Genomic DNA, 57,671 nt, shown 5'->3' on the forward strand with positions numbered 1-57,671 from the left:
GGCCCCTAATTCATGGCTAAGTGGGAAAGCAGGTGGGACGACCAAAACAACCAGGAGGTTGGCTTAGAAGCAGCCATCCTTTAAAGATAGCGTAACAGCTCACTGGTCTAAATAAGTTGTCCTGCGGCGAAGATGTAACGGGGCTCAAGCCATGAGCCGAAACTTCGGAGTGCGTAAGCACTGGTAGCAGAGCGTAGTGTGATATAGTTCCATGCGTCCTTACCTTCCTCGGAAGGATTGGACGCAAGGAGCTTTCGATGAAGCCGGGCTGTAAGGCATCCGGTGGAGAGATCACTAGTGAGAATGATGACATGAGTAGCGACAAAGAGGGTGAGAGACCCTCTCGCCGAAAGTCCAAGGGTTCCTGCTTAAAGCTAATCTGAGCAGGGTAAGCCGACCCCTAAGGCGAGGCCGAAAGGCGTAGTCGATGGGAACCAGGTTAATATTCCTGGGCCAGGAGATGGTGACGGATCTCGAAGGTTGTTCATCCTTATCGGATTGGATGGGCCGCTTAGAGGTTCCTGGAAATAGCCCTCCATGAGATCGTACCCTAAACCGACACAGGTGGACTGGTAGAGAATACCAAGGCGCTTGAGAGAACAACGTTGAAGGAACTCGGCAAAATACCTCCGTAAGTTCGCGAGAAGGAGGCCCCGTTCGTAGGCAACTATGGGCGGGGGGCACAAACTAGGGGGTGGCGACTGTTTACTTAAAACACAGGGCTCTGCGAAGTCGTAAGACGACGTATAGGGTCTGACGCCTGCCCGGTGCCGGAAGGTTAAAAGGAGGGGTGCAAGCCTCGAATTGAAGCCCCGGTAAACGGCGGCCGTAACTATAACGGTCCTAAGGTAGCGAAATTCCTTGTCGGGTAAGTTCCGACCTGCACGAATGGCGTAACGACCTCCCCGCTGTCTCCAACGTTGACTCAGCGAAATTGAATTGCCTGTCAAGATGCAGGCTACCCGCGGTTAGACGGAAAGACCCCATGCACCTTTACTATAGCTTCGCACTGGCAACAGGTACAGCATGTGCAGGATAGGTGGTAGGCTTTGAAGCAGGGACGCCAGTCTCTGTGGAGCCTCCCTTGAGATACCACCCTTGCTTTGCTTGTTGTCTAACCGCGGTCCGTTATCCGGATCCGGGACCCTGCGTGGTGGGTAGTTTGACTGGGGCGGTCGCCTCCCAAACAGTAACGGAGGCGCGCGAAGGTTGGCTCAGAGCGGTCGGAAATCGCTCGTTGAGTGCAATGGCAGAAGCCAGCCTGACTGCAAGACTGACAAGTCGAGCAGAGACGAAAGTCGGCCATAGTGATCCGGTGGTCCCGAGTGGAAGGGCCATCGCTCAACGGATAAAAGGTACGCTGGGGATAACAGGCTGATGATGCCCAAGAGTCCATATCGACGGCATCGTTTGGCACCTCGATGTCGGCTCATCTCATCCTGGGGCTGGAGCAGGTCCCAAGGGTATGGCTGTTCGCCATTTAAAGAGGTACGTGAGCTGGGTTTAGAACGTCGTGAGACAGTTCGGTCCCTATCTTCCGTGGGTGTAGGATACTTGAGAGGAGTTGCCCCTAGTACGAGAGGACCGGGGTGAACGATCCACTGGTGGACCAGTTGTCGTGCCAACGGCAGTGCTGGGTAGCTATGATCGGACAGGATAACCGCTGAAGGCATCTAAGCGGGAAGCCCCCCTCAAAACAAGGTATCCCTGAGGACCGTGGTAGACCACCACGTCAATAGGCCGGAGATGTAAGTGCAGCAATGCATTCAGTTGACCGGTACTAATCGTCCGATAGGCTTGATTTGATCCAGTAAAAACAACGCTGGTAAATCAAGAGCATACACACACACAATCAGTTGTACTCGACTTGGAAAAATTGGTTCTTATTCGGTCTGGTGGCTATAGCACGAGCAAAACACCCGGATCCATTCCGAACCCGGCCGTTAAGTGCCGTTGCGCTGATGGTACTGCGTCTTAAGACGTGGGAGAGTAAGTCACCGCCAGACCTAATAAGAACCAATCCTTTCTCTCTTTCGATATCATCCAGCAAAGCAATCAATAAAACGCATATGCTGGACTAACGCACCAGTGACACAATAGTCACAATCGGCGCGGGGTGGAGCAGCCCGGTAGCTCGTCAGGCTCATAACCTGAAGGTCGTAGGTTCAAATCCTACCCCCGCAACCAACGTAACCGACCCTCCTGCGATAATGGACTGGCGTTTACCTCTATCTCCCTCACTTAATTGAAGAATTCCGGCCAAATCGCCGACCAATTCCATCTGATGCCCACCTCGCGCATCGGCATCCGGAACCATCCTCACTTCTGAAATGAGACCGCGCAGGATCTCAATCGCCTCTGCCCGTAAATGGTCTTCGCGGAGTGCGACGCTCAGGGCGTGAATGTGCTCTTTGAAGCGGGTGCTCATGCTCGGATGGAGCCGCAATGTTGGAGCAGGGGGCTCTGAGCTGAGTTCCTGTTCGAGTGCCTTTTTGGTGGCTTCATGGTCTGTGAGCTTCGCGATCATGGAGGGGTGATACATCCCCTCTTCGACGGCTTTTGTGATTTGGTCGATCGCTGATTGTGTTTTTGCGAGTTTGCGTTCGGCTTTCTCCCGTTCGGCTGAAACATTGGCTGCATAGCTATTATAGGATTTGCGGTATTGGTCGGCGAAGGCGCTGACCATTTTGGGGGGCCACAGCCGGTCCCGCAGGCCTGTGATCACACGATCTTCGAGGTCTTCTCGCAGGATGGTTGCGCGGTTGGTGCAGATCGCCTCACCTTTGTTGCGGGCGGCGGCGCAGCCATAGCGGGTCTTATTGATGAGCGTATAGCTCGATCCACAGCAGCCGCACTTCACCAATCCGGAAAACAGATAGACGGGTCGACGGGCACGTTCGGGCCGTAGGCCTGCGGTAAGACAGCCTGCGGGGTTAATCTTGACGCGGATGGCCTTTTGACGGGCTTTGACTGCGTCCCAGAGGTCGTCATTGATGATCCGGAGCTCTGGGACGTCTGTGTATTGCCATTGATCGGGCGGGTTCAGACGCGCCTGACGTTTGCCTGTTTCCGGGTTCTTCAGATAGCGTTGGCGGTTCCAGACCAATTTGCCGATATAGGCCTCGTTGTTGAGGATGCCTGTTCCCCGTTTTGCGTTGCCGGCGATGGTGGAGGGGTTCCATTCTCCGCTGCCCTTTCCGCTGATAGGACTTGCGATACCTTCGCTGTTCAGCGCTTTGGCAATGGCTTGAGCGGAGGTGCCTTTGGCGTAGTCTGTGAAGATGCGACGGATGACAGCGGCTTCGTCGGGGTGGATGGAACGATCCCCCGTGGTGACGCTCCCATCTGGGAGGAGTTCACGGATGACGCGATAGCCGTAAGAGATACCGCCTGCGGATTTGCCTTGATGGATACGACCTTCCAATCCGCGATGGGTCTTTTGCGCGAGGTCTTTGAGGTAGAGGGCGGACATTGTGCCTTTGAGGCCGATGTGGAGTTCACTGATCTCACCTTCGGCGACTGTGAAGATTGGGATGCCAAGGAAGGTCATCGTTTTGGCAAAGCCTGCGATATGTTCCAGGTCCCGCGAGAGGCGGTCGAGGCTTTCTGAAATAACGATATCGAACTGGCCTGCTTTGGCTTCCGCCAGAAGCTCTTGAAACTGAGGACGATGTTGCGTGGCGCCGGAGATCGCGCGGTCGGAAAAGGTTCGAACAATGGTCCAACCTTTGCTCTCCGCCAATTGGCGGCACACGCGAAACTGGTCCTCGATTGAGGCATCGCGTTGCTGGTCACTGGAAAAGCGGGCGTAGATAGCGGCACGGTATGCGGGCATAGCGTTACATCCTTCTGGAAGGGAATAGCGTCATTGATCGTCACCGCCTTTAAGTGAGGCGGTATAATCTACCCATGCAGCGTGTTTGGCCAAGAGCCTGACAGTCGCTTCAATCAAAGGATGATCATCCGGCCGCGAAATGACAAGAGGGGCGGATGAGGAAATTTTACCTTCCCCGTCCAGTTTTGATCTCTTGTCCGTGTGTTCCAAAGCGTCGCTCCTGTCGTCTGATGCCTTCAGGATAGGGAGGCTCCATTGCAGGGGAACCCCGCTCAAACTCTCTCTTTGCGCAAAATTGTGGATACCTCCCCCCAAAATCCGGAAAACTCTCTGCAAACCGCGAAAAACCTTAAAGTGTTGAGTTGGTTGGAGGTGGGGTGACCGTCGGAGACGATGTCGCCGTCTCCCACGACGGCGCCCCCGAGACACCGTAAACCGCGATTTTTAGGGAATTTGGGGAGGTGAGATAAGGTAGGCTCGGCGCACAAAGGGACGGCCATAACGAAAAAAGGCCCCCCGAAGGGTGCCAGTCTACATGCGAGTGCCCTTGCCGTCATATCCAGACCTCAAAGAGCGCCCTCGTAGATGAGTCCAATAAAGAAGAACCGCCGTCTGCTATTAAGGCAACGGATGAGGAGGATGACGGGGGGACCAAAAGGGGGAAAGATCAAGGTCGATCACCCAGCACCTCGCTCCATTTCCCCCCATTCAATGTCATTTCACTGAGGAGGGGCAAGATTGATTGGAATGTTCTCAAGTGGCTGTTCCAAGTCGCAATGGCGTAGCAGGTATCTGCTCCGGACATACTCTCGCCCGCAGCTCCTTCGCACGATGTGCCATGTAAGGGAATAAGAAGACCGGGTCGGGTGCCGTTGTATATTGGTATGTCAATGACCGATGGTTCGAAGCCCAGCTGACGTTCAAAAATCTTATCTTCAACTACAATGAAGTAGCCGCATCCACCTGAGCCGCACCAACCATGTCCCAGACCTTCACAAGTGAAAGACTTATAGATGACAGTTGCGCTCTGACCTTCGCCAATTGCGATATCGTAGATTGATCCCTCGTCGATACCGAAGTCACTTTGCCTTGGCGTTGATTTTTCAGTGCGTGCCAAATCCTCAAAGCAGTATTGTCTATGCCAATCGACTATGGATTGAACGACAGGATTGGGGTGATCCTGCGCTGAAGCTGTCCGAGCGAGCAGAGCCAGCATTAGCATTATGAATGTCTTCATGATGAATGTCTTCATGTGAAAGCTCCAAGGCCTGCGTTCTTAAAAGGGTCTGGGGTACCTATGCGGTACCCCAGGTCCATTCAGGAGTTAATTTCGAAGGTTTCTAGCCATTCGACTGCCTCTTCTCTGGATATGAAGCTGCGAGAGTAGTCCAGTGTGAACCCAGCTTGTCCTTGGCTCTGGCTTTGGAATGCCGCGAATATGGAGCCGTCTTTCAGTTCAACCTCCCAAAGGTGAACTCCGTCCCAGCCTTCTGGATCGTTGTCAGCATGATCACGCCGTAGAATTTGTAATTCCGCCTCTTCTAACAGTGATCCGTTTTCGATTGCACCGAGGCGATCACTATCGATCTCACCCGACTCCTCGAGGATGCTGACCACATCATAATCGTCGGGGTAATTGATCCACTCACTGTCTCGGTCTCTAGCACCTTCGTAATACATTCCAAGGATTGTATCGCCAGCTTCCTCATAGAGCTTTTCAGTGGGTAGGATGGTATTAATGAAGTCATATTGGGCGGGCTTTGAAGCCGCAAAGAACTCTTCAATGCTTGGGTTGTCTAGGTTGCTCATGATTAACCTCTTGCACTTTCTGCCGATCGCGGCACGAAGGCCCCTGATGCGGGGCGGATGATGGGATCTACGATAAGGAAGTCAGTCTTTCTTTCCACAGCGGCCTTGAAGTCGTTGATCCAACTTCGATCAATCAGCTTTGCGGTGGCATATCTTGGGGTGCTTGGATGTATTTGTAGATCGAGGCCTAGGCCCAGTTCCTTCGGTTCTGTGAACCAAAAATTGCTCACATCGAAAAGCGTGCAGAGTAGATCGTGCGCTTCACATGCGGGTTGGAAATAGGCGAACCAATGTTCGTACTCCCAATCATTTTCTCCAAACGGAAACCAAATGTCGTCCTCTCCGAACCAACCCTGATCGATCATCTTCCAATGAAGCGATTGAGGCATGATCTCGTAGGTGCCCTTAAACCAAATGCTATCGATGATTTCTGGTCTGACCAATGGCCTTGGCTCAGCAGGTGCATCCGTCTTGATAATGACCTGTCCTGAATGGCTCGGCTCAAAATGCAGTTCTCGCTTCACTGAGACTTGAGAAGGCGGTTCGATCCAGCCGTCAGACGATGGCTCCCCAAATGCCTCGGTCATCGTGGCAATCGCAAAAGGTGCTGATAAGAATGAGCGACGTTTCATTGTCTTTCCTCCGAAAGCGAAACTCGACAGACGGAGGAACGATCCAAGAAATGGTCGATGAGGATTTGCTCGTTTTTGCCCACAGGCCACATCCCTTCATGGAAACCACCTTGCCGAGTTCGCAGGTTGGTGTGGGCATAAGCCCAGCTCTTGATGATGAGACCGTTAAAAGGGATTTTCGTTTTTAGAGCAACTACTAAAAATTCAGAAAGATTATGAGTTTTGCTCACATTCGGCGTGTCGCTGTACGGATATTTCGGGCGGTTCTAATCAGGTCAGGCTTCTTCTAGTCAAAACAGTCGATGCACCCTGAGATTTCTGCCAATCGGACAAGATCCGCCTTATCACTTCCTGCCTGCGTGGAATTTCCTGGAGATTTCGACGGGGGTAGGGGTTACTTTTCTTCCCGCAGCCACTCAATGATGGCGCGCCGGATAACGTCCGGTCGAGATTGAGTACCTAAATTGCGGGCGCGAATTTCATCAATTTTTACAATGATATCGCGGGGTAGGCGCACGGTGACAGCTTCCGTGTCGACCGGCGGACGGCCTCTGGGCATTTTATTTGTTGACATTATTTAATCTCAATAATAATCTGCAGTTGACCCACCAAAGAGCGGCAACTCTTCGGTGGGCCGTGCCAAGAACGATCTGTTACGGAGATCATAAATGACATTAAATAATGATATCACTTCCCCATCGGGGAACCAAGCGGGTATGTCCGCAGTGTACTACGGATGTCTTCGGCTTCTGCCGCGACGTTTGCAGCAATCGGCAGACCTGCAGCAGTATGTGTCGGTCGTAAAATCCCCAGCCTTGATCGAAGAATTTCGGAAACGGGTACATAATATCCGGACGCAGGATATCGATGCTGCCCTGAAGTACGCACGGCGGTCAAAGGAGCATCCGCAGTCGGTTGAACTGAAGGCTCTTGCGGCGATTTTCACCTGTCTTTCGCAGGCGTGGTCGGGAAGCTTTGATGTCACGGCGGCGCCATATGCAGAGCAGGCAGAGATGCTGATCGAGGATGGTGTGTCTGACGATCTGGCGAGGATCATTGTCGATGCTTTTGCGGCATTGGACGCCTATGTGACGGCTTGCGCCGAACAGGCGCCTCTCGCGGCTTAACCCTCTTTTTTCCTTTAAATGGATGAGACATCTTCGCGGCTCTGGCCGTGAGGACCCAATCTCTCTGTTCCATTCGGAGGTCAGTATGACCGATGTTGTAATGTCGCCCGCAGGCGGCAAACCCAAACCTGTGCGCAGAGACCGCCGTCGCAGCCAGCGCCTAATCCCAAAGGCTTGGCTAAAATTCCCATCCTCAAAGGCCTTTTCGATCGTCGGCAGGTTCGCAAATCGGAACGACCTCTTGATCGAATGCACCCGCTGCGGGGCGCAGCAGCGGTCCAAGGTCTTTACCTGCCGCTCTGGCGTGCCGATCTGCCAGAGCTGTCTCAAAAAAAAGCGATCTACGATCGCACAAAAGGCAGGGCTGCAGTTTGTGGAGGCGGTGCCGGGAAAGCCCCACTACGGGCGGTTTCTGCTGACCTGCGGGCATCAGGTCCAGAGGCAGTTCGAGATGATCGAACGGATGGCGGCGGGCAAGACAGGCCTTCGCTGCGAGACCTGCCACGGGGCAAAAGAGCGCGATGAAGCGATGGCCCGCGGTTGGAGCCTCTTGGGTGACGATCCAGAGGGTGCTCCAAGCTATCGTCTTTATCAGCATGACGCCTGTGGGCATCAGCAACGCATTGCGCGCGGTAACCTTCAAACGGGGCGCTTCGACTGCGCGCACTGCGGGGGAGGGTGGTCCGCAAAGCCATCGTTCATCTACGTGGTGCGCCTGATCTGGGATGATCTGACGCTGATTAAGGTCGGCTTCAGCGCCAACCCCGCGATCCGCTTTCGCCAGCAGCTCGATCTGGGGTCAGAGGTCACGGTGGAGTTCCTGCGACAAGAGCCTCTTCAGAAGGGCCGCGCAGCGATCCGGCTCGAGAAGGCGTTCCATCGCCGCATGGCGAAGGACCATCCCCACGCGCGAGTACCGCTTGAGGTGTTTCAAGGGCGGATCAAGGTGGTGTCAGAGATCTACTGGCCGGAGGCTCTCAAAGAGATCGACCAGACGCTGAACGCGCTTCTGCGCGACTAAAGACACCATCCTTTCTTAAGGACAAAAACTCCTGCCCCGAGTGTCGGGGCAGGCCCAAATTCCATGTCTCTCAGGTGCTGTCATGACCTCCTTTACTCCGACCTGGCGACCACTCTTCGAAGACCTTTGCGGTGCCTTTTTTGCTGAAGACCCCCTTGGTCTGGAAGCCGACCGCACGAGCCTTTTAAAACGGCCCGATCGGCCTCTTCTCGCGCTGGCATGCCTTGCGAAAGGCCTGCAGACGATGGAGGTTCTGCGTCCCGCGTTCAAATCGGGCGCTGTGACTGTGCTCGAAGTTGAGACAGAATACCTGATCAGTGACTACTGCAGTATCATTCGCAAGGTTCTGACATCGCTGGCGCACCCAGACCCGCTCAGCGTCGTCAGCCTTGAGCGGAGTGTGAACGTCTACCGCCCCGCCGAGCGTACAGTCAGAGACCACTATTTTGAGGCGCTCGACCGACAGTGTGGCTTTGTGCTCGTGGGCTTTCCCAAAATGATCTTTCCGGAGCAGTTCCGTGGGCTGATGCCTGCGCCGATCAAAGTGCCGCCCTTTGATCGTGAGATCCTGCTGGTGGTGCTGGACGCCCTCAAGGACCGGAATATCCACTATGATCTGGCGCGCCTTCAAAAGGTGCTTCCCACGGATGACCATCTACGGACAGCCGATCCTACCGCCATGGTTCTGGCGCTGCGCAGTGAGAACATCGAGACGCTGGAGCGTTACCTGATCTCACTGGGGACAATGATCCCCGAGACGACGAACGGATCGACCGACAGCGCCGCAAACCAACACCGAGGCATCGCAGGTGTTGGGCGGGCCCAGGCCTATGCGCGTCGGTTGGTCCGCAGTCTAAAACAGTTTAAAGAGGGGCAGGGTGACTGGAGGCGGGTGCCGTCATCGCTGCTGCTGTACGGTCCACCCGGGACAGGTAAGACGTATCTCGCGAGGCAGGTGGCCGTGGACGCAGGGGTGCCGCTGCACGCGTTCAGCGTGGCTGACTTCGAAGGGGTAGGGGCGTTCAATCTCGTTTTACAGCGCATGAAGGAGAGCGTGGACGACGCGATTGGAGCGGCTCCTTGTGTCGTCTTCATCGATGAGATCGACAGTTTTGGCACGCGTCTCATCGATAACGGTCGTGGGACGGCCTACGTCACAGGTCTCATCAATGCCTTCCTGACCTCTGTCGATCGTCTGAAGCGAACACCGGGCGTGGTGATCATGGGCGCGACCAATTCCCTCACACAGCTTGATCCGGCGATCATTCGACCGGGTCGCTTTGACCTCAAGGCGGAGATGTCGACCACAGACGCAGAGCTTTTGACGGCCGTCGTTCACGATGCCTTCGGAGAGATCGGCGATGCCGATGAGATCGTCGATCTGATGTATGGTCAGACCGCAGCAGAGGCGGGGGCCTTCATCCGATTGGCCTTTGCCTCGATCGAGAGTGATGACCTCTCTGCCATCGTCAAAGAGCTGAAGTTTGTCCTGACCAAACAGCGGTCGATCCGCAGGGCGGCGGACCATCGCGTGGCCTATCACGAAGCGGGTCATGCCGTGGCCTCGACCGCGATCGACTGGCAACCCGTCGCTTCGTGTGAAGTCCAATTCAACGGGGAAGGGCGGACAGATTACGACCTGCAGCCCTCCGAATATCGCCTCAAAGACATCCACAGAGAGGTCGCTGTTCTTCTCGCGGGACGGGCCTCTGAAGAGCTGTTCCTCGGCGATATATCGAGCGGATCAGGCGGCGGTCCGCAATCTGATCTCGCGATTGCCACGAAGCTGCTGACGGCAATCGACAACCAGAGTGGCCTTGGCGCGAGTGGTTTGGTTTGGCGGCATGACGCGGTTATGGACGATGAGGCTCAGGCACGGATGCGGGCACTGCTGGACGACCTCTATGGATCGATCAAACGGGTTCTCAAGACCAACGAAGAGGTCGTTCATCGGCTGGCCGAGGTCCTGATCGCCTACCGCAAAATCGAAGGCGCGCCGCTCAATGAGATCCTACAGAAGGTCAAGCATCAGGACCTTGATCCGCCGTAATCCGTGCGGAGGGCGAAGGTGATCCGGTGGGCGCATAGGTCCACCAGATCGTTCGCTGACAACCCAGTCCATGTTAACCGATCATCGCTTTGTCTGCCATGTCACGGGGGTTTTGAAAGGGGCGCGTTGCCCCTTCAGCTGGGGGTTTCGAAAGGGGGATGCGCGGCTTCTCCCTTCGCCGGAGAGCCATAACTCGAACGTAGCGAAGAGTTTATGGCTAGTAGGTTATGCTCCGCCTTTTGATCCGACCCCTTTGGGGAAGGTGCGGCGGGCCCTGATCTGCCGACCGTGTTCGAATATTGTGGATTGCGTGATGGTGCGGCTTTGGGTTTGCGCTCTTACGCGCGATCATTGCGCTTATGAAAGACACATACGCACCCCCTGTCGACCCTAAAGATGCCAACCCGAACGCCATATCTGTCCGCCTCAAGGGCAAGAGTCAGGCGCAGGTCTATGGTCAACGCAACCACGATCATCGCAAGGGTCGTCAGCCCGAATATGTCGACATGGGGCGGGTGCATTTGAACCGCATCATCGTTTCCCCGCGTCCGGTCGCGGTGATCAAAGATGAGGTCAAGGCGCTGCGTCAGGGTCGTCTGCGTAAGATGAAGTCAACAGCTTGCATCGTAACCTCCGGCATCATCACCTTCGGCCACGTCGCGGCACAATGGTTCGAAGATCTGTCGATAGACGATCAGAACGCGACCTTCTTGGCGGTCGCATCCGACATCGCCGCGCGGCTCGACACGAGGGTCGAAGGGTTGGTGGTGCACTGCGATGAAGCAACCATTCACGCGCATTTTGAACTGCGGGGATACAGCAATGCGGGAGAGCCACTGTCGAAGCTGACGAAGCCGACGATCATGTCTGAGGTACAAGACATCGCCGCTGCGGCTGCGCAGCGGTATTGCCCGCTCATCGAGCGGGGGAACAAAAAATATGCGCGGCTCGCGGCGGGGGCCGACTACGCCGATACGGTCAACAAGAGTGTGAAGCAGCTCCATCGGGAGCTGCCTCAGGATCTGGAACACTTGAAACAGAAGGTCACTGCCACCGCAGTGGAAATTGAAGGCCTTGAGGCATCGGCCGCGAAGACGCGGCGGCTTCTCAAGGCGTTGGAAGGAGAGCGTGCGCTCTCTGAAAGGGAACTCAAAAGGGCCGCCGTCTACAGGAGGCGGCTGGAAAAGAAAGAGGCGGAACTGGCTGCGCTGGACGCGCAGTTGATCCAGCAAAGGCTGGACCAGGACGCCGAACAAGAAGCGATCCGATTACGCCGGCAAAGCCTGGCTGAAGAGAGGATCGCTCACTCCCAAAAAGAAGAAAACCTCAGGCGTGGTGCCGAAATGATCGACCGCCAAGCGCGTGCGGTGAAGGCTCAGGCCGAAGAGGTCCAAAAGAGAAAAGAAGACGTAGAGAAGAAGGAAGAAGTGGCGGACCGCATGATCGGAGCACTGGAAGCTGCGGTTGATGGTTTGACCAATGGCGCAATCGGCTTCGACCTCGAAGAACAGCGGCTGAAGGTTGAAGACTTGACACCGTTAAAGAACCTACCCGACGACTTCAGGCAGAGCATCTCTCGGGTCGTGTCGTCACTGGCAGAGGTCATCGCTGTAACCCGCCGAAAGGCGCAGTGGGTCGATCATATGATGGGGAAGGTGCGCGGGTTCTTCGACCGTGAAGATGTGAAGGAAGAGGTGAGGAAAGAGGCGAAAGGGATCGTTGAGGACTGGGAGAAGGGGAGGTGAAGTAGACGTCGGGGAGTTGTTGTCCCTCGGTGAAAAAGGGCGGAATGCGGACATTCGCTGCAGGCGCTATGCGCTTGCGCCACGACATCGGAAGCGGACATTGGGCCACAATCGCTTTTTTTGGCTCAGCGCTGTATCCGTATCTGCTTTAGGCCTGAATCTTATCCAGCCCCTCCAGTAGTCGAAGTGCGTAATTATCCGCTGCTCGCCGCACGGCGTCGTCGGTTATCGTGAAACCCCATGCGATTAGCGTAAACGCACCTATACTCACCACTGCCAACTCTGGGCCGTCAGGTAAATTGAAACTGCGTATAAGCTCAAAGTCATGCCAAACACCGAACGCAACAAGAAGGAAGGCTAGAACAAGTGCGACAGGTCTGAGGCCGCGCAAGTTTCGCCAAAACCCATAGTTTATGTTCTCTTTGAACAAGAGGGCATATTCGTTGGTGTCTCGAGTCCTTGAAAGTAGAGCGCTGGTCACTGCTCTGTATCGCTCATCGGCATCCATAGGGTCTTGCTCCTCGTCCGATGGGCTTGGCATGTGAATGCCAGTTAAACGTTCAGCGGCTTGGTGATACCTTTGCTTCGTGTACCTATCGAGCCCTTGGTCACGGTGGCGCAAAAGGGTGACTGATGGCATGCCACCCCACGTCGTCACGAGACGCTTTTCTACGGCTTTGCCTGCATCTCTGGCCTTACCCGAAAGCCAAAACAAAACGCCAGCAATGATTGCAATATACACGGCATTTGAAACATCAAAGGTGAGCCAATCGGTGTACAATGCAACAGCAACAACAACTGGAAGCAATGCGACCAGTGCGGGGTACAGACGTGCCTTTCGTTCGTAGGGGTCAGAAAATTTTTTAAGCACCGCCTCCATGCCTTATGCCTCGAATCCGCTCGGGTAGGTCAATGGCGTTGTGGAAACCCATCCATCCCTGTCCGGGGCCGCTCCTCCGGAAAAGCAGATTGTTTTGCCCTTCGTTTCCATAACTCGAGCACCACGGTGCATAAACGCTCGGACCACTACTTTTCGCGGGTGGTCCTGGTCGTCCTTACCTGCACTAACGATGGCGGTAGAACGAGTTTCTTGCATCTCCTCTCCTACCTCACCGAGCCAAAGGTTCAGTGTTTCGGTCGAAACGTTGTGCCGGGAACCATGATGTGGAACCTGGATGAGCCTAAACTTATCTGCAGGCAAACTGAGACCAGCATACGGCGCATACGCTGCCGCTTCTTCAAGACCGGTTCGCCCTGTATCCGCGGTCAAAACAACTTCATCGCCTGATAAATTGGCGTATTGAACGACACTCATGTTATTTCGTGGTGAGGTATCATCGGCGGGAAAGACTTCGGTACCCCAAGCGGCCTGAATCATACGTAGCCCTTCCGCAACGAATCGCATCGCACCACCAAGCAATCCACGACCAGTGGCTTCTTGGGCAACTTTTGGCGTTTTGTCATCGTCAGCGACATAATTGAAAAACGCATTTTTGGAAGGGGCTAGGACTGTGAACGCCCCAATCAGAGTACCTTGGAACGCGTCATAAATTGGGATATTGCGTTCTGTGGCTATATCCTCAAGTTTCGCGAGATTTGGAAACACTTCACGAAGCGCTTTCGCCAGATTTTCAGCGTTTGTGTATCTCGCAAAATAGGGAAGCAGCTCCTCTGCGTGTACCCAAGGACGGTTCATCCAGAGAGCGCCAACCTTAGCCGTTTCCAGTACTTTTCTCAGTCCAACCGTGTGGTCTCCGTCTGGATGCGTCGCGATCACATGGTCAATCTCATCCCCGCCAAAATAATCGGTAAGGTGGTCGAGTACCTTCTGCCCGTCCTCCTCATATCCTCCGTCTACAACATGAATAAACGTTTGCCCCTCAATCTCATATCTGATGCAGATTGCGTCGCCACTTGTAGAATTGCCTACTGGCAGAAAATCAACTTCGTAAAAATTGGCCAAGGAATCGTTCTCCGTCTCCGTATACAATCATAGGGTAGGTATTGGGTCTTCAACATACAACCTTTAAGTACACTCATGAACATGAACAGAGCGCCCCAAGGGGCTCCGTTCTGTAGGTTTATGCGTGCCTCAAGAAATGCTCGAGCTGGTGGGGTGACCGGCGAAGGTCTGCTTTTATGAAAGCTGCACTACTGCATTTGAAGCTGTTACGATTGACCGCTCCGGGCCGAGAGCGGCAGCGGGCGCATAATAACGGTTCTGAATGCTGCATGGCGGAGAATGGCGGTTCTGAGCCCGAAGTACAGAATGCTGCATTGCGCGCCAATGTCGGTCTTGGCGGTGCGTATCTCTGTTACCAGCTTATCGATCCGCTCTCTGACCGCGCGTTGCTGCCCGCGTAATGTGGCTACAGTTGCATTTTTTGCAGCTTGGACTTAGGTTGGGATCAGAGCGACAAGAGCCGCTCTCGATGGAGATTTTATGCAAGAGACCCGGTCATAAGCCTGTTCCCGCCTCTCGGCATTGGGAACGCTTAACACCAAGACTGCTCACGCGGCACGCTGAGCGGCCTCTTTTTGCATCTTCAAAAAATCGAGACACTCAATTGAACATCTCAAAACACGAACAGCGTGTTTTGCATGAACTTGCGCTCGGTGGAGCAATCCACCACAAGCGATACGAGAACGGCAAAATTCGCGAGATCACCTGCTACACGCGCGACAGGCATGTCCTGTCGGATTGCACGCTCCCGGTTTTCCTACGGCTCAAAAAACGGCGCTTCATCCGCTCTCAAAGCGGACGACCGTATCGGGCCTCAAAACTCGGGATAGAAGCCGTGCGTGCGCAACTCAATCAACGATAACCTGATAAACTGATCCACAGGAACAGACCATGGAATTTACGACTGAATACTCAAACAAAGCCGATGCCATCATCTCGATGTTCTTTCACACCTTCGCCGTATCAGAAGGCGATGAGGCTGGCACACTGATTAAGGCGTTGGTGACCGACATGCTCACTTCGCTTGCGTCTGATGACATCCACGTGTTCTCGGCAATCGAGAACGGGGAGGTTTTGGCCAGCATCATCTTCACACGCATGACCTATGCCGATGATACCCGGACGGTGTTCATTCTTGCGCCGGTGGCCGTGGCAACCGCGCAGCAGGGCAAAGGACTGGGGCAACGATTGATCAATCATGCCCTGCAAACGCTACTGGATGGTGGGGTGGACGTTGTCCTGACTTACGGCGACATCAACTTTTATTCAAAAGTGGGTTTCACTCACATCACAGAAGCCGATGCGCAACCGCCCCTGCCGCTACAGTATCCAGAAGGATGGCTGGGCCAGACACTGGAAAAGGGGCCATTCCTCCCGCTCAAAGGCCCTTCAAAATGCGTCGGCCCGCTTGACGATCCAAACCATTGGTGACGCAACAATAGGAGCAAGGAGGCATCCGGGCTGTTAGCTCGGGTGCTTCCACTTTGTACAAACCGGCAAATCCGATAAGCAGCCGTCGGCTCATCCGCAGCGAAATGGTGCTCTGTCCCGCAGAGCAGACATGCACCCTCCCAAGATGCTACGCGATGGACGAATGGCCTGTCTGATGAAGCTGCACTGCGGCGGTCGGCCAGGGCTTAACGACAGCAAAGGGCCGCAAGATGTCATCGTAGAACTGCTTCACACAGGGCAAGTTAATACAGGTAGGCTACAAAGCGTGCGAACCCCCGCAACTTGCTATTTATGGCGAGATTGAACAGCGCCAGATCACAGTGGTTTTAAGCCATCTCAAGCCTGACCCTGATCGCCCAAACGTGCTTTGGCTTGAGCGGCCTTTTCTGGCCGACAATGCGGCCCTTGCTCCATGCGGGACGACGCGCGCGAACGGCAGGTAAGTCCCGCAGAGCAGACCTTCACCCTCGAAAAATGCTGCACGATGGACGAATGGCCGGTCTGGTGAAGCTGTGGCGCAGCATCGGCATAGTAGCTGGAAGGCAGCGATGGGCCGATAGGGTCACATGACAGGCACCGACCGAGAGTGGTCGCTCGCTGCTTTGCAGCGAGAACTTGGGGAGATCGAGAAAGCGGACCTTTGATACAGCGAAACACCCCGCTGTCGATGTGAACGGCCCAAATTCAGTGAGAGTGAACTGCTCAGGACATGCCCGGCCCCAAGAGAGGCAGTCCAACGAGGTGGGCCACGAGTTCAAGCCCGTTGCGGGCGCCGAATTTCTGCATGAGCCGCGCACGATGAACCTCAACGGTGCGGGGGCTGATGTCCAGCCCTCGGGCGATTTCCTTCGAGGTGAGCCCTTCGGCCAGCATCTTAGCCACCTGCCGTTCACGCGGGGTCAGTTCGGTCACCGGGCGCATTTCCGAGATGTCGGCAAAGCTCCAGACCGATCTCGCAAAGGGCTGATCGGGTTCAAGAGACTGTCCGCGCACGCGACACCAGAAAAGGCTGCCATCCTTGCGGCGCATGATGCGCTCATCGGCGTAGCGACCGAGGCCGCGCATCTTGTCGACCCCGATCTGGCCGATGCGCTGGAATTCCTCAGAAGAGGGGTAGAGCTTTGACAGCGAATGACCTTGCAGCTCGAGTTTGCCAAACCCGAACATCTCACAAAAGCGGGCGTTGCAATGCCGGATCACTCGCTCCTCGGCGTAGATTAGCCCGACCGGGGCATTCTCGAAGGCAAGTGCCGGAAGAGATTCTATATTTCGTCATCCAATACGTAGTTTCACGGATCGCGCGTTCGGACCCGTCGCAGTATTCCTTCGGCCAAGAAGCGGAGGCAAGCATGGAAGCGAGAATAGTTGGCTGGGGTCATACTCGGTTCGGGGTTCAAGACGGCGTCAGCCTTGAGGCGCTGATCCAGCAGGCGGCGGCAGAGGCCATGGCAACCGCTGGCGTGGCGCCAGGCGATATCGACGCGATTTGGTTGGGGCACTTCAACAACGGCATGGTGCCTGACGCCTTTGCCGCTTCGTTGGTGCTGGGGCTGGACGAGGCCCTGCGCTTTACCCCAGCGACGCGCGTGGAAAACGCCTGCGCTTCAGGCTCTGCGGCTGTCTATGCGGCGCGCAATGCCATCCGTGCCGGAGATGCGCGGTGCGTGCTTGTGGTGGGGGTCGAGAAGATGACCGAACTGGACACCCTGGGGGTGACCGCGGCGCTTGCGGGCGCGTCTTATGCCATTGAGGAGGCGGGGGTCAGCTTTCCGCAGATCTTCGGGCGCGTCGCCGCCGGGTATTTCCAGGCTTTTGGCGACCAGTCCGAAACCTTGGCGCGAATTGCGGTGAAAAACCATACAAACGCCCTGAACAATCCGCTGGCACATATGCAGCGTGAGGTGTCGTTCGACTTCTGCAACGAGGTCAGCAGCAAGAACCCGATGATCGCTGCGCCGCTGCGCCTGACCGATTGCTCACTGATCTCAGACGGTGCGGCGGCGCTGGTTATGGTTGCCGATGAAATGACCGCCGATTTCGACCGCGCCGTGGGCTTTCGTGCCGCCGTGCAGATGAATGACTTCCTGCCTATGTCGCGCCGCGACATGACCGAACTGACCGCCGCGCGCCGCACCTTTGATGCCGCCTATAGGGTTGCCGGGATCACGATCGATGATCTCGATCTGGCCGAGGTGCATGACTGCTTCACGATCGCAGAACTGATGATCTACGAGGCGATGGGGCTGGCGGAGAAGGGCAAGGGCGCGCGCCTGGTCGCAGAAGGAGCTACCGCGCGGGGCGGGAGGTTGCCGGTCAACCTTTCAGGGGGACTGAAAGCTAAGGGCCATCCGGTCGGCGCCACGGGCGTGTCGATGCATGTTTTGGCAGCGCAGCAGGTTGCCGGACAGGCCGGGGGCGTCCAGCTAAATGGGGCAGAGCTGGCCTGCGTCTTCAACATGGGCGGATCCGGTGTCGCCAATTACTGTTCCATTTTGGAGGCCGTGCGATGAACCCCGCAGAGTGGCTGAAACGCACGGCGACCCGCTCACCTGGCAGTACGGCGCTTTATTCGGGCGCAACGCTGAAAGCGACCTATGCTCAGTTTGACCGGACCGCGGCGTCTATTGGCGCAGCGCTCGCGGCGCGCGGTATCGGATCAGGATGTCGTGTCGCCGTGTTCATGTCTAATCGCACCGAGTATTTGGAGACCCTGTATGGCATTTGGTACGCGGGCGCGGCCGCGGTGCCGATCAATGCTAAGTTGCACCCCAAGGAAGCCGAGTGGATCATCACCCATGCAGAGGCTGCCCTGGTGATCTCCGACGACGAGCATGGAAAGGATCTTGAGCCCTTGCTGGGAGTGGCACAGCCTTTGGTTTCCGTCGACAGCGATGACTTCACGACATTGCGTGAGGCCGATCCAATGCCCGCGCCTTTCGGTATGGCCGCAACGGACTTGCTGTGGCTTTTCTACACGTCCGGCACGACCGGCAAGCCGAAGGGCGTGGCGCTGACCTGCGGCAATCTTGCGGCGATGACATATAGCTATTTCACCGATGTGGATGACGTCTTGCCCGAGGACGCAATCCTGTACGCTGCGCCGATGTCCCATGGCGCGGGGATCTACAACTTCATGCATATCCTGCGGGGTGCGCGTCATATTGTGCCCGAAAGCGGCGGGTTCGATGCCGGGGAAATCCTAGACCTCTGCAAGCACATGGGGCCGATTTCCATGTTCGCCGCCCCCACGATGGTGCGCCGCCTCGTTGATGCGGCCAAGGCCCGCGGAGAGACCGGAGAGGGCCTTCGGACCCTCGTCTATGCGGGCGGCCCGATGTACGAGGCTGACATTCTGGATGCGACGGAGGTCATGGGCGCGCGGTTCATTCAGATCTATGGTCAGGGCGAATGCCCGATGGGGATAACCGTCCTGCCGCGCACCGATGTTGCGGACCGCACGCACCCGCGCTGGCGCGCGCGCCTCAACTCGGTCGGAACCGCGCAAAGCGCCGTACAAGTGCGCATCGTGGATCAGGATGGCAGCGAGGTGCCACGCGGAGAAATCGGCGAAATCGCCGTGCAAGGTGCAACGGTGATGTCCGGCTATTGGCGGAACCCGGAAGCAACGGCAAAGACCATCCGCGATGGCTGGCTCTGGACCGGGGACATGGGCCGCATGGACGGCGACGGCTATGTCACCTTACATGACCGCTCCAAGGACATGATCATTTCCGGCGGGTCCAACATCTACCCGCGCGAGGTCGAAGAGGTGCTGTTGGCCCACCCCAACATCCATGAGGTCTCGGTCATCGGTGCGCCGGATCCGGAATGGGGTGAGGTGGTCATCGCGTTTGTCGTCGCGGTGCCGGGTGCGACGGTCGCGTCCGTCGAACTGGATGCGCTCTGCCTTGACCGCATTGCCCGTTTCAAGCGTCCCAAGGCCTATCGATTTGTCGAGGCGCTGCCCAAGAACAATTACGGCAAGGTCCTAAAGACCGAGCTGAGAGAACGCGTGAAAGAGGAGCCCGCGACATGATGGATCTGACAGGGAAAACAGCACTGGTCACGGGGTCTGTCCAGGGCATTGGCATGGCCATCGCCACCGCTCTGCCGGTGCAGGTGCACGCATCGCGGTGCATGGGCTTGCAGACGAAGCACAGGCACACGCGGCGGTACAGGCGATGCTGGCGGCCGGTGCACCCGAGGCGTGTTTCTTCGACGCCGATATGCGCGACGTGGCCGCTATCGAGAGAATGATGGCAGATCTGGACGACTGGGGCGGTCTTGATATTCTGGTCAATAATGCCGGCATCCAGAAAACCGCGACGCTGGCCGACCTCGACACAGAAACATGGGATGCGATCATCGGAGTCAACCTGTCAGGTGCGTTCCATACGATGCGCCTGGCCCTGCCGAAGATGGCGAAGAAGGGTTACGGTCGGGTGGTGAACATCGCCAGCGTGCACGGTATCGTCGCCTCCGTGGCCAAAGTGCCTTATTGCGCGTCAAAATTCGGGCTGGTGGGCATGTCGAAAGTCGCCGCTCTGGAATACGCGGCCGCAGGCAATAAGCGTGAGGGCGGCATCACGGTCAACTGCATCGGCTCCGGTTGGACGGAGACCGCGATCATTGAACCGCAAGTAACGGCTCGCGCGGCAAAGTTCGACGGCGACCGCAACAAGGGAATCGCCGACCTGCTGGCCGAAAAGCAGCCAAGCCAGCGCACCTCTGATCCATCGGAGATCGGCGCGCTCGCTTTGTGGCTATGCTCCCCTATTGCACACAACGTCACCGGCACCGTTATCCCAGTCGATGGAGGTTGGACGGCCCAATGACTCTTGCCAAGAGCGACTTCGCGTTGCTCTTTTTTCGTCGACAGCGAATGTCGGAAATCCGGGCTACGACCGCAGAAACAATGCATCAATCCAAGGTCCGAATTGGGCCGTTCAAGTATTCCTCAAACAGCTGTTACACTCTAAGCTCGATGCCTGTCGGGCGCACTGCCTGTACCAATCAGTTGAAGGTTTTCGATGTCTACCAAATCTAAGTTACACCCACGCAACCAGCACTTGGAGGGGTATGATTTTGAACGCCTGATCGAGAAATCTCCTGAACTCCAGACCTTCACGGGACGAAATCCGCGTGGACAGGTCACGATCAATTTTCAAGATGCGAATGCGGTCCGCATGCTCAATCGGGCGCTTCTCAGGGCGCATTATGACATTGAATTCTGGGACATTCCGCCCGCTTTTCTATGTCCTCCAATTCCGGGCCGCGTCGATTACATCCACTATCTGGCGGATCTTCTAGCCGAGAGTAATGGCCGGAAGATCCCGCGCGGTCCCGATATCAAGGCGTTGGACATCGGAACGGGCGCCAGCCTCGTCTATCCGCTGACCGGTCAGCATGAATATGGATGGGAGTTCACAGGTGTCGATATCGACCCGATTTCGATCAAATCGGCGCGCGAGATTTGCCAGCGAAACGGGCTGAATATCCGGCTCAAGCGTCAGAACAACCCTGAGGACATCTTCAAAGGCGTCATCGGCCCCGAGGATATTTTCCACGTCACGCTTTGTAATCCGCCTTTTCATGCCTCACTTGCGCAGGCGGAATCGGGTACGCGTCGCAAATGGCGAAATCTAGGCAAAGGTCACTCGAACGAGCTTAATTTTGGTGGTCAGAATGCCGAGCTTTGGTGCCCCGGCGGTGAAATCGGTTTCATTGCCAGAATGATCGAGCAGAGCAAGACGTTTTCCAACCAATGCTTGTGGTTCACCTGCCTCGTATCAAAAAAAGACAACCTCGGGCCTCTTGCCAGACTGCTGAAAAAGGCGCGGATTGCCGAGTTCAGGATCGTCGAAATGGCGCAGGGGCAAAAGACCAGCCGTTTTATTGCCTGGACTTATTATCCTGAACGGCAACGAACCTTGTAGCTGGATCAGGTTCCGCAGCAGAGCCGTTCCCGCTCCGTCACTCAACGCTGGCAGCCGCGCACATGCTAGCGGCGCAGTGTACAGCGAATGATCTCTGTCAGCTCTAGGGAAGGCGAGATTGAACAGCGCCAGATCACGGTGGTTTTCAGCCATCTCAAGCCGGACCCTGATCGTCCAAATTTGCTTTGGCTTAAGCGGCCTTTTCTGGCCGACAATGCGGCCCTTGTTCCATGCGGGACGACGCGCGCGAATGGCAGGTAAGTTGGATATATCCATGACCAATCATCCGATCCATCACGCCCTCCACATCGACAACACGGTGCTGACACAGCATCTTGCCATAGAATACCGCGCCGCAGCTGATAGCCGAGTGCGTAAATCAAGTTGCCCTATTGGGATTGAAACATTCAACGTTCAGCCGAAGGAAAAAAGGCGCCCTGGAGGGCGCCTTTGAGGGATGATTTGGTGGAGTAGGCGCCACCAAATCTTCAGGGGTCACTCTACTGGAATTGCAGACAACTCCGGCTCATCATGGTGGTGATGTTCTTTCACCGGACGCATGAAGAGGTTCGCGAAGAAGGCGACGACCAGAAGGGCAGCCATGCAATACATCGTGGTATTGTAGAGGCTTGGCGTCGGGTCGATGGTGCCTTCAGGAGCGATCTCCATCAGTTTTGCGATTGTGACGGTTTTTGCGGCAACCAGCTGACCAAGGTCAGCGACAGGTGCACCGAACTTTTCAGTGAAGGCCGCTGGGTCAATTTTCTCGACAAGAGCAGAGATTGCCTTGTTGACCGACATTTCACGCAACGATGTGATCGCGAGCGGGCCAAGAACACCTGCGGTCGACCAAGCGGTCAGCAGACGGCCGTGGATACCGCCGACGTGCATGGTGCCGAACATATCTGCCAGATACGCAGGGATGGTCGCAAAACCGCCGCCATACATGGAGAAGATCACCATGGTCGCGATATAAAAGCCCATCAGGTAGAACATCGACGGAGCCGATGCGCCTGCGCTCGCAAAGTATGGGATCGACATGTAGAGCACCGTGCCGAGCACGAAGAAGCACATGTAGGTCGCCTTGCGGCCGATGAAGTCAGAGGTCGAGGCCCAGAAGAAGCGACCTACCATGTTGAAGACCGAGATCATCAGAACATAGGTAGACGCAAAGCCTGCGGTGACTACGAGCGGCATCATGGTGCCGAATATCTCAGACATCATGGTTTTTGCGACGCCTATCACACCGATACCAGCAGTCACGTTGAAGCAAAGCATAACCCAAAGCTGCCAGAACTGCGGTGTCTTGAGCGCTTGGTCAATGTGAACGTTGTTCTGGGTAATGAGGCCCGACGATGTGACAGGCTTTGGCTCCCAACCGGCAGGTTTCCAGTCTTTGGCTGGAACGCGGTACTGGAAGGCTGCGATCATCATGACGATGAAGTAGAAGACACCGAGAACCATGAAGGTGCTGGATGCGCCTGTGTCACCAGTGCCAACCACGTATACGCCTGCGTCACCGCCGAACGATGCGGCTTGTTTTGCGGTCGCAACGACCACTTCGACTTTGCCTGCTGCGGTTTCTGCGAACACGCGACCACCTTCGATCATGGTCGCGACAGCACCTTCAGCGCCGAGGAACTCTGGTGCCGTTGCAAAGGTTTTCAGCAGCCAACCTTTTAGCGGTGCCGCGATCATCGCACCGCCACCAAAGCCCATGATCGCCATACCCGTTGCCATACCGCGACGGTCTGGGAACCAACGGATCAGGGTTGATACGGGCGACACATAGCCAAGGCCAAGGCCGCACCCACCGAGCACGCCGTAGCCTAAGTAGATCATCCACAACTGATGGGACGAAATGCCGAGCGACCCAATGATAAAGCCGCCGCCCCAGAGGAATGCAGCCACAACACCCACCATGCGCGGGCCAACTTCTTCAAGCCACTTGCCCGCGAAAGCTGCCGCGAGGCCAAGGAATACGATCGCCACAGAGAAAATCCAGACGACTGATGACAACGACCAGTCGTCAGCCGCAGGCGCCGCAACGCCCAGTTGGCGGGTCAATGCGGGGTTGAACACGGACCACGCATAGACCGAGCCGATGCACAGGTGAATTGCAATAGAGGCCGGCGGAACGCGCCAGCGGTTATAACCGGGTTCTGCGACGATGTGTTCCTTATACAGGAACGACAGCGCACCGCCTGAACGGGCATTAGACATGATATTCCTCCCTTTTTACCGTGATCGATCAAGGGCTCCTCAACCAAAGATCGGCGGATTTATTTCGGCATGCGACAGCATGCACGGTTGCAACCTGTCGCAAGGAAGTTATTGCTGTCAAATAATTTTTATAATTAAAACAATGACTTATTTGGAAAATCTGTCCATTTTTGAGTGCTGAATTTTTGATTATCGGGACATCCTGTCTGAAGCCTCACCAAAGGGACCACTCAATCGGGACATTTTGTCCAAAACGCGATCAAAGTGCAGGCAGGCGAATTTCAAAGATACTTCCGATGCCGACCTCGGATTCGACGGTTATCTGACCGCCTGCACGTGTGACCAATGTCTGGCTGATCGATAGACCGAGTCCCGTTCCTTGCGCCTGTTTGGTCGTGAAGAACGGGTCAAAGATCCGCGCAACAATGTCCGAGGGGATGCCCGCGCCGCTGTCCTGCACTTTGATCACCACCGAACTGTCTTGATCATAAACTGAAAGTGACAGACTGCCGCCCTGCGGCATCGCGTGGATCGCATTCAGGATCAGGTTCACAACAACCTGCTGTAATTCCGTCCGCGCCATGACGACTTCGGCGTCAGAAGTGATGTCTGTGGTCGTGGTGATGCCAGCCGCATCGATTTGGTGGCGGGTGAGAACCAAACAGTCACGCACGACGCTGGACGGGGTGATGTGATTTGCGGCCCCAGAATATTCATTCGGCCTCGCAAATTGGAGGAGCTTCGAGACAATCGATCCGATCCGATAGACCTGATCATCAATCAGATCGAATTCAGTTTTGACCTCTTTAGCCGTTTCACCCAGTTGGCTCCGCGCGACTTCCAGGTTGCCTTGAATCACCGCAATCGGGTTGTTGATCTCATGTGCGATCCCCGCTGTAATCTCGCCAACGGCGGCGAGTTTCTCTGACATGATCAGGCGTTCGGTCGTTTGCGCGAGCTTTTGGTTGGCGTCACTCAGATCTCTCGTGCGTTCATCGACTTTGACCTCAAGGCTTTCGCCCCATTCGCGAAGCTCTTTGTCTCGTTCTGAAAGTTGGTCGAGGAGGTGATCAAGGTGCCCCGCCACTTGGGCAATTTCACCCGTCTGATCATCGAGCCGATTGCGGGCGGTCAAATCACCAGCCTCAACCCGTTCGATCGTCTGGGTCATGCGTTCCAAAGGAAGGAAAATGCGACCAGCCCACCGCAAGAAGATCGGCACCGAAATGAGCGCAATCAGGAAAAACAGGATCGAGATCGTGAGTGCACTGACGATCTTTGCCGTACGAAATGGCGTCTCCAGAAATCCGACGTAGAGCATCCCGACACGATTGCCAAAACTATCAACGATGGGCTCATAGCCCGAAATATACCAATCGTTCACCACAAACGCTCGGTCGAGCCAAAGATTGCCGTCCTCTAACACCCTGTTGCGGACGATAGCCGACACGCGCGTTCCCAGCGCCCGCACATTTTCAAAGAGACGCACATTGGTAGATATGCGAACATCGTCGAGGAAGAGCGTCGCCGTGCCTTTTGACCCTTCGGGCAGGCTCTGTTCACGGTAGACAAGCGCGTTGATCGTATCGATGAAATCGAGATTCTTATTCAACAGAACACCGCCAACCAACGCGCCGTTTCTGTTCTCGAACCGAATGGGCGAGGCGGAATGAAGGATCATGCCGCGATCCTCAACGGTTCGTTCTGTGGGAACCGCAGCGATGGTTTCGACCAGTGGAACTGATGCCTTTTCGGCCAGACCCGTCGACAAACGGTCGAGGTCTGCACCGCTAATGATATCCACCGCACTGTGCCCATTTCCACGAAAGGCTTCGTCAATCACAGGCCAATAACGCGCGTTGAACCCGTTCGGTCCATCCTCGCCAGAGGTAAGATAAAGGAAGTCGAGGCCGAGCCGCTGCCGTTCTCGTTCCAGCCACCGGTTTCGATCCTGTTCATTATTGATGACTTGTTGGAGAGCCGCCGATTGCGCCACCGCGTTTACACGTTCGCCCTGCGTTTCCAGTAATCGCCCGAGGTATTGATCCGCGATGGTCAGATCGCCTGTGACCTTGGAAATCAAAAGTCCGTCGACCTTGCCAGACCAACGGATCATCGTCGCGCTAAGAAGAAAGGGCAAAAGCACCAGCATCGGCAAAAGTGCGATAACGAGGAGCCTCACCCGAACCGAGCGAATAACCGTAGGCATCAAAGGCCCCACGCTGCGCATTTGCGGTCGATGGTTTTGCGCGAGACTCCCAATTTGCGTGCGGCTTCGGTCTTATTGCCAGATACGGCCTCCAGCGCGGTTAAGATTGTGCGACGTTCAACATCTTCAAGCGGTTCAATCGCTTTGTTTGCAGGGACGGGGCTGAGGGTCTCTATCGCGAACCTCCCAAGGATAAGTGAGCGTTCGATAATATTGCGAAGTTCCCGAATGTTGCCGGGCCAGTCATGACGAAGAAGCGCGCTTTTGGTTGTGCTGTCGATCTCGAGAGGCGCCAACCGTAGGCGTTTGGCCAGTTCTGCCATGAAATGTTCAGCAAGAATGACCACATCGTTTTCGCGTTGCGGCAAAGGCGGCATGCTGACTTCGAGCACATTGATGCGGAAATAGAGGTCTTCTCTAAAGCGCCCTGCGGCAACCTCTTGGGCAAGGGATTTGTTGGTCGCGAAAAGGAAACGTAGGTCCACGTCAATCATCCGCTCGGACCCCACCGAACGAATTGCACCATCTTCGAGGACGCGAACCAGTTTCGATTGCGCACTTAGGCTGAGATCGGTGATTTCGTCGAAAAAGACCGTCCCCCCATTTGCAGAGGCCAGCAAACCTTCGCGCCCCGCCCGAGCCCCTGGGAACGCGCCGTCCTGATGGCCGAACAATTCGTATTCGACCAAATCGTCAGGGATCGATCCGCATCCGATTGGGACAAAGGGGTTGTCGCGTCGATCCGATATGGCGTGAAGATAGCGCGCAGCGACCTCTTTCCCTGTGCCAGACGCGCCAGCAAAGAGGACAGGGGTCGCAAGATTTTTGATACGATCCAAAATCGTTCTGATCTGGGTCAGCGCCGCAGAATCGCCCAGCAATTCAGAACGGACCAATCGCGTCTGGGTGGCATGCTCCAACTCGCGTTTGAGCAAAAGGTTTTCGCGGCGCAGTCGGGTGACCTGCAAACATCTGCGCACCGCGTTCAATAACTGATTGGATCGGAATGGTTTGAGGATAAAATCCGAAGCCCCAGCCCGCAGCGCATCGATCGCCGTTTCCAGATCAGCATAGGCTGTCACCATGATGGCATCGGTAAATTCGCCAGAGGCATGTCGGCTCGCCAGCCAATCGATACCTTTTTGTCCAGGCATCATGTTGTCGAGAACAACAATGTCGAAATAGCGGTCTTTTAGCTGATCTTCAGCTGCGGCGACGGTCGCGGCCTCAGCCACGAATTTGCAATGTGGGCTCAGCGTTTTAACAAGGAAATTCCGCATCCCCGGTTCGTCATCGACCACAAGAAGACAGGCTTGTTTTAGGTCTTTGGTCAGCTCTGACCCATCGTCTTTATCGCTCTTCCCCATGGCTTGGCCTCCCAACCTCACCCAATGTCGTCACGTGACCATGGAGAAATTCATTGGATTGTCAAAGCAAACCCAATCTCCTGCCCAATAGTTAATGGGCTGGGACCGATCGTCCGCGGCTCCCGTTATGCATGTCCCGCTTGGGAAAGCTGCACCGCAGCAGAGCCGAATTTGGCGAAGGTCGGCTCTGGGCCGCAACACGTCACTGTAGAACTGCTTCACACAGGGCATGATAATATAGGTAGGCTACAAAGCGTGCGAACCCCCGCAACCAAAACAAATTCTCAAATAAATTCAGCAGCCGGTAACCCCAAATAAGGGAAACGTGGCGTTGGAAAAGAAGCACCCATAACCATTGTACCGGCACTTCTCACTGTCGACTTAAACATTCGTCTATTGCGGTTTCCAATTCAATCCGGCTTGTGCCTTTTTGGATGGAGTGACCTGCCACTGAACTTTCATCCAGCCGCGACCGGAGCCCAGTTAGTGTTTACGCCAGGTGGTGCGGTGGTCAAGTTTTGCGCGTAATCGACCGGGGTCAGGTAGTCCAATGCCGAATACGGGCGTTCGGTGTTGTAGTCGGCGGCCCAAGCGGTGATGCCGGCGCGTGTGTGGGCCAGGTTGCGAAACATGGTCTCGTTGAGCAATTTATCCCCCGCATCCGTCCGTTGAAGCTTTCCACGAAGCCATTCTGCATCGGCTTGCCCGGCGCGATATAGTGTCATTCACCCCTTTGCTGGGAACACCACCGCAGGATGGCGTTCGTAGTCAGGTCTGTCCCATTGTCAGAGACAATCATCCCCGGCCTTCCGTGTCGCTCGATCGGAGCCGTCAGCTCGCGCGCCACCCGACGTCCCGAGATCGAGGTGTCCGGGATTGCCGCCAGGCACTCACGCGTGACGTCGTCGGCCACGTTGAACACCGTCAACCCTTCCTCGCGGTAGGGCCGATAGATCCTGTTGATCCCTGAAGGCTCTCACTCGCGGCGCAGTAGCACGAAGAGCCGCCGGTAGCCGACCGCCGATTCATTAGCCAGCTCCCGCAACCGACCACGCAGCTCTGTATTAGGCGCACGCTGCGATTGGTAGCGGACCATCTTGCGATCCGGCACGCCCGCCGTTCTGAGAGCCCGAAACGGGCCTTCAGATGCGCGACCGTTTCGCGCTTCACGGCAGGCGCCACCACTTTTTTGAAACCAGTTCCTTCAGCGCGGCAAGATCAAACTTTTGCTCGGTCAGCAGCGTCTTGAGCTTCTCATTTTCACCCTTCGGCGCCTTCAGCCGCTTGGCATCCGTCACCGTCATGTCACCGTACTTGGCCCCCCAGTTATAGAAGGTGCCTTCAGACATGCCGTGCTCGCGGCACAGGTCCGCGCACGTCGCACCCGCCTCGTGCTCCGTCAGGAAGCCGATGATCTGTTCGTCCGTGAAACTCGTTCGCTTCATGGTCCGTCCTCAAGTTGGGCCGGACGCTAATCGAAGCTGGAGAAAAAAAATTTCGTGGCAGGTCACTTTCAATCCAATGGGTTGAGGAAATTGAACCTAATTCCGAATGCACTGGTGAGAACTTAGAACCGCTTCGTAAGGGGTTCGGTTCGATTGTTATTCAATCGACCATCCAATTGCAGCTCCGCGGAAAACTCGAACGCACGCTAACGGCCCAAGGAATTCTATACGGATGTTCAGTTCAAGGTCCGTTTACGGCGGTCGATGAGTCGTTGGATAGTCTCAGTGAAGAACGCCGTGACGTTGGTCGGCTTGATATCAATCTCTACCAAGAGTTTTCTTATCCTGTGGCCGCGCGTTTGAATGAAATGGGCATCCCATTCGCGTTTTTCACCGCTTACGATGATAACACTTTGCCAGACGCATTCGTCGGTCGACCGATCATCCCGAAAAATGATCGGCGTGATGATATCGTGGCTAAAGTCAAAGGCCTTCTGAGGGCCTGAACTCAATTGGTGTTCTTTTAACTTGCTCAAGTTTTCATACAGTTGGACTGTGGTCGCGGACTAAAAGGAAACAGCCATGACCATTGTTGAGACATCAATTCGCGGACTTGCCCAAATGCTGGATGAGGGCGAGGTGACGGCTGTTTCGCTGGTCAAAGAGTGTTTGGACCGTATTCAACGCTATGATCGGTCTGGGCCTTGTTTGAATGCTGTGCCTGTTTTGAATCCTACTGCGATGGAAGAGGCGAAAGCGTCGGACGCGAGGCGGGCAAAGGGGCATGCATTGGGGCGTTTAGATGGTATTCCCTACACAGCGAAGAACAGCTATCGGGCCAAGGGTCTAACGGTCGCCAGCGGATCGCCGGCTTTTGCGGATTTGGTCGCGTCAGACGACGCGTTCGCAATTGAACGATTGCGTGCGGCGGGGGCGATCTTGATCGGGTTGACGAACATGCCGCCGATGGCGAATGGCGGTATGCAGCGGGGCCTCTATGGACGGGCAGAAAGTCCGTATAACCGGAATTACCTGACTGCTGCCTTTGCCTCTGGTTCGTCGAACGGATCAGGTACTGCGACGGCTTCGAGCTTTGCGGCCTTTGGTTTGGGCGAAGAAACGTGGAGCAGCGGACGCGCACCTGCCGCGAACAACGGGTTATGCGCCTATACGCCCAGCCGCGGGGTGATCAGTGTGCGCGGGAACTGGCCTCTCGTTCCGACGATGGATGTCGTGGTACCGCATACGCGGAGCATGGCGGATATGCTCGATATATTGGATGTCATTGTGGCGGATGATCCGAACACTCGGGGCGACCTGTGGCGATCCCAGCCGTGGGTTCACATTCCCAAGGCATCGGACCATCGGCCAGTGTCATATGCTGACCTGACGCAGGGGGCATCGCTGCAGGGGAAACGTTTTGCCGTGCCTGCGATGTATATCAACCAGGACGCCGAGGCTGGATCGAACGCTAAAGGCGGGATCGGCGGACCGACAGGTCAAAAGATCGAGACGCGGGCGTCGATGATCGATCTATTCAACGCGGCGCGCAGAGTGATTGAAGCCGAAGGCGGGGCCGTTGTTGTGACGGACTTTCCTGTTGTCACAAATTACGAGAGCGACAGGGTAGGGGCGCCATCGATCAAAACGAGGAACCTGGTCACGCCAGAGTACCTGAGACGTGAGATCATGGATCTCTCGGTTTGGGCGTGGGATGATTTCTTGCGATCGAACAATGACCCAAAGTTAAACCGTTTGGCCCAAGTCGACGGCGCCCAGATTTTCCCCCAACCGAAAGGTGCGCTCCCTGATCGATATGTCGGGTTTGACGATGATATCGCCACCTATCCCGAACACGCGCGGATACATCCGGTCGGGAGTTTCTTGGATATACCAGAGCTTGAGGACGGATTCAGGGGGCTTGAGGAGACACGGAAGATCGACCTAGAGGACTGGATGGACCGTCAAAACCTAGATGCGGTCATTTTCCCTGCGGTGGCCGATATTGGTCCTGTGGATGCCGACGTGAATCCCGTCTCTGCTGCTCTGGCATGGCGCAATGGGGTCTGGGTTGCCAATGGCAATCTCGCGATCCGTCACTTGGGGATTCCGACGGTAACGGTGCCGATGGGGATGCTTGCGGACATCGGTATGCCCGCTGGCCTGACATTCGCGGGGCGAGGATGGGATGATGTGAACCTATTGCAGCTGGCTGCCGCGTTTGAACGGACGGGGCAATATCGCGTGCCTCCTACGCTCGATTGATGTCGCGGTAGTCTTGATGTTGGGTTGAGAGAGGCTGCGCGACCTGCGCGAGATCAGCGATGAGAAGCGAAGGACAGCGGCCCGCTTGGGCAATGACGGCCCCGTTGCCATCGACGATCACGGACTTACCGCCGTAGGTGACGTTCCCTTCGGACCCGCAGTAGTTGGCGTATGCAATCACCATCCCGTTTTCAGTCGCCCGTGCAGGTACCAGCAGGTCAGGGACATTATCAAAGTCGATCGGGTTCGCAGTAGGGATTAGCAGGAGGTCCGCACCAAGTTCGCGGAGCGCCCACGTATGCTGCGCAAATTCGATGTCATAGCAAATCAGCAAGCCAACTTTCGTGCCTGCAATGTCGAAGGTGCAATAACTGTCACCGAACTCAAACACCGACTTTTCAATAGCACCGAACAGCTGAATTTTACGGTAATGCCCGATCTTTGCGCCGCTCGCGTCATAGGCTGACGCCGTGTTAAAAATCTTCTCTCCGTCCTTCTCTGCCCAACCTATGACGAGGCCACAAGAGTGCGTCGCGGCAAGTGACGCAAACCGTTGTTCCCATTCGCCACCAGAGGGCTGCGCAAGCGCGCGGTGAAGGTCGGGTTGGTTGTAGCCAGGGATGAAAAGCTCGGGGAAAACGACAATATCTGTGCCAACCGATGACGCTGCTTTGAGCGTTTCCTCAATCACAGAAAAGGCATGTTCATTGTCTTTGCCGACCGCATGCCCCTGATAAACGCCGATTTTCACCGATCATGTCCCTCTACGATATGACTTCGGCCTCGCCATGATAGCCTGAATAGTTGTGCTGGATCTGAATTTGGTCTGCGACGAACTTTGCATCATGCCACGCGCCCCAGATAAAAGCAGACCCTCGTCGAGTGAGCCATGGAAGCCCAAGGAAATAAACCCCTCTTTCTTTGCTCACACCGCGCTGATGGATCGGGCGGCCCCGTTCATCAAACGTGTCGGCCTCTAACCACGAATAATCCAGTGCATACCCAGTGGCCCAAAGAATGGTTGTGATCCCTTGTTCAGCAAGGTTCAGGTCAAGGATTGGGTTCACCATGCACTCTGGATCAGGCGGGATGATCTTGGCCTCGGGCTCTTCGGGAAGGTCCAAACCGTTCGCTGCGATAAAGGCGTCTGCTTCTTCGAGGACAGACAGGTAGTTTGCATCGCCACGGTTCACATTGTGGACGAGGTCATTTTCAAACTGAACGGTGCCGTTGGAATACCCTTTGGTCATGCCAACGAGGGTGAGGCCCTCATGTGCAAGCCTGCGGAAATCCACGGTCTTGCCCCCCTCGGCCCCGCTGACTGCGATGGTGACGTGTTCTGTGCCTGGGTTCGGGGTATCAGCGTTCCATTTGTTCAGAACGCCGAGCCACCATACGAAATCGCGGTTCCGATACCGACGCGGAGGGCGATCATGTGCGCCGACGGACAAATAGACCTTACGGCCCGCTTTGCGCAGTTCTTCGGCGATTTGAGTGCCTGACGACCCAGCGCCAACAACCAGAACGGCCCCCTCGGGCAATTGTTCTGGATTGTGGTAGCTGTTGGAGTGCATCTGAAAGACCGACGCATCCGTGGGTACCATGGGCGGAATGATCGGTTTTTGGAATGGGCCTGTGGCTGCAATGATATGGCGCGCCTCAATCTGGCCCTCAGAGGTTTCAACCATAAAACTAGAGCCGCCTTTGACTTTGCGTACCCGTTTCACTTCGACGCCCGTGCGGATCGGTGCGCCTATTTTTTCAGCGTAAGCCACCATGTAGTCCGCGACGTCCTCTTTGCCGGGGAAGGCATCGGGATGGCAGTTGAATTCGAGGTTTGGAAAACGGTCATGCCATGCGGGGCCATTCATCACGAGAGAGTCCCAGCGTTCCGACCGCCACCGTTCTGCAATGCGGTGTCTTTCAAGGACCACATGTTCAATACCGTTGTTTGTAAGGTGTTCGCTTGCCGCGATGCCAGCCTGTCCGCCGCCAACCACAACCGTATCGATAACTTCCATCTGTGTTCTCCTATTCGTTGCCCTGACCCTAGGGGTAGGATTTGGCGAACTAAAAACATGTTTTCATGAAGCTTTGCTTTTGATCGGACTAATGCCGCTTAGAGGAAGGCTAAGCGCTGGTAAGGTAGTCCATTTCTTTTACTTGCCGCTGCAGAGGCGCATGTTTGTCTGGTATCAGTGAATGAGGTCCCAGCCGTGGCAAAAGACAGTCAATTGGATCCAGTTGAGGAACTTCGGCAGTCCGTATCCGTGCCGTTCGAAAACGCACGCGCTATGCCGACGTCTGTCTATACTTCCGATGCCTTCCTAGCCGAAGAGCTGACACACATCTTTCGCAAGGACTGGTATTGTTTGGGCCGTGCATCGGCGCTGGGCAATGCGGGGGATTATGCGACCTGTGAATTAGCTGGACAGCAAATTGTTGTCATTCGTGACCGTGATGGTGACCTAAAGGCGCTGTCGAATGTGTGTTTGCACCGTATGTCGACGCTCCTTGAGGGGCGCGGGAATGCAAAGCTGATCGTATGTCCTTATCATGCGTGGACCTACAATCTGGACGGCAAACTGCGGGGCGCGCCTGCGATGAGCCTGAATGAAGGGTTTTGCAAAGACGCATATGCCTTGCCAAAGGTCCGATGTGAGGAATGGAACGGTTGGGTGTTCGTAAACCTCGACCCTAATGCGGCTCCCGTGGCTGATGCTCTATCCGACCTCGACGCGATGATCGCAGGCTACAACATGGAAGCCTACACAGAGGCCTTCTATGAAGAGCACGTCTGGGACACCAACTGGAAAGTCCTCGCTGAGAACTTCATGGAGAGCTACCACTTGCCTGTCTGTCATGCAGGCACGATTGGGGGACTGTCCAAGCTAGAGGATATGATCTGCCCGCCAGGATTGCCCGCGTTCAACTACCATACGATCCTCAAGGATGAATCCCTGACCATCGCAATGGCGCATCCGTCGAATGACCGTCTCAAAGGCGAAGAACGTCGGACGACGTATCTCTTGGCTATTTATCCCAGCCTGCTGATCACCCTAACGCCGGGGTATTTCTGGTATCTCTCGCTTCACCCCAAAGGGCCGGGGCAAGTGCATATCCGTTTTGGCGGGGGCATGTCGGACGACTTTAAGGACGATCCATCCGTTCATGATCACTTTGCCGCACTGAAGGCATTGTTGGATGACGTGAATATTGAGGATCGGGGTTGCACCGAAAAGGTCTATCGTGGCTTGTGTTCAGACCTCGCCCGTCCGGGGCACCTGAGCCACCTAGAGCGACCGAACTACGATTTTGCTACTTATCTAATGTCCCGTATCGAAACAGGTCGGGCATCGAGCGGAGACTGAAATGGCCCATACGCGTATTCGCAAATTCAACACCAAAGAAACCTATCCCGAGCAGAACCTCGATAATGACCTGTGCCAAGCGGTCGTAACGCGTGGCGGACGGACCGTTTGGATGCGCGGTCAATGTCCGCAGAACCTCGATGATGCAAAGAATATCGAAAGCCACGATCCAGTAGAGCAAACCCATAAGGTGATGCAGAACATCAAGCAGCTGATCGAAGAAGCGGGCGGCACGATGGAGCATCTGGTAAAAGTGGTTGTTTATATCACAGATGTCCGCCACCGCGAGGCAGTCTATCGCACGATGGGCGAATATATTCGCGGGGTGTTTCCTGTCTCAACAGGACTTGTCGTAACGGCCTTGGCGCGGCCTGATTGGCTCGTTGAAATTGATGCAACCGCCGTTATTCCGGATGACGAGGCATGACATTCTCACTCGTTGCTCGCTGCGCTGAAACGGGGATGTTTGGCGTCGCCATTTCATCTTCTTCGCCCGCCGTCGCAGCCCGTTGTTCCTACGCACAAGCTGGCGTTGGTGCTGTGGCGTCACAGAACGTGACTGACCCGACACTGGGGCCGCTGGGTTTGGAATTGATGGGGCAGGGGCTGTCTGCGCCAGACGCACTCGAACGTATCCGCCAGAAGGGTGCGTTCATCGAATACCGGCAAGTTCTCATGGTCGATGCGATGGGACGCACGGCGATCCATTCTGGCCCCAATGCGCTGGGCATCTGGTCCGAAGCGCAGGCCGAAAATGTGGCCTCTGGTGGTAATCTTTTGGCTGATAGCGGTGTGCCTCAGGCAATTGTCGAGGGTTTCCTTGTCGCAAAAGGACATCTGGGGGATCGGTTGATCGCTGCGATGCGGGCTGGCCTTGCTGCGGGAGGCGAAGCTGGTCCGGTCCATTCCGCAGGCATGAAGATCGTCGATAAGGTGTCTTGGCCCGTGGCGGACCTCAGGTGCGATTGGACCGAAGATTGCCCGATTGAGGCCATTGCGACGGCGTGGGACATTTATAAGCCGCAACTCGACGCCTATATCCAACGCGCTATCGACCCACGCGAGGCGCCGTCATACGGTGTGCCTGGCGACGAATAAGCGGCTTAAATAACGGGCAGTTAGCCAGATTGCGAAGGCTCGGCGGTGTTCTTCCTTGAAAACCAAGGGGATCACGGTCAATGCTTGTGTGTCTGTGTCAGGCAAGGAATTAAAATGTTGAGGTATACCCTTCGGCAGATCGAGTATTTCGTCGCTGTCGGAGAAGCAGGAAGCATCGCGCGGGCCTCTGAACGTATCAACGTTTCATCGCCGTCTATCTCTGCTGCGATCACACAGCTAGAGGCCGAATTCGGCTTACCGTTGTTTGTGCGACAGCATGCGCAGGGCCTCTCTCTGACCCAAGCGGGACGCCAGATGATGGATCAAGCCCGCATCGTTCTGCGTGAGGCGGGCGCGCTCATGGACATTGCAGGAGATATCGCGGGGTCCGTTCGAGGGCCGTTGACGGTTGGATGTCTGGTGACCTTTGCGCAGCTGGTTCTCCCATCCCTTCGCCGCGGGTTTGAAGCGACCTATGACGACGTGAAAATGCGTCAGCACGAAATGAACCAAGTCGAGCTGTTTAGTGCGCTGCGTCGGTCCGAAATTGACGTGGCCCTGACCTATGACCTCGGCCTGCCTGCTGATTTACAATTCACACCACTTTTGAAATTGCCGCCTATCGCACTGATGGGGGAGAACCATCCCTTGGTCGGGCAAGACAGCGTCACCATCGACGACCTGCTGAAGCACCCCATGGTGCTGCTCGATCTGCCCCTGAGTTCGGACTATTTCCTGTCGTTCTTTGATGAGATTGGGGAAAAGCCAGTGATCGCCGAACGCACGCGCGACATGGCTGTGATGCGGTCCATGGTGGGGAACGGCTTTGGGTATTCCATCGCAAACGTCCGCCCGCTCAGCCATACTTCGCCAGATGGAAACTATGTCAAATGCGTGCCGATCACGGGGCCTGTGCGTCCGATGCGGATGGGGCTTTTGACCGCGCAGGATGTTCACCGCTCTAACGCTGTGCGCGCTTTCATTGATTACGCCATCGGAATGGTGCGCGATGGTCGGTTGTCGCAAATCGGCGGATTGCCTCTGGTGTGAAGTCTTAGCGGCTGCCTAACCAATGATTTCGCAGCGCGGACTTGGTCAGTGCGGGCTATTTGTTACGATCCGTCCATAGTCCGAAATGGAGCTGAAATTGCGCGATCCCCGTTACGATATTCTCTTTGAACCTCTGACAATCGGACCTGTTACGGCCAAAAACAGGTTCTATCAGGTGCCGCATTGTAACGGCGGGGGCTATCGCGACCCATCTGCCGCAGCGGCAATGCGGGGCGTCAAATCCGAGGGCGGCTGGGGCGTCATTTTCACTGAACAGACCGAGATGCACCATACCTCGGAAATCACGCCCTTCATCGAGTTACGTCTGTGGGAGGACAAGGACATCCCGATGTTGGCCCGAATGGCCGACAAAATGAAAGAGCACGGCGCGCTCGCAGGCATCCAGTTGGCTTATTCTGGGATCAACGGGCCGAACCTTTATACCAAAGAGGTTCCTCTGGCCGTTTCCGCTGGTCCGATACGCACCTTCACGAACGATCCTGTTCAGGCTCGTTCGCTCTACAAGGACGAGATCAAAGATCTGCGCCGCTGGTTTGTAAATGCCGCTAAACGTGCCAAGATCGCGGGTTTCGATCTGATCTGCCTCTACGGTGCGCATGGGTTCGGGATTTTCCAACACTTCCTGAGCCGCGCGACCAATATGCGGAACGACGAATACGGTGGTAGCCTAGAAAACCGCTCTCGTTTTGCACGGGAGGTCATCGCCGACATGCGGGATGCGGTTGGTGATACAATGGGCATCACGCTGCGTGTTTCGCTCGATGAAACGATTGGTGATCTTGGGTTTTCAAACGCTGAGGTACGGGACTTTGTTGAGATGAACAAAGACCTGCCTGACCTTTGGGATTTGGCCCATGGTACGTGGGAAGACTGCTCTGGACCGTCGCGGTTCAAAGAAGAAGCGGCGCAAGAAGTTTTGGTTAAGGGTATCAGAGAGTTGTCATCCAAACCTGTTGTCGGAGTAGGGCGGTTCACATCGCCAGACGTGATGGCGCGGATGATCAAATCGGGGATTCTTGATGCGATTGGCTGCGCGCGTCCATCAATCGCTGATCCGTTTCTGCCGAACAAGATCATGGAAGGGCGTATCGAAGACATTCGCGAATGTATTGGCTGCAATATTTGCATCACGGGCGATATGACCATGTCGATCAGCCGCTGCACGCAGAACCCGACTTTCATGGAGGAATGGCGCAAAGGCTGGCACCCAGAGCGGATGAACGCGAAAGGCGACAGCCAATCCGTTCTCGTCGTCGGTGCGGGACCTGCGGGGCTAGAGGCGACGCGCGCATTGGCTGAACGCGGCTATGATGTGGCCCTCGCTGAGGCTGGAACGGTTCTGGGCGGCCGCGTGGCCAAGGAACGTTTGCTGCCGGGATTGTCCGCATGGGGACGTGTTGCGGATTATCGGGAATATCAAATCAGTCAAAAGCCCAACGTCGAAACCTATTTTGATAGCGCTCTTGATGCCGATAGCATCCTAGAGTTCGGGTTTGAAAACGTCTGCATCGCCACGGGGAGCACATGGCGCCGTGATGGGGTCAGTCGCCAGCATGTCGTGCCGTTTGCGATCGACGCCACGATGCCGATCTATACGCCTGACGACATTATGGCGGGCACTCTCCCCAGCGGTAAGGTCGTGATCTACGATGATGATCACTACTACATGGGCGGCGTCATTGCAGAGCTTTTGCGGTCCAAAGGCTGCGATGTCACTATCGTGACCCCTTCGGCCTATTTGTCGGATTGGACGGTGAACACATTGGAACAACACTCTATCCATCGCCGTCTCGCGAATATGGGTGTTCAGATCATTCTGAATCGTGGTGTCGTCGGGATCACCTCGGGCACTGTTCAGACGAATTGCACCTACACCGATCAGATCACAGAAATCGACGCAGAAGCGGTCGTAATCGTCGCCTCTCGGACCTCAAACGATCAACTGTTCCGTGATCTTATGGCTCGAAAATCGGAATGGGCAGACGCAGGGATTAAGACCGTAAAGCTCATCGGGGACGCCGAGGCACCGGGGCCGATCGCGTGGTCAACCTATGCGGGGCACCGCTATGCACGTGAGCTGGATGGCGAAGATATTGGCGACGCTCTGCCGTTCCGCCGTGAGGTAACTGCATTGGGTGATTTGTGAGCCGAACCGTTGACATCCTAAGAGAGTTGGTTGCGTTCGACACGGTCAGCGCAAAGTCCAATTTGGCGATCATTGATTGGATCGAAAGTCACCTCACCGCGCTCGGGTTCCGTGTGACGCGGATCATGGATCCAGATGAACCCAAGGCTGGGCTATATGCCGAGATAGGCCCAAACGGTGACGGCGTTATTTTGTCCGCCCATACCGATGTTGTGCCTGTGGATGGGCAGAACTGGACCCGCCCTCCGTTTGAGCTGACCGAAGAGGACGGGCGGCTCTATGGGCGCGGCACTACGGATATGAAGGGGTTCCTCGCCTCTGTTTTGGCGTTTTCTGAGGTGGCCGCTAGCTCCGATCTAAAGGCCCCAATCAAGCTGGTGATTTCCTATGACGAAGAAATCGGCTGCGTTGGGATGGCGCGTATGATCGAAACGCTGCGCCCTTTGATAGGGACGCCGCGGATTTGTATTGTGGGTGAACCGACCTCGCTCGATGTGGCGATCGGGCACAAAGGAAAAAAGAGTTACCGCTCCATTTGCCGTGGTACGTCGGGACATTCCGCGCTTGCGCCGAAGTTTGTTAATGCAATCTATGTGGCGACTGATCTTATCGCGGGTCTTCGATCCTTGCAGGCAAAATTCGCTGGGGCTGGGGCTGGGGTCGTGGACGATGACTATGCCGTTCCATATTCGACCGTCCATGTCGGCAAGCTCATGGGTGGCACAGCGCTGAATATCGTGCCGGATGTGGCTGAACTGTTATTTGAAATCAGATATTTGGCGGCGGATCGTATTGATGATTTCGAGGCCGAAGTGGCGGCGCTTGCTGCTCAGGTCGAACAGGATCATTGCGGTGCGGTGATCGAAATTGATAGTTTGACATCTTATCCGGGGCTGGATGTTAAGCCCGATGCGGATTGCGTGAAATTCGTGCAGCGGATCAGCGGTAAGAACGGCATCACAAAAGTGGCTTATGGGACGGAGGCTGGATTTTTCGATGCCATCGGTATCCCAACAGTGGTGTGCGGCCCTGGATCAATGGAAGGGCAAGGACATAAAGCGGACGAATATATCCTGAAGTCCGAGCTAGAGGCCTGCGATGCGATGTTGATGCGATTGTTAGATGATCTGATTTAGGTTCTTGGCCTGCGCAAAAATTGAGCGACGAGCCCAATTAAATATCTCGGCCACTCAATGGCCGTTTTGGTTTTGATCAAATCCTCAGAAACTACATATCTTAGTCTAAACCTAATGACTGCTGTGGCACACCGTTATTAGGGAAACTGGGAATCCCTCCATAGTCTGACAGTACTGAGCAGGACCAAATCGGGGGGCCGTGCAATTGCATTCTGATCGACCAATTGCCGTCGATGTTCGCGACGCCGTTAAAGTGTATGGGGACTTTACTGCGCTTAAGCGTGTTTCGCTTTCTATCCATGATAATGAATTCTTTACGCTGCTGGGTCCGTCAGGCTGCGGTAAGACCACGCTTTTACGAATGATCGCTGGTTTTGAGGATGTGACCGAAGGGTCCATTGCGCTGTTCGGTGAACCGATTGCCGCGCTGCCGCCGCACAAACGACCCGTGAATACGGTGTTCCAGAACTACGCCCTGTTTCCACATATGACGGTGTTGGACAATGTGGGCTTTGGGCTTGAGATGCTAGGGCGGTCCAAATCCGAGGCTCGGAAACGGGCGGGTGAAGTGCTTGATATGGTTCAGTTGAGCCAGTTTTCATCGCGTAAGCCATCGCAATTGTCTGGCGGGCAGCAGCAACGTGTGGCTCTCGCACGGGCTTTGGCACCGCAGCCTAAGGTGCTCCTCCTCGATGAGCCGTTGTCTGCGCTTGATCTCAAACTGCGCAAAGCGATGCAGTTGGAGCTAAAGCACCTACAACGTGAAACGGGGATCACCTTTATCTTTGTCACCCACGACCAAGAAGAAGCTCTAACCATGTCGGATCGTATTGCGGTCATGTCTGCAGGTGAACTGCAACAGCTTGGCGATGCGAGAGAGATTTATGAGCGGCCCAAAAACCGTTTCGTTGCGGATTTTATCGGGGACACGAACCTGATTGAGGTCACTGTTGATGCGGTCGCAGAAGGTCAGGCCAAATGTCATTTGGGCGGTGGACATGCCTTGATTTGTGACGCGGTCGAAGGCGTCAAAGCGGGCGATAAGGTGCATATGTCGATGCGTCCCGAACGGCTCTTCCTCTCTGAGGAACCGGTTGCCGCCGAAGGGTTCAGGGGCACTGTGCGCGAGAATATCTTTATCGGAACGGATATCACCACCATCGTGGCGCTGAACGAGGGGCCTGACTTTACCATCCGCGCCTCAAACTCGTCGCGGGGGAATTCACGCGTGTTCGACATCGGCGCAGAGGTCGTCGTCAATATGGAGCAGGGGGCAGGCCGCCTCCTGATCGACTAATGGCGGGTGGGGCAAGCACTGGCGGATCGTCGCAGAGCGAAACATTTGCACCTGCGCGGTATTGGCTGCTTTTGCCGTCATGGGTGACGCTGACCATCCTCGTCCTCGCGCCTGTCTCAATGATGATGGTGTATTCCTTCCTGACCAAGGAATTCCGCGGCGGCGTGATTTGGGAGTTCAGTCTGTCGGCCTACGATCAGTTCTTCTTTGATCGCGGGTTATTCGGCGATGATCCCCCCGTCCTCCAGTGGACCTACATTTCGATCTTTTGGCGTTCGATTTGGCAGGCAGGCGTGGCAACTCTAATGAGCCTCATAATTGGGTTTCCAACAGCTTATTTCATCGCGACAAGGCCAGAGAAAGAACGGGCGATCTGGGTGTTCTTGGTCACTATTCCCTATTGGGTGAACCTCTTGATCCGCACCGTTTCGATGAAGTTTCTCCTGCGGGATCAGGGGCCGCTGAATGATCTTCTTGTCGGATCAGGCCTGTTGTCGGAACCATTGACCATCGTGAACACGAACTTTGCGGTGCAATTGGGCCTGTTCTATTCCTACCTGCCGTTCATGGTGCTGCCGATCTATGCGGCGGTTGAACGCTATAACTTTGCTCTGTCAGAGGCGGCGGCAGACCTCTACGCCACTCGTTGGACGGTGTTGCGGCGCATTCTTTTGCCCTCGGTCAAACCCGGCATCGTTGCGGGCTGCATCCTCGTCTTTGTCCCTTCGCTCGGATCGTTCCTTGCGCCTGATCTCTTGGGCGGTGCGAAGAACTTTATGATCGGGTCCCTGATTGAAGAGCAGTTCAAAGGAAACGCGGGGAACTGGCCGTTCGGGGCTGCGGCGTCGATGATCCTTTTGACCTTGGTGATGGTCATCCTCCTGATCTCTGCGCGGCAGCAGGCGAAAGGGGGGAAATGATATGGCAATGAAAAGCTACGATCTACGCCAGTATCCCAGCTTCAAGGCGATCACGATTTTCTGCCTGTTTATCCTCTACGCGCCATTGTTGGTGGTGACGGTCTATAGCTTCAATGACTCCGTCTCGATCACCAACTGGGAAGGCGTTTCCCTGCGCTGGTATGCAGAGGTCTTTACCGGTGCGGAGAGCGAAAAATTCAAAATCTCAGCGCGGAACAGTTTCGTCATCGCGCTGATTGCGGCGACTGCATCGACGGTGATGGCAACCTTTGCGGCGACCGCGATCCTTCGTGGGGGACGGTTCAAGCTACGGACCGCGTCGTTTGGGTTGATCTCGTTACCGCTCATGGTGCCAGAGATCGTGACGGCTGTCGCAACGCTGATCTTTTTCAACGCAATCGGTGTCGACCGTGGTTTGATCACGATCCTCTTGGCCCACATAGCCTTCTGTATTCCGTTCGCCTACCTGCCGATCTCGGCGCGGATGCAAGGGATCGAGGCGACCTATGAACAAGCCGCGATGGACCTTTACGCGACCCGCGCCAAGGCGTTCACCCGTGTGCTTCTCCCGCTGATGATGCCGGGGATCATATCGGGCTGGTTGCTCGCGTTCATCGTATCGCTCGACGATTTCATCATCACCAATTTCGTAAAAGGCGCAGGGGTTGAAACCCTGCCAACAGCGATCTTCGGATCGGTGAAACAGGGCATAAAGCCCAACATCATGGCTATTTCCACGATGCTCCTCGGGGTGTCGGTGGTGATGGTCACGCTCTCTTGGCTCATCAGCCGAAGGGACAACAATAAATGAACAACATGGAGGTTGTTATGAAGTCCATCATCAAATCGACAGTGGCGGCCGCAGCGCTGACTGTCACTGCAGGGGCTGCGCTGGCTGAGGGGCAGCTGGTGATCTACCACTGGTTTGAATACATTCCACAAGAGCTTCTCGATAAATTCGCCGCTGAGAATGACGTCGAGATCATCATGGACACCTACGACAGCAACGAGGCGCTTCTTGCGGCGCTCAAGGCGGGCGCGATGGGGACCTATGACGTTGCTGTGCCGGGTGATTACATGGTGCAGATCATGGCGGGCGAAGGGTTGCTCGATACTGTTGCCGACGGGGAATTGGCGAATAAGGGGAATATCCAGCCCCAGTGGGCAGACCCGAGCTTTGATCCCGGTCGTATGCATTCAATCCCGTATCAGTGGGGATCGACCTCGTTTGCGGTGAACCGCGATGTTTATGCGGGCGATATAAACACCACGTCGATCCTCTTTGATCCGCCCGCAGAGTTGTCGGGCAAAATCAACATGCTCGACAGTCAGGGCGAAGTGATGGCGATGGCGGCACTTCACCTCGGTATTCCGCAATGTTCGAGCGACCGTGACCAGCTCAAGGCGCTTAACGACATGCTGCAATCCGCCAAAGCGCATTGGGCGTCCTTTAACTCTGACACCGCAAAGGAAGTGCTGGTGTCGGGGGACGCGGCAGTTGGCCAGATCTACGACGGCTTCGGCGCGAAAGCCCGCGAAGAGGGTGCTCCGATCGAATACGCTTTCCCGCGTGAAGGCTATGTCGTCTGGATGGACAACGTGGTTCTGCTGAAAGACGCGCCGAACCGCGCCAACGCGATCAAATTTATGGATTTCCTACTAGAGCCTGAGAACATCGCGGCGGTGTCGAACTACGCCCGTTACGTCGCGGGGGTAGATGGTGTGGCACCATACCTTGACCCAACGCTTGCCAGCCAACCTGAATCCAACCCGCCCGCAGACGCTGGCCCGGGTGTATTCATTGAGGTCTGCGATCAGCAAGTTCAGGAAATCTACGACCGTATCTGGACTGACCTGAAAAACTAAACCACTAGGCCCCCTGATTTAGCTATCAGGGGGCTTATTGCATCAGGCCTGCGGAAAACCTGCGATTTTGCTCCCTCAAAGGTTGGACCTCTGGTCGCTTTCGTGCATCATTACTGAAAAAGATGTGAGGTTATGATGCGCAGCACAATTGCAAAAATCGTCGTCGGGCTTTGTGTCCTTGCGGGCTGTTCCTCGGTCGTGGGGAGCCGTGCTGTGGTAAACGGTGTTGGTGCTAACGATATGCTCAAGCTGCGGGCAGGGCCTGGGTTGGGGTATGAAATCATTATGGGTCTGCCTGACGGAACTGTCCTCAATCAGCATGAGTGCGTGACCGAAGTGGGACAGCGTTGGTGCCATGTATCCCTCGCGTCTGGGATCGGTGTGTCGGGTTATGTCTCTGCTGACTACCTGAATACCTATTGATCGTTATCTGCTTTCACATTGGCGCCAGAGGCTTTACGCAGCCCTAGGATTTAATTTCGGGGGCGGCCATGGCGCAGAAAGCTACCATCTACAAAGTCGAACTCTCTGTCTCTGACATGGATCGTCACTATTACGAGACACATAAACTCACCATTGCCAAACACCCGTCTGAAACGGATGAGCGGATGATGGTGCGTCTCTTGGCTTTTGCTCTGAACGCGCATGAGCAGTTAGAGATGACCAAGGGGATTTCGACCGATGATGAACCCGACATCTGGCAAAAGAGCCTGAGTGATGAACTAGAGCTTTGGATCGCCCTTGGTTTGCCGAGCGATAAGGTCGTGCGCCAATCTTGCGCAAAGGCACAAAAGGTCGTGATCTACACCTACGGCGGTCGCACTGCGGATGTCTGGTGGGATAAGATCCAAAACAGCACCAGCCGGTTTGATAACCTTCAGGTCATGTCGTTGTCTGAACAAGAGACGAGCGAACTTGCAGGGCTCGCGGATCGGTCGATGAAACTTCAGGTGAATATCCAAGACGGTGATGTAATGGTCAGCGTTGGGGATCAGATCGTCTACGTCACACCGACGACCCTGAAATCAGCGCTGAACTGACCCGCGGTACGAGATGCCACAGTTGCCCTTAGGGCACCCTCTATGGCAGGTTGCCGACAAATTGGTGCATTCGTCGCAGTCGCCTATCTTGCATCTGCGATTTTATTTGTATACAATTGTGCACAATACGGCGCGACATCGGTTTTTCACCGTCGCGCTGACATGAATATAGATAATCTTCCACCGGAGATACCAATGAGCCTCTATGCCAGCTACCTCGAAGAGATCGAAGCCCGCAAAGCGCAGGGGCTTAGCCCCAAGCCTATCGATGATGGCGCTCTGACTGCTGAAATCATTGAGCAGATCAAGGACGTCAACAACGCGCACCGCGCCGATTCCTTGAAATACTTCATCTACAACACGCTCCCCGGCACCACGAGTGCCGCTGGCGTTAAGGCTGAGTTCCTCAAAGAAATCATCCTTGGTCAGGCAACCGTGGCTGAGATCGACACGGCATTTGCGTTCGAACTGCTGTCGCACATGAAGGGCGGACCTTCGGTTAAGGTTCTTCTCGACCTCGCGCTGGGCGATGATCTGGCGATTGCTGAATCCGCAGCGGAAGTTCTTAAAACCCAAGTGTTCCTCTATGAGGCTGACACGGATCGTCTGAAAGAGGCTCATGCGGCCGGCAACGCTGTTGCGACCAACATTCTGCAAAGCTACGCAAACGCTGAGTTCTTCACCCGTCTGCCTGAGATCGAAGAAGAAATCGAAGTCGTGACCTTTGTCGCAGCTGAAGGCGACATCTCGACCGACCTTCTGTCGCCGGGTAACCAAGCACACTCGCGCGCTGACCGTGAACTGCACGGCAAATGCATGTGCGATGAAGCTGCACAGAAACACATCGAAGAGCTTAAACTCCAGCACCCTGGCAAGCGCGTCATGATGATCGCTGAAAAGGGCACGATGGGCGTGGGTTCGTCGCGTATGTCTGGCGTGAACAACGTCGCACTTTGGACTGGTAAGCAAGCATCGCCTTACGTCCCGTTCGTGAACATCGCACCTGTTGTGGCTGGCACCAACGGCATCTCGCCGATCTTCTTGACGACGGTCGGCGTGACCGGCGGTATTGGCCTCGACCTTAAGAACTGGGTTAAAAAGCTGGACGAAGACGGTAAACCGATCCTCGGCAACGACGGCAACCCGCTGCTCGAGCAGAAGTATTCGGTCGAAACTGGTAAGGTCCTCAAGATCAACACCAAGAAAAAGAAACTCTACGACGAAAACGGCGAAGAGTTAGTTGATCTGTCCTCTTCCTTCACCCCGCAAAAAGTCGAGTTCATGAAAGCCGGCGGCTCTTACGCCATCGTTTTCGGTAAAAAACTCCAGACTGTTGCTGCTGACATCCTCGGCGTTGAAGCACCTGTTGTCTTTGCGCCGTCCAAAGAAATCAGCCACGAAGGTCAGGGCCTCACTGCTGTTGAGAAAATCTTCAACGCGAACGCTGTTGGCGTCACGCCGGGCAAGGTTCTCCACGCTGGTTCCGATGTTCGCGTGAAGGTCAACATCGTTGGTTCGCAAGACACAACTGGCCCGATGACCGCTCAGGAACTCGAAGCGATGGCCGCAACCGTGATCTCGCCAAATGTCGACGGCGCGTATCAGTCTGGGTGCCACACTGCATCGGTTTGGGACAAGAAGGCACAGGACAACATTCCGCGCCTGATGAGCTTTATGAACAAATTCGGTCTCGTAACTGGTCGTGATCCGAAGGGTGTTTACCACCCGATGACGGACGTTATTCACAAGGTTCTCAACGATATCACCGTTGATGACCGTGCGATCATTATCGGCGGCGACAGCCACACGCGTATGTCCAAAGGCGTCGCATTCGGTGCGGACTCGGGCACTGTGGCTCTGGCTCTTGCAACAGGTGAGGCGTCGATGCCGATCCCAGAGTCGGTCAAAGTCACCTTCAAAGGTTCGATGGTCGAATACATGGACTTCCGTGATGTTGTTCACGCGACGCAACAGCAAATGCTGAAGCAGTGCGGCGACAACGTATTCCAAGGTCGTGTCATCGAAGTGCACATCGGTACCTTGCTCGCAGACCAAGCGTTCACCTTCACCGACTGGACTGCAGAGATGAAGGCGAAAGCCTCGATCTGTATCTCTGATGACGAGACCCTGATTGAATCGCTGGAAATCGCGAAACACCGCATCCAGATCATGATCGACAAGGGCATGGATCAAGAGAGCGGTATGCTCGCTAACCTGATCGCAATCGCTGATAAGCGTATCGCTGAGATCCGTTCGGGCGAGAAACCGGCGCTGAAACCTGATGCGAACGCAAAATACTTCGCTGAGGTTGTTGTTGATCTCGACATCATCGACGAGCCGATGATCGCTGACCCTGATGTAAACAATGCTGATGTGTCCAAGCGCTACACCCACGACACCATTCGTCCGATCTCGTACTACGGTGCAGAGAAAAAGGTCGATCTGGGCTTTGTGGGCTCGTGCATGGTCCACAAGGGCGACATCAAGATCGTCGCTCAGATGCTGCGCAACATCGAAGAACTAAACGGCAAGGTAGAGTTCAAAGCTCCGCTCGTTGTTGCTGCTCCGACCTACAACATCATCGACGAGCTGAAGGAAGAGGGTGATTGGGAAATTCTCCAGAAGTATTCTGGTTTTGAATTCAACGACCTCGCACCCAAAGCTAACGCACGCACCGAGTATGAGAACATTCTCTACCTCGAGCGTCCGGGTTGTAACCTCTGCATGGGTAACCAGGAAAAAGCAGCGAAAGGTGACACTGTTCTCGCGACCTCGACCCGCTTGTTCCAAGGCCGTGTTGTAGCTGACAGCGACACCAAAAAAGGTGAATCGCTGCTGGCATCGACACCGGTTGTTGTGCTCTCGGCGATCCTTGGACGAACGCCGACACTGTCTGAATACAAAGCAGCTGTTAAGGGTATCAACCTGACCAAATTCGTTCCGACGAAAACGCCGTTGGACGCACTCTCCGTTCACTTCTGATCGGTGTAGAGTTTGAAATAGAAACGGCCCGCTTTTGGCGGGCCGTTTTCGTTTTTGGGGAGGCTGAGAGGCGAGGCTTGGGGCCTCTAAGCGAAATAGGTGGGGTCATCCCCGACAGCCCAAGTTTTCCGCTTTTCCATGACACGCGCAAAGAGATCGCTCGCCAGAAAGCGGTCGAGGTAAGCGCGCAGATTGGTCCAGCTTTGGGCGTCGAACCAAGTGCGGTCGATATGTGCAAACTGGCGAATGAACGGCAGGATCGCGAGGTCGGCGATGGTCATTGTATCCCCATAGAGGAAACTTTGCCCTGCAAGCTGACGATCCAAGGTCCGAAGGTGCATGGACGCGTTTTCGCGTTCGGTTTCCAAGTTCAGATTGGGATAGCGCGCTATGTATTTGGTGTGATCCAGCGCGGCTTTGAACGGTCCATCGTTCGCTTTGATCAACGCCCAACCGTCGTCGGGCATATTCATTAGCCCTTTCGGGTCGCGCTGTTGTAGTGCCCAGACCATGATGTCGAGGCTTTCATCATAGACGCTGTCAGCCGTGCGTAGGCAGGGAACGGTGCCCGATGGCGAGGTGGCCAAAAACTCCGCAGGTTTATCACGCAGTAGGATTTCGCGGATTTCGACGGTCACGCCCGCGACCAAAATCGCGAGCCGCGCCCGCATCGCGTAGGGGCAACGGCGAAAACTCCATAGGATGGGATGATCAGTCATGAGGTATGTCTTCCCAGAAATCAGTTGCGCGGTCTAGGTGGTGCATTATTCGTTTGATGTTAGTGTGGCGCGAGGACGGCCGAAGGAAAGACACGGACATGCTGAACGACGATGTTTTCGCTGAATTGGTAGCATGGCGACGGGATCTGCATCGGAACCCCGAACTGTCGGGTCAGGAGTTGGAAACGGCTGCGACGGTCGTCGAAATGCTTCCTGCCACTGCGCCTGATGAAATTATCACGGGTCTTGGCGGTCACGGCGTTGCAGGGTGTTACAGTGGCTGTGAGGCTGGGCCGACGGTCCTGTTGCGCTGCGAATTGGATGCGTTGCCGATCCAAGAGCTTTCGATAGCACCGCATAGGTCGTCGCGGGATGGCGTCGCTCATTTGTGCGGGCACGATGGTCATATGGCAATCATGGCCGGTGTGGCGCAATGGGTCGGTCAAAATCGACCTCAAAAAGGGCGTGTGGTTTTGCTGTTCCAACCCGCAGAAGAGGACGGCTCGGGCGCGGCCAAGGTAATCGCAGACGTGAAATTTGCAGCGATCACACCAGACATTGCGCTATCGCTTCATAATATGCCCGGTATTCCTATAGGTCATGCTGCGATTGAGGTAGGGCCAATGGCCTGTGCCTCGCGTGGTATGAAGTTGGTTCTGAAGGGTCGGACGGCCCATGCCTCTCAACCAGAAACTGGGGTGTCGCCCGCGCTCGCAATTGCTGAATTGATCCCTGCGATGACCAATTTGGCGACGGGCGGGCGACCCCAAGACGATAGTTTCACACTCGCCACCGTCACGCACGTGCGTATAGGTGAGGCGGCCTTTGGCGTCGCGCCAGCGCACGCCGAACTTTGGGTTACACTTCGCACGCAACAAGACGCGACCATGGATGCCTTGGTGGCGCGGGCAGAGTGTTTAGTGACGGCGGCTGCGTCTAAATTCGGGCTTGGTGTTGAGATCACATACCACGATGTTTTCCATCACTGTATGAACGCGCCAGAGGCTACCGCGGTTTTGGAGCAATCAATTGTCGATGAGGGGCTGACGCTCGTCAGGGGGTATTTACCGATGCGCGCGTCTGAGGATTTTGGGCGATTTGGACATGTGTCGAACGCTGCCATGTTCTTGCTTGGTGCAGGGACTGACATGCCCGCACTTCACAACCCTGACTACGATTTTCCGGACGAGCTTATCAAAACAGGTGCCAATGTCTTTATCCGTGCCCTGCAACAGTTGGTCTATTAACGTCTTGCCTGCTGGAGTGCTGGTTCTACCTTTCGCGTAACTCATGAGGTAAGTAGACCAGTGATCCAGCAAGCGAAGTATGTAACTGTTTGGTATGACAGCCAGTGCCCACTTTGTGCGCGTGAGATCGCTTTGATGCGTCGGCTGGATCGTCGAGGGGCGATTGAATTTGTCGATGCCTGTGATCCGAACACTTCATGTCCATTGGATCGGACAGCAATTCTCGAACGGTTTCATGCGCAGGTCGGAGGGCAGTTGTATTCGGGCGCGGCTGCCTTTGCCGCCATGTGGCGTGCGATCCCCGTTTTGCGGCCCTTGGGTGTCATCGCAGGCTGGCCACCGATGACACCTCTTTTCGAAGCGCTCTACAAAGGCTTCCTTAAGATTAGACCACGCTTGCAACGGGCCTTGCGGGGTTAACTGTTCGGTCGGACCCGCGCTGCTGATTTATCTGCAAACGCCGCGAGCCGCGCACGTGCATCGGGTTGAGTGTTCACAACGCCCGCCACCACAGCCTCCGCATAGGCGGCATCCATCGCGGACATGTTCCGCATGTGGCTCACCGCCGAGCAAATCGCAAAATTCGACAGGGGCAGGTTTTCAGCAGCCTTTTGCGCGAGCTCCAGCGCCATATCCAAGCTCGACCCATCGGTGTGGTATTGCGCGAGGCCAATATTGACGGCCTCGGTCCCTTGATACACGCGGCCCGTAAGCATCATATCGATCATACGCGCTTTGCCGACGAGGTCGGTCACGCGAATGGTCGCGCCACCACCAGTGAACAATCCACGCTGGCCCTCTGGAAGGGCAAAATAGGTCGTGTTGTCCATGACGCGGATATGCGCAGCGCTCGCCAATTCGAGGCCACCCCCGACGACGGCCCCTTTTAGTGCTGCGATAATCGGCACGCCGCCATATTCCATTTTATTAAAGGCCTCATGCCAACGCAAACAAAGGTGCATGAAATCGGCGGGGCTACGATCTTCGCGGTGATGTTCCACGAGGTCGAGGCCCGCGCAGAAATGATCCCCAGAACCGGCCAGAACGATGGCTCGCACGCCAGCGCGAGGGGCGGCCGTAAAGAAATCAACGAGTTCTTCAATCGTCGCACTGTCGAGAGCATTCCGCTTTGCCGCGCGGTTGAGCGTCACAAGCAGAACACCATTGTCCTGTTCTGTGATGTCGAGGTTCGCATAGCGGCTGCTGTCGATTAATGTGGTCATGGGATGGTCCTGTTTGGTCATTTAGTGACACTTAACAACATGAATGTGGTCAATCTATCTCAAAAAATGACTAATAATTTGCTGAAAGTGACAGATTGGGGCAGGGTGATGGGCAAATGAAAAAGAGTGACCCCATATACCCCACCGTTTCTCGTGCGTTCATCCAAGATTGGGTCGAAGCCTTGGAGCGGTCATGCCCGTCGAACACATTGGCGAACATCCTCGATGATATTGGTCTTACTGACGGCTCAGTTAGGGTGACACACGACCAGATCGTGAGGCTCTATCAGAGGATAGCGATAGAGACGGGCGATGAGATGGTTGGCCTTTGGGGGCGCCCTGTGCGGGCCGGCGCGCTGAAACTGCTCTGCGGATCGGTGAGGGATGCGTCCTCTATGTCAGCCGCACTATTTCGGTTCGTTCAATACTGGAACATCATTCTGGACGATGTGAGGTTGGAACTGTCCGATGCGAACGGGCATGTGGCTCTTTCGATCACAGAGACCGCAGAACAGCCTGCCAACCGGTTCGGCGTGCTGCTCGTCTTAAAACTTGCGCATGGCATCGCGTCGTGGCTCGCTGGATTTGAAGTGCGTCTGAACGAGGTGCAGTTCGGATTTGAAGCTCCTGATTTTGCATCCGATTATCCGGTTCTATTCCCGTGCCCCGTTTCGTTTTCTCATCGGAAATCAACGGTCATATTCAGCTCTGACTTGCCTGAAGCGATCCTTGCGAAGAGCGATTCCGAGATGAGGGAATTCCTTGAGAGAGCACCGCGGGATTGGATTTTCACAGCGTTGCGCGAACATGCCTTATCGCTCCGTTTGCGCGAAATGGTTTTAGCCTCGGACGGGTTTAATCTGTCATTGGTGGATGCTGCGGGAATGATGAATGTGACGTCGCGCACCTTGATGCGGCGTTTGGATGCCGAAGGAACGACATTCCAGTTGATCAAAGACGGCGTTCGGCGTGACGTGGCGATGCGCGAATTGTCGTTAGGGGGGAAGTCGATTGAGGCTATCGCGCAGGACGTCGGGTTTGCCTCGGCTGCGAATTTTCACCGTGCTTTTCGGCGGTGGACGGGCCAAACGCCTCGGGCTTATCAGCCGCAAAAGAGCAGGAGCTAAATTTGATCATAAATTTATAACGAAGGACTTTATTGGTTCATTTTAAACGTATATCTAGTGTCAAACTGTTTGCTCAAATCTGGCGGAGCGGAGCCCATGTCACAGGTCATCGAAGAATTGGCGGGCGTCCCTTTGGATCGTTTGCATGAAATCGCGACCCGCGAGGCCGATCGGTATGTTCAAAGCCGTCCAAAGACGCAAAAGTCTCTGAAATCAGGTTCCGTTTCTTATTTGGACGGCGTTCCGATGCATTGGATGAAGGACTGGCCGATGCCGTTCCCGATGCTAGTGCAAAAAGCTAAGGCGGCGCAGATCACAGATTTGGACGGTCATAAGATCGATGATTTCTGCCTTGGCGATACGGGCTCAATGTTCGGGCATTCCCCCAAACCGGTTGCGAAAGCGATCCGTAAGCAGGCGAAACGCGGGCTGACTTACATGCTCCCGACTGAGGCCGCGTTGATGGCTGGTGCGTTGTTGACAGAACGGTTTGGGGACTTTGCGTGGCAGATCGCGACCACTGCGACGGATGCGAACCGTTTTGCCTTGCGCGTGGCACGCGCGGTCACGGGGCGGCCCAAGGTTCTGGTGTTCAATGGCTGTTATCATGGCACCGTTGACGACGCGATGGTTGAACTGCGTGGTGGCAAGACAGCGACCCGCGAGGGTCTTGTGGGACAGGTGGCGGATCTCACCCAGACAGCTGTTTGTGCAGAATTCAACGATCTGGCCAGCGTGGAGGCCGCACTGAAAACGGGCGATGTTGCGGCTATTTTGACAGAGCCGGTGATGACCAACTCTTGCATGGTGCTGCCACACGACGGGTTTCATGCGGAACTTCGGAAATTGGCGAACCGATATGGCGCGCTTTTGATCATCGACGAAACACACACGATTTCATCGGGGCTGGGTGGCTACACCCGCGTGCACGGGCTCGAACCTGATATCTTTGTCGTCGGGAAATGCGTGGCGGGCGGGATGCCGACCGCAGTTTGGGGCCTCGCGCCTAAGGTTGTGAAATCCTACCTGCGGTATTGCGCGGAAAAGCCGAGCGGCCATTCGGGGATGGGCACCACGCTCTCTGCGAACCCGATGCAATTCGCTTGTCTGACGGCTACGTTGTCCGACGTGATGACTGGCGAAAATTACGCCCATATGGAGCGCGGCGCTGAGCGGCTTGCTGATGGTTTAGCGCAAGTGATCCAGCGCCATAATGCGCCTTGGCACGTTGTCCGTGTCGGAGCGCGCGTCGAATTTATCTGCGCCAAAGGCCCACTCAATAATGGGACAGAGGCCGCCGCTGCACATATCCATGAGGTCGAGGCCGTCGTGCATACAGCACTCTTAAATCGTGGCTGCCTGATCGCGCCCTTCCATAATATGATGTTGGTCAGCCCTGTGACCACAAATGACCAGATTGACCGCCTCATCGCCGCGTTCGATGATGTAATGTCAGACCTCTTCGCCAAAGGAAAAACCTGATGACCCAAACCTGTCCCTCTGGCGCGAGTGTTGCCGAAGCCGAAGCGTTCCTCGACGCGCATCCTGAGATCGAAGCAATCGATATCGTCCTGCACGACTCCAATGGGATCGGGCGGGGCAAGATCATTCGGAGGCACGAACTGGTGTCGATCTATAAATCGGGCCGTCACATTCCGATTTCGATCCTCGGTCTCGATATCTGCGGTGAGGATGTCCATGAAACGGGTCTGATCTGGGATCAGGGTGATGGCGATCTGCGCGCGTGGCCTATTCCCGGCACGTTAAAGCCGCTCCATAACACCACGCCGCCTCGGGCTGAGGTGTTCCTTTCGCTCTACGAACTCGACGGTCGCCCGATGACCTCTGACCCGCGCCATGCTTTGCAGCGGCAGGTCGATGCCTTCGCAGCCAAAGGTCTGAAACCTGCGGGCGCGTTTGAATTGGAGTTCTTCCTCCTCGACAACGAACGTGATGCTGATGGCAAAGTGCGTCCCGCGCGTGACGTTTTGGATGGTCGGAAATCCAGCGGCAAGACCGAGGTCTATTCCGTCGATCACCTGCACGGGATGTTGCCGCTCTTTTCTGACATTTACGCAGGCGCTGAGAAGGCAGGGATCAAAGCAGAGACCATGATTTCTGAATATGCGCCCGGTCAGTATGAACTGACGTTGCACTACCGTGAGGACGTGATGCAGGCGGCGGATGACCTTGTGCGGCTCAAACGGATTGTGCGCCAACAAGCACGTGCGCATGGCGTGACGGCCTGTTTCATGGCGAAACCGATTGAGGATTACGCAGGCTCTGGCATGCATTTCCACGTCTCTTTGCAGGATGATGCGGGCAATAACGTCTTTGCCGAAAAAGAAGGCGAAGGCTGGACCGATACGATCCTCCACGCGATTGGTGGTTTGCGGGCGACGATGGGTGAATCCATGCTCGTCTTTGCACCGCACCTCAATTCGTGGCGTCGTTTCGCGAACCAAAGCTATGCACCAGTATCGACTGCATGGGGTGTGAATAACCGCTCTGTCGCGCTCCGCATCCCCGAAGGCGATGTTAAGGCGCGCCGCATTGAACATCGCCCCTCTGGCGTGGATGCGAACCCATACCTTATTGGGGCGACGGTTCTGGCGGGTATTCTGCACGGGATTGAGAACCGCATTGATCCGGGTCCAGAAACCACGGGCAACGCCTATGATGTGGACCCCGCGGGCCCGCCGATCCCGCGTGATTGGCGCAGTGCGATTGATATGGCGGTGAACTCTGACTTCCTAAAATCGGCCTTGGGCGAAGACATGCATCGCACCTTCACGGCGGTGCGTCAGGCCGAATACGACCGCGTGGCACGCACGATCAGCAATGTGGACTACGACCTGTATCTTTACACGATCTGATCGTTTTTAGGTTTCTTTGTCCTCGATCAAGGTTTATCGGACCCACGCCGCTATGTGGACCGATAGCCAGAGAGAGGACATGCCATGCCCAAAGATCAGACCCAGACCCGTCGTTCAGAGCTTTTGATGCCTGCAGGCTCGCTCGAGCGGCTGAAGGTTGCTGTTCTCTATGGGGCCGACGCGGTTTACCTCGGCACGCCCGATATGTCGCTGCGGACGAAATCCAAGTTCTCGCTTGAGGATGTCAAAGAGGGCGTTGCCTTTGCACATGCGCATGGTGTGCGGGTCTATCTGACGCTCAACCTCTTTACGCATAACAAAGACGTAGAAAAGCTAGAGAGCTTTATCGAGACGCTGAAAGACATCCGTCCCGATGGCGTGATCATCGCGGATCCTGGTGTCTTTAACTACGTACGCAAACATGCGCCTGAGCTGAACCTTCACATCTCGACACAAGCGAACGTGTGTTCATGGCTCACGGTGGACTACTGGAAAGATATGGGTGCCGAACTGGTCGTTTTGGCTCGCGAGGTCACCTTTGCCGAGATGGAAGAAATCCGCGAGAAATGCCCTGACATCCGCCTAGAGAGCTTTGTTCACGGTGCGATGTGCATGACCTATTCGGGCCGCTGCCTCTTGTCGAACTTCATGGCCGAACGCGGCGCGAACCAAGGCAACTGTGCGAACTCCTGTCGCTGGCACTATAAGGTCCACATGAAGCTCAAGGACGGCACGATCAAAGAATTGCCGCTGACCGAAGAGAACCTCGAACTGTTCGAATTCGTGTTGGAAGAGGGCGCGCGTCCCGGTGAATTCATGCCGATCGAAGAGGATTGGCGCGGCTCTTATATCTTGAACTCCAAGGATATGTGCCTCATGCCAAAACTCGACGACCTGCTGCGTATCGGCGTTGATAGCCTCAAGGTCGAAGGACGTAACAAAAGCCCGTATTATGTCGCCACCGTTGCACGAGCGTATCGCCGTGCGATTGATGACTATTACGCCGACCCCGAGAACTGGTCGCCAGATCAGTATATGGACGAACTCGTCGGTGCGACGAACCGTGGGTTTACCATCGCATTCCACGAGGGCCGCCTCCAGAACTACGCCCACAACTATGACCACACCAAGGCAATGGCTCTGTGGGAATTCGCGGGCATGATCACCGAGGTTCGCGAGGACGGTCTGGTGATGAACGTCAAGAACCGTCTCGATGGCGGTGATGTTCTGGAATTCCTGCCGCCCGATCCGAAAGCGGAACCTGTTCTCTTGCGCCTCTACGAATACGAACTCGCCAACAAACCGGGTGAAATTGCGGACTACGTCGTAGGTAGCCGTGGTGATCAGGTGTTCATCCCATTCACGGCGTTTGACCGTGAAGACCCCGAAGCGATCCGTCGCAATTTCCCGCCGTTCACCATTGTCCGCTCAGAGGCCATGCTAACCGACGACGATTGGCGGCGGTTCAAGCTCGATAAAACGGCGCAGAAAATTGAACTGGGGCAGGATGCCTACAAAGGTGCGTATCGCAATCAGGTTAAGAAGTTGCAGGACGCCATCGGCTCTGAGCAGATGGAAAAACGGTCCAAAACCTCGCGCTCTGGTGCGGCTGGCTGCTGTGGTCGTGGTTGTAACGGGTGCCTGATGTTCTGGAACGATCCCGAATATGCAAAGGCTCGTGAGTTGCTCAAGCAAAAGAAAATGGGCGAGATGTTAGACCGCGATATGCGGGAAAAGATCTAAGCTTGATTTTCCCGTTAGCCTTCAAACTTCATTAAGCACTTCTCCCTAAGGTCAGGGCCTGCACATGCGGAAACTTGGTTTGGGGAAGTGTTATGAAATATGCGCCAATCGACAGTGTTTCGGTTTCGTCCTTTACTGTGAGGCAGGTATCTAGTGCTGGGGTGCGCGTCTATCAGCGTGTCTTTAAACGGATTATTGATACGATGCTCGTCGCGGTGTCCTTGCCGATTGTCGTGCCCGTCATTGCGGTTCTTGCACTCATTATCCGCCGCGACGGTGGTCCCGCGTTCTTTGTCCAACCTCGTGTTGGGCTACATGGACACGTGTTTCCCTGCTTCAAACTGCGCACGATGCATGTTGATGCAGAGACGCGGTTGGCTGAAATGTGCGCCGCTGATCCGATCATTGCTGCGGAATGGCACCGTGATCAAAAGCTCCGCATTGATCCGCGTATCACAAAGTTCGGCTGCTTCTTGCGGCGGTCCAGCCTCGATGAATTACCACAGCTTTTCAACGTCTTGCGCGGTGAGATGAGTGTCGTTGGCCCGCGTCCCTTCCTTCCGTCGCAGGAAGACCTTTATCGTCAGGCAGGAGGTCGCGCCTATTACGCGATGCGTCCTGGCATTACGGGGTCTTGGCAGGTGGCGGGGCGTGGGGACACTCGGTTTGTTGATCGTGTCGGATTTGATGACGACTATCATTCCCGTCTCAGCCTCAAGGAGGACCTGTT

The 57,671-nt window shown here is 55.5% G+C and carries 48 protein-coding genes, 1 tRNA gene, 2 rRNA genes, 3 pseudogenes and 1 riboswitch (2 of these 55 cut by a window edge); of the genes and pseudogenes, 36 read left to right on the forward strand and 18 right to left on the reverse strand.

All coding sequences use genetic code 11. From position 1 onward, the window contains the following. From BSK21_RS05770 to BSK21_RS05780, 3 genes are all read left to right on the forward strand, one after another. Nucleotides 1-1,805, forward strand: a 23S ribosomal RNA gene (locus BSK21_RS05770); it begins 1,023 nt to the left of the window's first position. A gap of 86 nt (nucleotides 1,806-1,891) precedes the next feature. Then, nucleotides 1,892-2,006 (forward strand): 5S ribosomal RNA (gene rrf, locus BSK21_RS05775). Nucleotides 2,007-2,110: 104 nt separating this feature from the next. Continuing rightward, nucleotides 2,111-2,187: transfer RNA gene (locus BSK21_RS05780), tRNA-Met, on the forward strand. On the opposite strand, the gene BSK21_RS05785 is transcribed toward BSK21_RS05780, so the two are convergent. From BSK21_RS05785 to BSK21_RS05810, 5 genes are all read right to left on the reverse strand, one after another. Further along, the gene (locus BSK21_RS05785; RefSeq protein WP_067547585.1) at nucleotides 2,144-3,835 is read right to left on the reverse strand and encodes a recombinase family protein; all 1,692 of its coding nucleotides are present in this window, start codon (nucleotides 3,833-3,835) and stop codon (nucleotides 2,144-2,146) included. The genes BSK21_RS05780 and BSK21_RS05785 overlap by 44 nt on opposite strands. A gap of 667 nt (nucleotides 3,836-4,502) precedes the next feature. Next, entirely contained in the window at nucleotides 4,503-5,087 is a 585-nt protein-coding gene (locus BSK21_RS05795) for a hypothetical protein (protein ID WP_067547591.1), read from the reverse strand. Nucleotides 5,088-5,152: 65 nt separating this feature from the next. Then, nucleotides 5,153-5,644: a hypothetical protein gene (locus tag BSK21_RS05800; RefSeq protein ID WP_067547594.1), complete on the reverse strand. Its 492-nt coding sequence runs from the start codon at nucleotides 5,642-5,644 to the stop codon at nucleotides 5,153-5,155. A gap of 2 nt (nucleotides 5,645-5,646) precedes the next feature. Further along, nucleotides 5,647-6,276: a hypothetical protein gene (locus BSK21_RS05805; RefSeq protein WP_067547597.1), complete on the reverse strand. Its 630-nt coding sequence runs from the start codon at nucleotides 6,274-6,276 to the stop codon at nucleotides 5,647-5,649. A 63-nt stretch (nucleotides 6,277-6,339) separates the two neighbouring features. Further along, a riboswitch (SAM-I-IV-variant riboswitch) is annotated at nucleotides 6,340-6,438 on the reverse strand. Between the two features lie 232 nt (nucleotides 6,439-6,670). After that, nucleotides 6,671-6,850, reverse strand: coding sequence for a ribbon-helix-helix domain-containing protein (locus tag BSK21_RS05810; protein WP_074038978.1), 180 nt, complete (start codon nucleotides 6,848-6,850; stop codon nucleotides 6,671-6,673). A 94-nt stretch (nucleotides 6,851-6,944) separates the two neighbouring features. Here BSK21_RS05810 and BSK21_RS05815 point away from each other — a divergent pair, with 94 nt between their 5' ends. From BSK21_RS05815 to BSK21_RS05830, 4 genes are all read left to right on the forward strand, one after another. Further along, nucleotides 6,945-7,403: a hypothetical protein gene (locus tag BSK21_RS05815; RefSeq protein ID WP_156529533.1), complete on the forward strand. Its 459-nt coding sequence runs from the start codon at nucleotides 6,945-6,947 to the stop codon at nucleotides 7,401-7,403. Nucleotides 7,404-7,488: 85 nt separating this feature from the next. Then, complete coding sequence (locus BSK21_RS05820) at nucleotides 7,489-8,424, forward strand: GIY-YIG nuclease family protein (RefSeq protein ID WP_067547607.1); 936 nt, start codon at nucleotides 7,489-7,491, stop codon at nucleotides 8,422-8,424. An 82-nt stretch (nucleotides 8,425-8,506) separates the two neighbouring features. Then, nucleotides 8,507-10,474, forward strand: coding sequence for an AAA family ATPase (locus BSK21_RS05825; protein ID WP_067547610.1), 1,968 nt, complete (start codon nucleotides 8,507-8,509; stop codon nucleotides 10,472-10,474). A 359-nt stretch (nucleotides 10,475-10,833) separates the two neighbouring features. Beyond that, a complete protein-coding gene (locus BSK21_RS05830) occupies nucleotides 10,834-12,219 on the forward strand; it encodes a plasmid recombination protein (RefSeq protein WP_067547611.1) in 1,386 nt (461 codons plus the stop codon). A gap of 148 nt (nucleotides 12,220-12,367) precedes the next feature. Here the strand turns inward: BSK21_RS05830 and BSK21_RS05835 are convergent, their stop codons facing one another. After that, nucleotides 12,368-13,099, reverse strand: coding sequence for a hypothetical protein (locus BSK21_RS05835; RefSeq protein WP_067547615.1), 732 nt, complete (start codon nucleotides 13,097-13,099; stop codon nucleotides 12,368-12,370). A 3-nt stretch (nucleotides 13,100-13,102) separates the two neighbouring features. Continuing rightward, the gene (locus BSK21_RS05840) at nucleotides 13,103-14,182 is read right to left on the reverse strand and encodes a ComEC/Rec2 family competence protein (RefSeq protein ID WP_067547864.1); all 1,080 of its coding nucleotides are present in this window, start codon (nucleotides 14,180-14,182) and stop codon (nucleotides 13,103-13,105) included. 176 nt (nucleotides 14,183-14,358) lie between these two features. Here BSK21_RS05840 and BSK21_RS15845 point away from each other — a divergent pair, with 176 nt between their 5' ends. The 3 genes from BSK21_RS15845 to BSK21_RS05850 all read left to right on the forward strand — a co-directional run bounded on the left by BSK21_RS15845 (nucleotide 14,359) and on the right by BSK21_RS05850 (nucleotide 15,613). Beyond that, a complete protein-coding gene (locus tag BSK21_RS15845) occupies nucleotides 14,359-14,583 on the forward strand; it encodes a hypothetical protein (RefSeq protein WP_156529534.1) in 225 nt (74 codons plus the stop codon). A gap of 68 nt (nucleotides 14,584-14,651) precedes the next feature. Next, nucleotides 14,652-15,044, forward strand: a complete 393-nt coding sequence (locus BSK21_RS05845; RefSeq protein WP_318254750.1) for a YjhX family toxin — start codon at nucleotides 14,652-14,654, stop codon at nucleotides 15,042-15,044. A 29-nt stretch (nucleotides 15,045-15,073) separates the two neighbouring features. Further along, nucleotides 15,074-15,613 carry a GNAT family N-acetyltransferase gene (locus BSK21_RS05850; protein ID WP_067547626.1) on the forward strand — a complete coding sequence of 180 codons (540 nt, stop codon included), beginning with the start codon at nucleotides 15,074-15,076 and terminating at the stop codon, nucleotides 15,611-15,613. 350 nt (nucleotides 15,614-15,963) lie between these two features. Here BSK21_RS05850 and BSK21_RS16120 read toward each other — a convergent pair. Both BSK21_RS16120 and BSK21_RS05860 read right to left on the reverse strand, forming a co-directional pair. Beyond that, nucleotides 15,964-16,086 (reverse strand): annotated as a pseudogene (locus tag BSK21_RS16120) (integrase); the annotation flags it as partial. 250 nt (nucleotides 16,087-16,336) lie between these two features. Next, a complete protein-coding gene (locus BSK21_RS05860) occupies nucleotides 16,337-16,834 on the reverse strand; it encodes a LuxR C-terminal-related transcriptional regulator (protein ID WP_367639585.1) in 498 nt (165 codons plus the stop codon). 149 nt (nucleotides 16,835-16,983) lie between these two features. Between BSK21_RS05860 and BSK21_RS05865 the strand changes: the two genes are divergently transcribed. The 4 genes from BSK21_RS05865 to rlmF all read left to right on the forward strand — a co-directional run bounded on the left by BSK21_RS05865 (nucleotide 16,984) and on the right by rlmF (nucleotide 21,570). Then, a complete protein-coding gene (locus BSK21_RS05865; protein ID WP_067547629.1) occupies nucleotides 16,984-18,144 on the forward strand; it encodes an acetyl-CoA acetyltransferase in 1,161 nt (386 codons plus the stop codon). After that, nucleotides 18,141-19,670, forward strand: a complete 1,530-nt coding sequence (locus BSK21_RS05870; RefSeq protein ID WP_067547632.1) for an AMP-binding protein — start codon at nucleotides 18,141-18,143, stop codon at nucleotides 19,668-19,670. Before BSK21_RS05865 ends, BSK21_RS05870 begins: the two co-directional genes overlap by 4 nt. Nucleotides 19,671-19,767: 97 nt before the next feature. Next, nucleotides 19,768-20,469, forward strand: coding sequence for an SDR family oxidoreductase (locus BSK21_RS05875; RefSeq protein WP_231924744.1), 702 nt, complete (start codon nucleotides 19,768-19,770; stop codon nucleotides 20,467-20,469). A 195-nt stretch (nucleotides 20,470-20,664) separates the two neighbouring features. Further along, complete coding sequence (gene rlmF, locus BSK21_RS05880; RefSeq protein WP_067547634.1) at nucleotides 20,665-21,570, forward strand: 23S rRNA (adenine(1618)-N(6))-methyltransferase RlmF; 906 nt, start codon at nucleotides 20,665-20,667, stop codon at nucleotides 21,568-21,570. A gap of 111 nt (nucleotides 21,571-21,681) precedes the next feature. Here rlmF and BSK21_RS16125 read toward each other — a convergent pair. The 5 genes and pseudogenes from BSK21_RS16125 to BSK21_RS05905 form a co-directional block, all read right to left on the reverse strand. Then, nucleotides 21,682-21,846: pseudogene (locus BSK21_RS16125) on the reverse strand (integrase); the annotation flags it as partial. Nucleotides 21,847-22,065: 219 nt separating this feature from the next. Beyond that, nucleotides 22,066-23,793 (reverse strand): OFA family MFS transporter, encoded by a 1,728-nt coding sequence (locus BSK21_RS05890; RefSeq protein ID WP_067547636.1) that lies wholly within the window; start codon nucleotides 23,791-23,793, stop codon nucleotides 22,066-22,068. A gap of 259 nt (nucleotides 23,794-24,052) precedes the next feature. Next, on the reverse strand, nucleotides 24,053-26,002 hold the full coding sequence (locus BSK21_RS05895) for a cache domain-containing protein (RefSeq protein ID WP_231924746.1): 1,950 nt from the start codon (nucleotides 26,000-26,002) through the stop codon (nucleotides 24,053-24,055). Then, a complete protein-coding gene (locus tag BSK21_RS05900) occupies nucleotides 26,002-27,369 on the reverse strand; it encodes a sigma-54 dependent transcriptional regulator (RefSeq protein ID WP_067547639.1) in 1,368 nt (455 codons plus the stop codon). Before BSK21_RS05900 ends, BSK21_RS05895 begins: the two co-directional genes overlap by 1 nt. Before the next feature lie 458 nt (nucleotides 27,370-27,827). After that, nucleotides 27,828-28,814, reverse strand: a pseudogene (locus BSK21_RS05905) (integrase core domain-containing protein). 176 nt (nucleotides 28,815-28,990) lie between these two features. On the opposite strand from BSK21_RS05905, the gene BSK21_RS05915 reads away from it, so the two are divergent. Both BSK21_RS05915 and BSK21_RS05920 read left to right on the forward strand, forming a co-directional pair. Then, entirely contained in the window at nucleotides 28,991-29,320 is a 330-nt protein-coding gene (locus BSK21_RS05915) for a response regulator (protein ID WP_156894210.1), read from the forward strand. Between the two features lie 76 nt (nucleotides 29,321-29,396). Beyond that, nucleotides 29,397-31,079 (forward strand): amidase, encoded by a 1,683-nt coding sequence (locus BSK21_RS05920; protein ID WP_067547660.1) that lies wholly within the window; start codon nucleotides 29,397-29,399, stop codon nucleotides 31,077-31,079. On the opposite strand, the gene BSK21_RS05925 is transcribed toward BSK21_RS05920, so the two are convergent. Both BSK21_RS05925 and BSK21_RS05930 read right to left on the reverse strand, forming a co-directional pair. Further along, nucleotides 31,066-31,830 (reverse strand): carbon-nitrogen hydrolase family protein, encoded by a 765-nt coding sequence (locus tag BSK21_RS05925; protein WP_067547663.1) that lies wholly within the window; start codon nucleotides 31,828-31,830, stop codon nucleotides 31,066-31,068. The genes BSK21_RS05920 and BSK21_RS05925 overlap by 14 nt on opposite strands. A 13-nt stretch (nucleotides 31,831-31,843) precedes the next feature. Next, nucleotides 31,844-33,100: an NAD(P)/FAD-dependent oxidoreductase gene (locus BSK21_RS05930; protein WP_067547666.1), complete on the reverse strand. Its 1,257-nt coding sequence runs from the start codon at nucleotides 33,098-33,100 to the stop codon at nucleotides 31,844-31,846. Between the two features lie 195 nt (nucleotides 33,101-33,295). Here BSK21_RS05930 and BSK21_RS05935 point away from each other — a divergent pair, with 195 nt between their 5' ends. The 13 genes from BSK21_RS05935 (at nucleotide 33,296) to BSK21_RS05995 (ending at nucleotide 48,006) form a co-directional block, all read left to right on the forward strand. Continuing rightward, complete coding sequence (locus tag BSK21_RS05935; RefSeq protein WP_067547669.1) at nucleotides 33,296-34,450, forward strand: aromatic ring-hydroxylating dioxygenase subunit alpha; 1,155 nt, start codon at nucleotides 33,296-33,298, stop codon at nucleotides 34,448-34,450. A 1-nt stretch (nucleotide 34,451) separates the two neighbouring features. Next, nucleotides 34,452-34,877, forward strand: a complete 426-nt coding sequence (locus BSK21_RS05940) for a RidA family protein (RefSeq protein ID WP_067547672.1) — start codon at nucleotides 34,452-34,454, stop codon at nucleotides 34,875-34,877. Next, nucleotides 34,874-35,548, forward strand: a complete 675-nt coding sequence (locus tag BSK21_RS05945) for a DUF1028 domain-containing protein (protein WP_074038979.1) — start codon at nucleotides 34,874-34,876, stop codon at nucleotides 35,546-35,548. The genes BSK21_RS05940 and BSK21_RS05945 overlap by 4 nt, the downstream gene beginning before the upstream one ends. Nucleotides 35,549-35,662: 114 nt before the next feature. Continuing rightward, nucleotides 35,663-36,598, forward strand: coding sequence for a LysR family transcriptional regulator (locus tag BSK21_RS05950; RefSeq protein ID WP_067547677.1), 936 nt, complete (start codon nucleotides 35,663-35,665; stop codon nucleotides 36,596-36,598). Between the two features lie 97 nt (nucleotides 36,599-36,695). After that, nucleotides 36,696-38,765 carry an FAD-dependent oxidoreductase gene (locus BSK21_RS05955; RefSeq protein WP_067547867.1) on the forward strand — a complete coding sequence of 690 codons (2,070 nt, stop codon included), beginning with the start codon at nucleotides 36,696-36,698 and terminating at the stop codon, nucleotides 38,763-38,765. Continuing rightward, nucleotides 38,762-39,901, forward strand: a complete 1,140-nt coding sequence (gene argE / locus BSK21_RS05960; protein ID WP_067547679.1) for an acetylornithine deacetylase — start codon at nucleotides 38,762-38,764, stop codon at nucleotides 39,899-39,901. Before BSK21_RS05955 ends, argE begins: the two co-directional genes overlap by 4 nt. A gap of 205 nt (nucleotides 39,902-40,106) precedes the next feature. Next, entirely contained in the window at nucleotides 40,107-41,198 is a 1,092-nt protein-coding gene (locus BSK21_RS05965) for an ABC transporter ATP-binding protein (RefSeq protein ID WP_067547870.1), read from the forward strand. Next, on the forward strand, nucleotides 41,198-42,118 hold the full coding sequence (locus BSK21_RS05970; RefSeq protein ID WP_067547687.1) for an ABC transporter permease: 921 nt from the start codon (nucleotides 41,198-41,200) through the stop codon (nucleotides 42,116-42,118). The genes BSK21_RS05965 and BSK21_RS05970 overlap by 1 nt, the downstream gene beginning before the upstream one ends. Nucleotide 42,119: 1 nt before the next feature. Continuing rightward, nucleotides 42,120-42,929 carry an ABC transporter permease gene (locus tag BSK21_RS05975; protein WP_067547690.1) on the forward strand — a complete coding sequence of 270 codons (810 nt, stop codon included), beginning with the start codon at nucleotides 42,120-42,122 and terminating at the stop codon, nucleotides 42,927-42,929. A gap of 17 nt (nucleotides 42,930-42,946) precedes the next feature. After that, complete coding sequence (locus BSK21_RS05980) at nucleotides 42,947-43,984, forward strand: extracellular solute-binding protein (protein WP_067547873.1); 1,038 nt, start codon at nucleotides 42,947-42,949, stop codon at nucleotides 43,982-43,984. A 135-nt stretch (nucleotides 43,985-44,119) separates the two neighbouring features. After that, nucleotides 44,120-44,407, forward strand: coding sequence for an SH3 domain-containing protein (locus BSK21_RS05985; RefSeq protein WP_067547876.1), 288 nt, complete (start codon nucleotides 44,120-44,122; stop codon nucleotides 44,405-44,407). Between the two features lie 68 nt (nucleotides 44,408-44,475). Further along, nucleotides 44,476-45,024 (forward strand): YaeQ family protein, encoded by a 549-nt coding sequence (locus BSK21_RS05990; protein ID WP_067547692.1) that lies wholly within the window; start codon nucleotides 44,476-44,478, stop codon nucleotides 45,022-45,024. Between the two features lie 195 nt (nucleotides 45,025-45,219). Further along, nucleotides 45,220-48,006 (forward strand): bifunctional aconitate hydratase 2/2-methylisocitrate dehydratase, encoded by a 2,787-nt coding sequence (locus BSK21_RS05995; protein WP_067547879.1) that lies wholly within the window; start codon nucleotides 45,220-45,222, stop codon nucleotides 48,004-48,006. Nucleotides 48,007-48,092: 86 nt separating this feature from the next. Here the strand turns inward: BSK21_RS05995 and BSK21_RS06000 are convergent, their stop codons facing one another. Then, complete coding sequence (locus BSK21_RS06000) at nucleotides 48,093-48,725, reverse strand: glutathione S-transferase (protein WP_067547696.1); 633 nt, start codon at nucleotides 48,723-48,725, stop codon at nucleotides 48,093-48,095. Nucleotides 48,726-48,823: 98 nt separating this feature from the next. On the opposite strand from BSK21_RS06000, the gene BSK21_RS06005 reads away from it, so the two are divergent. Together BSK21_RS06005 and BSK21_RS06010 are read left to right on the forward strand one after the other, a co-directional pair. Further along, nucleotides 48,824-49,972 (forward strand): amidohydrolase, encoded by a 1,149-nt coding sequence (locus BSK21_RS06005; protein ID WP_067547698.1) that lies wholly within the window; start codon nucleotides 48,824-48,826, stop codon nucleotides 49,970-49,972. Nucleotides 49,973-50,032: 60 nt separating this feature from the next. Then, on the forward strand, nucleotides 50,033-50,392 hold the full coding sequence (locus BSK21_RS06010) for a DUF393 domain-containing protein (protein ID WP_231924747.1): 360 nt from the start codon (nucleotides 50,033-50,035) through the stop codon (nucleotides 50,390-50,392). Here the strand turns inward: BSK21_RS06010 and BSK21_RS06015 are convergent. Then, nucleotides 50,389-51,195 carry a crotonase/enoyl-CoA hydratase family protein gene (locus BSK21_RS06015; protein ID WP_067547701.1) on the reverse strand — a complete coding sequence of 269 codons (807 nt, stop codon included), beginning with the start codon at nucleotides 51,193-51,195 and terminating at the stop codon, nucleotides 50,389-50,391. The two genes, BSK21_RS06010 and BSK21_RS06015, sit on opposite strands and share 4 nt — an antisense overlap. 116 nt (nucleotides 51,196-51,311) lie before the next feature. Between BSK21_RS06015 and BSK21_RS06020 the strand changes: the two genes are divergently transcribed. The 5 genes from BSK21_RS06020 to BSK21_RS06040 all read left to right on the forward strand — a co-directional run. After that, nucleotides 51,312-52,322: an AraC family transcriptional regulator gene (locus tag BSK21_RS06020; RefSeq protein ID WP_067547703.1), complete on the forward strand. Its 1,011-nt coding sequence runs from the start codon at nucleotides 51,312-51,314 to the stop codon at nucleotides 52,320-52,322. A gap of 96 nt (nucleotides 52,323-52,418) precedes the next feature. After that, complete coding sequence (locus BSK21_RS06025; protein ID WP_067547708.1) at nucleotides 52,419-53,804, forward strand: aspartate aminotransferase family protein; 1,386 nt, start codon at nucleotides 52,419-52,421, stop codon at nucleotides 53,802-53,804. Continuing rightward, nucleotides 53,804-55,198: a glutamine synthetase family protein gene (locus BSK21_RS06030; RefSeq protein WP_067547711.1), complete on the forward strand. Its 1,395-nt coding sequence runs from the start codon at nucleotides 53,804-53,806 to the stop codon at nucleotides 55,196-55,198. The genes BSK21_RS06025 and BSK21_RS06030 overlap by 1 nt, the downstream gene beginning before the upstream one ends. 84 nt (nucleotides 55,199-55,282) lie before the next feature. Beyond that, on the forward strand, nucleotides 55,283-56,941 hold the full coding sequence (locus tag BSK21_RS06035; RefSeq protein ID WP_067547713.1) for a U32 family peptidase: 1,659 nt from the start codon (nucleotides 55,283-55,285) through the stop codon (nucleotides 56,939-56,941). A 92-nt stretch (nucleotides 56,942-57,033) separates the two neighbouring features. After that, a protein-coding gene (locus BSK21_RS06040) for a sugar transferase (protein WP_082959382.1) crosses the window boundary here: on the forward strand, nucleotides 57,034-57,671 show its 5' portion. It continues 49 nt past the right edge of the window; the window shows 638 of its 687 coding nt (coding positions 1-638); the start codon lies at nucleotides 57,034-57,036; its stop codon lies beyond the right edge, outside the window.

Origin of the sequence: Marivivens sp. JLT3646, from assembly GCF_001908835.1 — a bacterium.
Taxonomy (GTDB): domain Bacteria; phylum Pseudomonadota; class Alphaproteobacteria; order Rhodobacterales; family Rhodobacteraceae; genus Marivivens; species Marivivens geojensis.

Coding starts and splice junctions, on each gene's coding strand:
- BSK21_RS05970 (WP_067547687.1), top strand. CDS start 41,198: ATGGCGGGTGGGGCAAGCACTGGCGGATCGTCGCAGAGCGAAACATTT.
- BSK21_RS05845 (WP_318254750.1), top strand. CDS start 14,652: ATGGAGATTTTATGCAAGAGACCCGGTCATAAGCCTGTTCCCGCCTCT.
- BSK21_RS05805 (WP_067547597.1), bottom strand. CDS start 6,276: ATGAAACGTCGCTCATTCTTATCAGCACCTTTTGCGATTGCCACGATG.
- BSK21_RS05995 (WP_067547879.1), top strand. CDS start 45,220: ATGAGCCTCTATGCCAGCTACCTCGAAGAGATCGAAGCCCGCAAAGCG.
- BSK21_RS05920 (WP_067547660.1), top strand. CDS start 29,397: ATGACCATTGTTGAGACATCAATTCGCGGACTTGCCCAAATGCTGGAT.
- BSK21_RS05815 (WP_156529533.1), top strand. CDS start 6,945: ATGACATTAAATAATGATATCACTTCCCCATCGGGGAACCAAGCGGGT.
- BSK21_RS05795 (WP_067547591.1), bottom strand. CDS start 5,087: ATGAAGACATTCATCATGAAGACATTCATAATGCTAATGCTGGCTCTG.
- BSK21_RS05810 (WP_074038978.1), bottom strand. CDS start 6,850: ATGTCAACAAATAAAATGCCCAGAGGCCGTCCGCCGGTCGACACGGAA.
- BSK21_RS05850 (WP_067547626.1), top strand. CDS start 15,074: ATGGAATTTACGACTGAATACTCAAACAAAGCCGATGCCATCATCTCG.
- BSK21_RS15845 (WP_156529534.1), top strand. CDS start 14,359: ATGAAAGCTGCACTACTGCATTTGAAGCTGTTACGATTGACCGCTCCG.
- BSK21_RS05820 (WP_067547607.1), top strand. CDS start 7,489: ATGACCGATGTTGTAATGTCGCCCGCAGGCGGCAAACCCAAACCTGTG.
- BSK21_RS05975 (WP_067547690.1), top strand. CDS start 42,120: ATGGCAATGAAAAGCTACGATCTACGCCAGTATCCCAGCTTCAAGGCG.
- BSK21_RS06030 (WP_067547711.1), top strand. CDS start 53,804: ATGACCCAAACCTGTCCCTCTGGCGCGAGTGTTGCCGAAGCCGAAGCG.
- BSK21_RS05830 (WP_067547611.1), top strand. CDS start 10,834: ATGAAAGACACATACGCACCCCCTGTCGACCCTAAAGATGCCAACCCG.
- BSK21_RS05900 (WP_067547639.1), bottom strand. CDS start 27,369: ATGGGGAAGAGCGATAAAGACGATGGGTCAGAGCTGACCAAAGACCTA.
- BSK21_RS06020 (WP_067547703.1), top strand. CDS start 51,312: ATGAAAAAGAGTGACCCCATATACCCCACCGTTTCTCGTGCGTTCATC.
- rlmF (WP_067547634.1), top strand. CDS start 20,665: ATGTCTACCAAATCTAAGTTACACCCACGCAACCAGCACTTGGAGGGG.
- BSK21_RS06035 (WP_067547713.1), top strand. CDS start 55,283: ATGCCCAAAGATCAGACCCAGACCCGTCGTTCAGAGCTTTTGATGCCT.
- BSK21_RS05785 (WP_067547585.1), bottom strand. CDS start 3,835: ATGCCCGCATACCGTGCCGCTATCTACGCCCGCTTTTCCAGTGACCAG.
- BSK21_RS05825 (WP_067547610.1), top strand. CDS start 8,507: ATGACCTCCTTTACTCCGACCTGGCGACCACTCTTCGAAGACCTTTGC.
- BSK21_RS05980 (WP_067547873.1), top strand. CDS start 42,947: ATGAAGTCCATCATCAAATCGACAGTGGCGGCCGCAGCGCTGACTGTC.
- BSK21_RS05870 (WP_067547632.1), top strand. CDS start 18,141: ATGAACCCCGCAGAGTGGCTGAAACGCACGGCGACCCGCTCACCTGGC.
- BSK21_RS05990 (WP_067547692.1), top strand. CDS start 44,476: ATGGCGCAGAAAGCTACCATCTACAAAGTCGAACTCTCTGTCTCTGAC.
- BSK21_RS05890 (WP_067547636.1), bottom strand. CDS start 23,793: ATGTCTAATGCCCGTTCAGGCGGTGCGCTGTCGTTCCTGTATAAGGAA.
- BSK21_RS06015 (WP_067547701.1), bottom strand. CDS start 51,195: ATGACCACATTAATCGACAGCAGCCGCTATGCGAACCTCGACATCACA.
- BSK21_RS05945 (WP_074038979.1), top strand. CDS start 34,874: ATGACATTCTCACTCGTTGCTCGCTGCGCTGAAACGGGGATGTTTGGC.
- BSK21_RS05950 (WP_067547677.1), top strand. CDS start 35,663: ATGTTGAGGTATACCCTTCGGCAGATCGAGTATTTCGTCGCTGTCGGA.
- BSK21_RS05800 (WP_067547594.1), bottom strand. CDS start 5,644: ATGAGCAACCTAGACAACCCAAGCATTGAAGAGTTCTTTGCGGCTTCA.
- BSK21_RS05985 (WP_067547876.1), top strand. CDS start 44,120: ATGCGCAGCACAATTGCAAAAATCGTCGTCGGGCTTTGTGTCCTTGCG.
- BSK21_RS05895 (WP_231924746.1), bottom strand. CDS start 26,002: ATGCCTACGGTTATTCGCTCGGTTCGGGTGAGGCTCCTCGTTATCGCA.
- BSK21_RS06000 (WP_067547696.1), bottom strand. CDS start 48,725: ATGACTGATCATCCCATCCTATGGAGTTTTCGCCGTTGCCCCTACGCG.
- BSK21_RS05835 (WP_067547615.1), bottom strand. CDS start 13,099: ATGGAGGCGGTGCTTAAAAAATTTTCTGACCCCTACGAACGAAAGGCA.
- BSK21_RS06025 (WP_067547708.1), top strand. CDS start 52,419: ATGTCACAGGTCATCGAAGAATTGGCGGGCGTCCCTTTGGATCGTTTG.
- BSK21_RS05940 (WP_067547672.1), top strand. CDS start 34,452: ATGGCCCATACGCGTATTCGCAAATTCAACACCAAAGAAACCTATCCC.
- BSK21_RS06005 (WP_067547698.1), top strand. CDS start 48,824: ATGCTGAACGACGATGTTTTCGCTGAATTGGTAGCATGGCGACGGGAT.
- BSK21_RS05865 (WP_067547629.1), top strand. CDS start 16,984: ATGGAAGCGAGAATAGTTGGCTGGGGTCATACTCGGTTCGGGGTTCAA.
- BSK21_RS05930 (WP_067547666.1), bottom strand. CDS start 33,100: ATGGAAGTTATCGATACGGTTGTGGTTGGCGGCGGACAGGCTGGCATC.